Raw genomic sequence first — 51,313 nt, forward strand, 5'->3', positions numbered from 1 at the left:
CCAGCGCCGCCTGCCGGTGGGAGACCACCAGCAGCGTTCCCGGGCCGCGCCCGTCGCGGGCGGCATCGGCGATCCGGTCCCACAACAGCCTCTCGGTCTCCACGTCCAGGGCCGACGACAGGTCGTCGACGACGAGCAGGTCCGGCGCCCGGACCAGCGCCCGTGCCGCGGTCGCCCGCTGCGCCTGGCCACCGGACAGCCGTACGCCACGGGGACCGACGACCGTGTCCATGCCCTCGGGCATCCCGGCCAGGTCCTCCTCGAACGCCGCGAGCTCCAGCGCCAGGCCGAGCCGGTCGTCGTCCACGGACCTGCCCAGGAGCAGGTTCTCCCGCAGCGACTCCGAGAACAACCGGGGGACCTGACTCGCGTACGCCGCGCGGCCGGGGACCAGGAACGTCCCCGGGTCGTCGACGGGCCGGCCGTTCCAGGTGATCGTCCCGGCATCCAGCGGTACCAGGCCGAGCAGGGCGCGTACCAGGGTCGTCTTGCCCGAGCCGACGGCGCCGGTGATCACCGTGAACGACCCCCGCGCCACCCGCAGGTCGACCGCCCGCACGCCGCGGCCGCTCCCGCCGTGGCGCACGGTCAGCCCGCGCGCCTCGACGACCCGGAGCGCGTCGCCGTGATCCGGCGGCGACGGGGCCGGAGGCGGCTCCCGGTGGAACCAGACGTCGCGGCCGCGCGACAGGTCGCCGGCGTCCTCGTACGGCGCCATCAGCCGGGTGAGCCGTTCGGCGGCGACCGCGCCCTGGGGCAGGCGGTGGAGGATCGCGCCGATGGTGCGCGGCAGCGCCGTCAGCCAGCCGACATAGGTGGTGAACAGCGCGAGGTCGCCCACCGTGAAGTCGCCGCGGCGCATCGCCGACGCGCACAGGAGCAGTACGAGACCGGTGCTGATCTCGACGGCCGCGCCCGTGGCGGCGGCCGGCATGTCGGTCGCCAGCCGGTCCTTGACGGCGGCGTCGCGCCGCCCGCGGTTGTGCTCGCGCAGCCGTTCCAGCACCGCGTCCTCGGCCCCGGCGGTCTTGATCGCCAGCACGCCGCCGAAGGTCTCGCCGATGTGGGCCGTGACGGCCGCGCCGAGCACCCTGGCACGGTGGTGCAGCCGCCGGATCACCTCGTTCAGCAGCCGGCTCAGCGCGCCGACCGCGATCATCGGCACCACCAGCACCAGGGTGATGACGGGATCGACGGAGGCCATGACGACCAGGGCGGCGCCGCCGAAGAGAGCCGAACCGGCCAGCGGGACGCTCTCGTCGGTGAGGTTGACCAGGTCGCTCACGTCGTCGCGGAAGCGGGCGACCGCCTCGCCCGGCGAGTGCGGCAGCCGGGTCGCCGCCGGCCCGCGCGCGGTGAGGATCGAGCGCAACGCGTTGGCCCGCAACAGGGTCGCGGCGGCGGCCCACCAGTAGACCCCGTAGGACCACGCGACGACGAGCACCAGGCCGCGGACCACCTCCACGCCCACGAACGCCGCACACAGCCACAGCGACTGCTCCAGGCTCGCGGCGCGCTGCCCGCCGATCTGGTCGAAGAGCCGCTGCAGCACCAGCCCGCCGGCGAGCGGGATGACGCTGACCGGCATCCACAGCAGGGCGCCGACCAGGTAGCGGCGCAGGTCGAAGCGGGCGAGGCGGGTGGCCACCAGCGTCACGGGCCTCATCGGGCCACCCCCGCGACGTCCAGCATCCGGGCGAACCGGCTCCGCGGGTCCGCGACGAGGTCCTCGCGGTGGCCGTACTCGACGACCCTGCCCCGGTCGATGACGGCGATCTTGTCCACCCGGGACAGGGAGGAGAGCCGGTGCGCGATGAGCACGCCGGTCCGGCCGGCGAGCAGCCGGTCGACGCTCTCCTCGACGCGCCGCTCGGTGGCCGGATCGAGCCGGCTGGACGCCTCGTCGAGCACGACGAGCCCGGGGTCGGCCAGGAACGCCCGCGCGAACGCGAGCAGCTGTGCCTCCCCGGCCGAGACGCCGCTTCCCCGGCCGCCTCGCGAACCGCCGCCCAGCTCGGTGTCGAGCCCGTCGGGCAGGGCGGCCAGCCAGTCGCCGAGGCCGACACCGGCCAGGACGGCGCGCAGCCGGTCGTCACCGGCGAGTGGCCTGAAGAGGGTGAGGTTGTCCCTGACGCTGGCGGCGAAGAGCTGCACGTCCTGGGTGACCACGCACATCCGTCCGCGTATCGACGCGGGATCGACGTCCCGCAGGTCCAGGCCGCCGACCCGGACGGTGCCCTCGGTCGGGTCGTACAGGCGCAGCACCAGCCGGGCGACGGTCGTCTTGCCGCTGCCCGTACGGCCCACCAGGCCGAGCGTCTCGCCCGGCGCCAGCGTGATCGTGACGTCCGACAGGACCGGCTCGTCGTCGTCGGCGTACGCGAAACCCACATTTTCGAGGCGCAGGGCGAGCGGCCCGGACGCGGGCAGCGGCCGCGGGTCGGCGGGCGCGGGGAGCGTGCGCCGCTCGGCCAGCAGGTCGCCGATGCGCGCGATGCCGGCCAGCGCCGCCTGGTACCGCCTCAGCTGGTCGATCAGCCGCTCGAACGGCACGCGCACCATCTGCGTGTACTGGAAGAGCAGCACGGCGGTGCCGACCGTGAGCGTCCCGGACTCCCGGGTCCACACGGCGAGGCCGAGCACGATCGCCGTACCGGCCGCGAACGCCACCGCCGTACCCGCGAGGATGCCGGTCCCGATCCGCGCGTCCCGGAACTCCGCGTGGTACAGGGTCGCGGAGGCCCGGTGGAACCGGTTCACGACGTGCTCCCCGGCGCCGTTGGCCCGGATGTCCTCCACGCCGGCCAGCCGTTCCTCGAGACCGCCGAAGAGCGCCGCGCTCTCCGCCCGCGAGCGGGTGGCCGACGGTACGGCCAGCCGCTGCGCGCGGGCCATGCCGAACCCGATCAGCGCGCAGTACGCCAGCAGCGCGCCGCCGATACGCGCGTCGACGGTGAACACGACGACGAGCACCCCGGCCAGGAGCAGGAGGCCGACCACGACGTCCAGCAGGAAGGCGACGACGAACTCGGCCACGGCGACCACGTCGCCGTCCACCCGCTCGATCATCTCGCCGGGTGTGCGCCGGCCGTGGTAGGCCATGTCGAGGCCGAGCGCGTGCTCGGCGAGCCTCTCCCGCAGCCGGTTCGTACCGTCCCAGGCGAGACGGCTCGCGAGCCAGGCGGTGGCCATGCGGGCGGCCTGCCCGGCGACGGCGAGCGCGAGGTAGCCGAGGGCGACCAGCGTGAGGTGGCGGGTGCTCGCGCCGCCGATCGCGTCGTCGACGAAGCGACGGGTGAGCTGGGGCGCCGCCAGCGGCAGCGCCGTCGCGGCGGCGACGGCGGCGGCGAGGGCCACGGCGGAGCGGCGTCCCGGGCGAAGGTGGCGCAGGACGGCGCGCCGGGCCGCGGCGCCGGTCTTGTCGCCGGCCTTGACGGCGTGGAGCAGCCGCCCGGCCAGGCTTGTCCTACCGGCGTCTGCCCGCGCCGAAGTCGTTGGGTCGAGTGTTCTCACCAAGCGTCATGTCCTCTGGATGGATGGGATTTCCTTTCCGGGAAAACATGAACGCTTCGCGCATTTCCTTCTCCTTGATCGATCGGCCGTCGTCAGAAGTCCAGCAGAGGGTCGTCCGGGAGGGCAACCGATTTGTTGGAGCGTGGCGGCCCCGCCCCCCCTCGACCGTCCCCGCGTCCGGTCCGGCTCGGGACGGTAGGTCGTGGCGAGGAGGTGCCGGTGTGTAGAGTCCGGCGCGATCAGATGCACGCCGGACGCACGCCGCCATACCCGGCCCAGCGCACCGAGGAGCCCCGATGACCCGTCCGGACCCGACGCGTGCCGCGCGCGTGGCCGCGTACTCGAAGGTGTCCACCCACCTCGCCCTGCTCGGCGACCGCCGGCTCGGGGACCTCGTGGAGGGGGCGAGCAGGCTGGGGGCGGGGATCGGCGGCGCGTCGGCGGCGCTGGAGGTCGAGGGGGTGCGGGTCTTCGTCAAGAAGGTGCCCCTGACCGAGCCCGAGCTGCGCCCCGAGAACGTCATGTCCACCGCGAACCTCTTCGGCCTGCCTGCCTTCTACCAGTACGGACTGGGGTCGGCCGGTTTCGGGGCCTGGCGCGAGCTGGCCGTCCACACCATGGCGACCAACTGGGTGCTGGGGGAGGAGCACCAGGGCTTCCCATTGCTGTACCACTGGCGGGTGCTGCCCGGCCCGCCCCCCTCCGAGAGCGCCGTGTTCGCCGAGTTCGGCGACCTGGAGGGCGCGGTGGGCCACTGGGAGGGCTCACCGGCCGTGCGAGAGCGGCTGGAGGCGATCCGCAGCTCCCCGGCGAGCGTGGTCCTCTTCCTGGAGCACGTTCCCCAGACCCTCGCCGCGTGGCTGCCCGGACAGGACCTTTCCGCGTACGCGTGGGTGGACGCGGAACTGGCGGAGACGGTCGCCTTCATGCGGAGCCGGCGTCTCGTCCACTTCGACGCCCACTTCCACAACGTCCTGACGGACGGCCACCGCCTGTACTTCTCCGACTTCGGCCTCGCCCTCAGCCCCCGGTTCGAACTCTCCGCGGGGGAGGCGGCCTTCCTCACACGGCACCGCGACTACGACCGCGCCTACACCGCGGCGCACCTGGTCAACCACCATCTGGCCGAGCGAGTACGCGGCGGCGTGGACCGTGACCGGTTCGTCCGTGACTGGGCCAACGGCGACAGGCCCTCGGGCGTCCCCACGGCCGCGGTCTCGGTCCTCACCAGGCACGCCCGTACGGCCGTCGTGATGGACGAGTTCCATCGGCGCCTGTGCGACGAGAGCAAGGAGTCCCCCTATCCGGAGACCGAGATCGCGCGCTGTCACGCCCTGTCCGACGGGGCCCGAGCGCGGTCGCGGCGGACGGACACGGCGTCCACGGCGTCACCGGGCGGGAGCGCCGCCGGTTCCCGCCCGGAGGCCCCGGACCGTTGGTGACCGTGGCGAGGCCGTTCCCGGGAGCCTGGGACCGCCAAGCCGTGAAAGGCCGAGAGCGGGCCGCGAGAAGGCCATGACGCCCCGCCCCCGCCGGCACCCTCCCCCGGTGCGCCCGCCTTACGGAGGCGTCCCGCGCCCCCGGAGGGTCACGTGGAGGAGGGCGGGAACCCGAGGGGAGACTGGCGGGGCGGCAGGCGCGGCACCACGAGCCGGGGCCTGGCCGCCGCGTTGGGCGTGTGGGGCGGCTGGAGGACCAGGCGTTCCTTGGCCGCCTCGATCGCCCGGTCAAGCTGGGTGTCCACCCCCGCCGCGTAGTCCTGCGGGGTGATGTCGACCTCGATGTCGGGGTCGGTGCCGTAGTTCTCCACCCGCCAGCCCACGTCGTCGAAGGCGAAGGAGAACTCCGGCTGGGTGGTGACCGTGCCGTCGGCCAGGTGGTGCCGGGGCCAGATGCCGATCACCCCGCCCCAGGTGCGCTTGCCGATCAGGGGACCCAGGCCCAGCAGCTTGAACGTGTGGCTGAAGATGTCGCCGTCGGAGCCGGCCCACTCGTTGGTGATGGCCACCATCGGGCCGCGCGGCGACTCGTCGGGGTAGGGCTCGGGCACGCCCCAGCGGGGGAAGTCGTAGCCCAGGCGGCGCCGGGCCAGCTTCTCCAGCAGCAGCGCCGACACGTGGCCGCCGCCGTTGAAGCGGACGTCCACCACGAGGGCCTCGCGGTCGTACTCGGCGAGGAAGCCCCGGTGGAACTCGGCGTAGCCCTCGGGGCCCATGTCCGGGATGTGCAGGTAGCCGATCCGGCCGCCGCCGAGCTCGTGGCAGCGGGCCCGGTTGGCCTCCACCCAGTCGCGGTAGCGGCCCGGCTGCTCGTCGCCGATGGCCCGCACGGTGACGGTCCGCCGCTCGTCCCCGCGCAGGACCGTCAGCTGGACCTCCTGGTCGGCCTGGTTGACCAGCAACTCGTCCGGGCTCGTGTCCGCGCCGACGGGCTGGCCGTTCACGGCGAGCACCGCGTCACCCGGGCGTACGTCCACCCCGAGGCGGTTGAGCGGCGAGGTCGCCTCGGGATCCCACCGGTCGCCGCCGACGATCCTCGCGATCCGGTAGACGCCGTCCGCGAAGGCCCAGTCGACGCCCAGCTTGCCCTGCCGGTAGTGCGGCCGGGACCGGTAGGCGCCGCCGCTCTCGTAGGCGTGGGAGGTGCCCAGCTCGCCGAGCAGTTCCCACAGCAGGTCGGAGAACTCGCCCCGGGTGGTGACCCGGTCGACCAGCGGCAGGTAGCGCCGGTAGACGTCGTCCCAGTCGAGCCCGGCCATGTCCTCGGTCCAGAAGTTCTCCCGCTGCAGCCGCCAGGCCTCCCTGAACATCTGCCGCCACTCCGCCTCGGGCCGGATGGAGACCTTCACCCTGGACAGGTCCACCCACCCGCTCGTGCGGCCGGGCGCGTCGTCGTCCTCGGGCTCCTCGCCCGCCTTGACCATCCGCAGCCGCTTGCCCGACTGGTAGAGCAGCGTGCTCCCGTCGCGGCCGAGCGCGAACTCCGACACGTCCCCGACCAGGGTCTCCTGCTTCTGCTTGGTGAAGTCGTAGACGTGCAGGGTGCCGTCGGAGGAGTCGGCGTAGTCGTCGCCCAGGCTGCCCTCGACGGGGAAGGTCAGGTAGACGGCCTTGCCCTTGATCCCGGCGATGGCGTCGTAGCGTCCCTCGGGGACGGGGAAGGCGACGACCCGGTCCTCGATGCCGTCCAGGTCGATGACCACCTCGGGCGGCCCGTCGCCCTCGCCCTCGTTCTCGCCGTCGTCGCCGTCACCGTCGTCATCGTCGTCCCCGAGCGGCCGGGGCTCGGGGACGAAGGGCGAGGTGACGTCGGCGCGGAGCGCGATCGCGTAGGGGCGGGAGCCCAGGGGGAAGCCCAGGTCGAAGTGGAGCTCGTCGTAGACCGGGTTGAAGACGCGCCGGCCGATGAAGTACAGGTAGTCGCCGCCCGGGTCGAAGGCCGGTCGGGCGTCCCACAGCACCGGCCGGGTGGCGAGGAACGTCTCGCCCGTCTCGACCCGGCACAGCTTCACCGCCGTCGTCTGCGCGGTGTCGCGGCAGGCGTACGCCAGCCAGCGGCCGTCGGGGGACCAGGCCAGGTCCTCGATCGCGCCGAACCTGCTGGAGTCGATCACCCGGCCCCGCGCCCGATCCTCCTCGCCCGTACGGCCGGAGCCCCCGCCGGCCGCGGGGCCGGGCGCGAGGTCGACCAGGATCAGCTCGTTGCGGTGGTTGGCCACCGCAACGAGGTCGGACACGGGGGAGACCTCCAGCTCGATGGCGCGGCCGGTGTCGAGGTGGTCGAGCCTGGCGGGCTCGGTGGTGCCGTCGGCGGTGAGCACCGTCAGCACCTCGCGGTCGCCCTCGTCGCTGGCCGCCGCCACCAGCCGCTCGCCGTCGTTGAGCCAGCTCAGCAGCCGGTACCGCACCCCGTACAGCGTCCCGTGCTGGCGCACCGGGCCCTCCCAGGCGGCGAAGGAGAACGCCTTGCCGCGGGTGGTGACGGCCAGGCCGGCGCCGTCGGGGCTGAGGGTCGCGCTGTCCAGGAAGTCCTCGGCCGAGGCGAAACGGCGGTTGCGCTGGGTGCGCGAGCTGCGCAGCCGCACCTCGATCGGGCGCGACTCCCCGTCCTCCACCAGGTACAGCTCGGCCCCGGCGTGGTAGACGAGCCTGCGGCCGTCGCCCGACAGGTTGCGCGCGTAGTAGTCGGCGTGGTCGGAGTGCCTGCGCAGGCCGCCGCCGTCCGCGTCGCAGGAGTAGACGTTGCCGACCCCCTCGTGGTCGGAGATGAAGTAGACCCGGTCCCCGGTCCAGCAGGGCGAGGCGAGGTTGCCGGGCAGCGCGGTGAGCCGCCGGAACCGCCCGTCCTCGCCGGTCTCGATCCACAGGTCGCCCATGGTGCCGCCCCGGTAGCGCTTCCAGCGGGCGGGGTCGGCGGTGTTGCGGCCGAGCACGATCCGCGGGCCGTACGAGATGGTGTTGGCCGGGCCGTACGGCAGGCGCTCGGGCACCCCGCCCGGCTCCACCCGGTGCAGCCAGGTGCGCCCGTCGAAGGGCTGGCCCTGGTCGCTGGCGTAGACGACGCCGCCGCGGGGGTCCCAGCCGGTGACGCTGGAACGCGCCCCGTGGTAGGTCACCCGCTGTGCCGCGCCGCCGTCGGCGGGCATCACGTACACCTCCTCCGGCCCCTCCTCGCGGCCGACGAAGGCGAGCAGGTCGCCGTCGGGGGAGAAACGCGGATATCCGGCCTCGGCCACCCCGGCGGTCAGCCGGAAGGCCCGCCCGCCGCCGGCGGTGACCATCCACAGGTCGTCCTCGGCGGCGAAGACGACCATGTCACCGAAGATCGTGGGAAATCGAAGGTAGGCGGGCATCGTGTCACTCCATGATCGGGTGACCGGGTTTCACCCCGGTCACCCGATCATGATTTCACGCCCTCGGCGGCTGGGCGGCCCGTGCGCCCTGGTGGGCGGGCCCCGTCTCCGGCACCCTGGCCTCGGGCTGCCCGGACTGTTTCTTCGCTTCCTTCGCCGAGCGTGTCGCCTTGATCGTGGCCTTCTTGCTCTTCCCCGAGCCCTTCGCGGCCTTGTTCTTGGAATCCTTGGTGTCCTTGGAGTCCGTCATCGTTTCCCCCGTTGTGCTTGATGGACGATGCCGTTGATTAGGCATTCAAAGAGGTTTAGTACCCTTTGCCAGCATCAATCATCCACGTTCGGTGATGGGATGAATGCGGAGAGTGACCAGTCGACAGGGCGGGTCAGGGCCTGTTCCCGAACACGGCCGGCACGCTGATGCCGGCCACCGTGAATGTGATCGCCGACCGGCTGCGCGTCGACGGCGTGCCGACCTTCCAGCTCCAGTCCGGCTGCTCGGGAGCCGTGCAGACCTTCGACGTGGCGGCCGCGCTGCTGGCCACCGGCCGCTACCGGACCGCGCTGGTGATCGGCGGGGACGTCATCGCCAAGCACTACGACGTCAAGGTCGACCTGGCCGCGTTGCCGCCCGACGAGGTGGTCAACTACCTGCTGTTCGGTGACGGCGCGGGCGCCGCGGTGCCGCCCCGGATCCGCTCTTCGTCTCGGGCGGGCGCGCCCCGGCCCTGACCCGGCCCGCCTGCCCGGCGCGATCGAGGAACTCCTGCGCTACATCGCGACCACGGACCTGGTCGAGACCCGGGTCGCGAAGGGCGACATCGAGATCGCGGGCCACCTCATCCGGGAGGGGGAGGGCGTGCTGGTCTCGGGCACGCTGGCCAACCGGGACGATCAGGTGCACCGGCGGGCCCACGAGTTCGACGTCCTGCGCGAGGACACCCATCACCTCGCCTTCGGGTTCGGCATCCACCAGTGCCTGGGCCAGAACCTGGCCCGGCTCGAGCTGGAGGTCGCCCTGCACCACTGACCTTCCCACAGGTCCGGACCGGCCCCGTACCGGGGCCGTCCGGAGAAAGCAGAGAACAATGACGCACTCGACGCACCCGTCGGGGGAGGCCGTGCGGCTTCCCTCGCTGACCGGGATGAGATTCGTGGCGGCGTTCCTGGTGTTCGCGTGCCACGCCTGCGTCCTGGGTTTCTTCCACCAGGAGACCGCCGCCTCCCCGCAGACCTTCGCCTTCGCCTCGGGCTGGCTCGGCGTGGAGTTCTTCTTCGTGCTGAGCGGGTTCGTCCTGACCTGGTCGGCGCGGGAGGGGCGATCCAGGACGGGCTTCTGGCGCCGGCGCCTGGTCAAGGTCTACCCGGTCCACATGGTGACCTGGCTGGCCGCGCTCGGCCTGGCCGTGTGGGCGGGCCAGGCCGTGGACCTGCCCAAGCTGCTGCCGAGCCTGCTGCTCGTGCACACCTGGCACCCCCGGATGGACGTGGTCATCACGATCAACGTCGTCACCTGGTCCCTCGCCTGCGACCTGCTTTTCTGCCTGGCCTTTCCCCTCCTGCACGCGCTCGTCCGCAGGATCCCCGCCCGGCGGCTGTGGTGGGCGGCCGGCGCCGTCGCCGCCGTGATCGCGCTGCTGCCCGCCGTCGCCCTCCTCACCCTGCCCGGGACGCCTCGGCTGCCCGGCCAGGACATGTCGTTCGTGCAGAACTGGTTCCTGGTCTCCTTCCCGCCGATCCGGACGCTGGACTTCGTCCTGGGCATCGTCATGGCCCGCATCGTGCTGATGGGCCGGTGGATCCCGCTGGGCGTCGGCCGGACATGGGACACACCGGCCGCACTCGGCGTCATCACGGTCCTGTTCGGGATCACGACGGCGGTGGCGTGGGCGCTGAACCGCTTCGTCGAGGAACCCGCCATGCGCGCGTGGGCCCGTCCCTGCCCCGCTCGGCGAGCCGCCGTACGGCGCGGGCCACGGCGCGGGCGCGAACATCGTCACGTTCGCGCAGGTGGCCGACGACCCGGTCCGGAGCTCTCACTCATGCCCGCCCTCGCCGTCGGGATCTCCCGCGAGGGCCCGCGCGGCCGCCGCGTCGCGCTCGCTCATGCCCTCGTAGCCACTGTTCCGGTGCTGCTCGGCCTGGTCGTCGATCCACCGGCCGTGCGCCTCCCACGCGGCCTGCTTGCTCGTGCCCAGGGCCGCGCCGATCTGCGACCACGACGCGCCCGCGGCCCGCGCGGACCGTACGGCGAGCTGGCGCCCGTAGCCCGCCTTGCGCGCGACCACCTCCCCGAGCGCGAGAAGCTCCAGCACCTCGTCGCGGGTGAGGGACGGCACCTCGGGGTCGGCGGGGTCGTTGACGTCGTCGGGGTGCTCTCCGCCGGTGGCGTCGCCCGCCGCCGGAGCCAGGGCGTCGCGCACGCGGAGCTCGTCGTAGCGGGCGGCGGCGGTCAGGAGCGTGAAGTCGCCTTCGAGGCTGTCCGGTGTGAACATGCCCCCAGCTTTTCGTCAAGCCAGCCTGACGTCAAGAGGGCTTGACGGTGCGCCGCCGCCGGGCGCGGAGGCGGCGCCACGAAGAGTGCCCCGGCCTTCGCGCGGCGCGATGAAGGGAGGCCGGGGCGGTGGAATGTCGAGATCGCGGAGAAGGCTGGGAATCGCCCGAGACCTCGCCGGCGCCGCACCGGACCCCGCGCGAGGGCATGATCGCGTGCTCGGATTGCGCCCGTGAAAAGAAGAGGTAAATCGAAGCCCTCGGAAAGGATAATGATCTTCACGATTGGGCAGAACGTCCGCACACGGCTTGCGTTCCGGGGAGGTGATGCATGGCCTGGTCACAAGACGAGGAGCGCATGCTGCTGCAGATCGAGCGCCACCTCATCGACGAGGACCCACGGCTCGCCGCGCGGCTGGAGTCGTTCAACGAGCGTGTCCAGCGCAAGGAGGGCGGCGGTCGCGGGCGTGGTGTGAGGAACGGGCGGAGCCGGTCCTCCAGGCGTCTCCGCCGCTCGACGGTCATCATCATGTTCAGCTGGTTGCTGATCGCGACACTGATCATCACGCTGCTCATCATGGTGCTGCGTCACGACGCGGTCGCGGCCCTCCCTCTGTGATCGCGGTCGCCACGTCACCCCGCGACGCCCACCGTGATCGCGGCCGGGATGCGGGGAACGGCGGCGGGTGGCGCGGTGCGGGGCGCGTGGAGGCCCGAAGCGGCCGGAGGGTGTCGGGTGCCGGTTGTGCGGGGCGGCGGCGGGCCGGTCAGTGCTCGGGGTTGAGCGCGTTGCCGATGAACATCGCGGTCAGCAGCGTGAACAGGAACGCCTGCAGGAACTGGACGAACATCTCCAGGGCCGTGATGACGATCGCCATCAGCACGCCGGCCACGCCGACCGGCACGCCCGGCAGAGTGGGTTCCTCGAACAGGAACCAGAAACCGACCATGCTGAAGAACGCCAGGATGAGATGGCCCGCGAACATGTTGGCGGCCAGCCGCAGCATGTGCGCGAACAGCGAGTTCACGAAGGTGTAGAGCAGCTCCAGCGGGATGACCAGCACGTACGCCAGAACAGGCAGCCCGCGCGGGATGAGCCCGCGGAGGTAGCCCACGACGCCGTGCCGCGTGACGCCGAGATAGATCTTCAGGACGTAGACGCTCACGGCGATCACCGCGGGGAAGGCCAGGAACGAGGAGACGGGGATCTGGACGAGCGGGACCACCCCCATCAGGTTCCAGATCCAGACCAGGAAGAAGACGCTGAGCAGCAGGCCCATCCACCGGTCGGTGTCCTTGCCGAGAAACGGGCGGGCCGCGTGGTCGCGGACGAACACGTAGCCCAGCTCGACCACGTTCTGCAGGCCGCGCGGCACCACCTTGGGGTTGGCGAAGGCGGCCCAGCAGACGCCGCAGACCAGGGCCGCGGCCAGGACGGCCATCAGGATCGGTTTGGTCAGCCAGTACGGCGCGCCCGCCCACAGCGGGGGGAAGTCGAACAGCTCCAGGCCGGGCGCCTGGAACCCGGGTGACACGGGCGACGCGGGTGATGTGAACGACTCGAGTGATGAGGTGATCAGGATCGTCATGAGGCGGTCCCAACGGCAGGGGAATACTTTGTGAAGGCTTTCACATGACCCCGCGAGCGCGACAATACCTTGAAGGTAATGATCGACTTCGAGGTGAGGGGAGAAGGCTCCGGCACCGGTCCCGCAGGCTCCCGTCGCCGCGGGTCACCCGGGGAGGAGCCCCCCTCCCGGGAAGGGCGCCGCCGGCCGGGAACGCCGTCCGGGGAAGAACGCCGTCCCGAGGAGAACGCCGTCAGCCGGCGACGTCGCCGGCTGAGAGCGCCGTCAGCCGTGGGCGCTCTCAGCCGAGGGCGCCGTCAGCCGAGAGCGCGCAGGAAGTCGGCGGCCACCGGGGCGGCGACAGCGCCGCCGCCCGAGCCCTCCTCGACGATCACCGCGAAGGCCACCTCGCCGCGGAAGCCGATGAACCAGGCGTGGGTCTTCAGATCGTCCTGCTCGCCGTACTCGGCGGTCCCGGTCTTGCCCCGGGTTCCCTGCGGCAGGCCCGCGTCCTCGGCGGTGCCCTTGGTGACGACCGCGGACATCATCCGGTGCATGTGCGGTATGACGGCCTCGGGGAGGGCCTGCGGCTGCGTCTCCTGCTTGATCGAGGGGACCAGGGTCGGCGGGCGCCAGGTGCCGTCGGCCAGCGCGGCGGCGACCGAGGCCATCATCAGCGGGCTGGCGGTGATCCGCCCCTGGCCGAACGACTCCGCGGCCAGTTCCGCGTCGCTCTCGGCCCTGGGGAAGCTGCCCTTGGCGGCCGTGACACCGATGTTGAGCGGCTTGTTGAAACCGAACAGCTCCGCGGTGCTCAGCAGCTTGTCGGCGCTCAGTCGTTCCTTGGTCAGCGGGGCGAAGGTGGTGTTGCAGGAGTAGGCGAACGAGTCGGACAGCGACACCGAGCCGTAGGCGGCGTGGTTGGAGTTGCGGATCGGCAGGCCGCCGACCGTGACGTCCTTGGGGCAGGTGACCCGATCGCCGGGGCTCATCCCCTCGGCGAGCAGCCCCACGGCGGTGACCGCCTTGAAGGTCGAGCCGGGAGGGTAGTTGCCGTCCAGGGCCCGGTTGAAGCCGCCCTGGTTGTTCACCACCGCGAGGATCTCGCCGGACGAGGGCCTGATCGCGACCAGGGCGGCGGTCTTCTTCAGGTCGCGGACGGCCTCGACCGCGGCCCGCTGGACCCGCATGTCCAGGGTGGTCTCCAGGGGCTCGCCGCTCTTGCCCTCGACCGTGCCGAGCGTCTTGACCGTCTTCTTGTCCGGGCCGACGAGTTCGATCTCGGTGTCCGGGGTGCCGGCCAGGCGCTCCTGGAAGGTGTGCTGCAGTCCGCTCGCGCCGACCGCGTCACCCACCTTGTAGGGGACGCCCAGCTTCGCGACGCTCTTCGCCGTGGCCTTCTCCAGGTAGCCGACGAGCTGCTGCACCGAGCCGCCCACGTTGGAGCCGTCGATGCGGTCGCCGTCCGCCGAGGTGATCGCGGCCCGTTCGGGCCACTTCGTCCTCAGCGCGAAGGCGGTGGTCGCGGTCAGGTCGGGGTGGACGGCACTGGGCGACCACTTGACCCGCCAGTGCCGGTCGACGACCGCGAGGTCGACGTTGCCGGAGTAACTCCACTCGCCGACGTCCTTGAGCTTCAGCGTGGCGGTGTAGGAGGCCTGCCCCGTGCCGTCCCCGGTCTCGCGCACCCCGTCGAGGCGTACCGTCGTGCTCTCCACCGCGAGGGCCTTGCGCATGCCGTCGTACGCCTTGGCGAACGCCGGGTCCGGCGTTCCGAGCTCGGCGCGCATGCCCGCCAGGTTGCCGCTCTGCCAGGCGCCGACGAACCGCTCCGCGGTCTCCTGGGGGGTTCCCCTGGTGTGCAGGTACCACCAGGCGCCGCCGCCGGCGGCCCCCGCCACCAGCACGACGGCTGCCGATGTGATCGCGATCGCCTTGCCCCGTGCCACCTGATCCCCCAGTTCTCTCATCCCCAGGGCCGCAGCCTAGCGTGACCAACGTGACATATACCGACAAATGGTTACTTGGCCTGTGTGCGACTGGGTGCGTAGCTCGTCACGTACTCCTGGCCGGACAGCTCCTGGATCGCGAACATGATCTCGTCGGTCACCCTACGCCGGTCACGCGCGCTCGTCTCCGAGCCGGTGAAGGTCATCGGCTTGCCGATGCGTACGTGCACCCGGCCGAGCCTGGGTCTCGCGGCGCCGATCGGCAGCACCTCGCCGGTGCCCTCCATCGCCACCGGGAGCACCGGCGCGCCGGTGGCCAGGGCCAGCCAGGCGACGCCCACCTTGCCCCGGTAGAGGCGCCCGTCGGGGGAGCGGGTGCCTTCCGGGTAGATGCCGAACAGCTCACCTTTCTTGAGCACCTCCGCCGCCGCGTCGAGCATGTCCTGGGCGGAGGTGGGGCTCTGCCGGTCGATGCTGATCTGGCCGGTGGCGCGCATCCACATCGCGGTGACGGGATTGCCGGTGAAGTACTCGGACTTGGCGACGAAGCGCACCTGGCGCTTGAGCACCAGGGGCAGGAAGGTCGAGTCGAGGATCGACAGGTGGTTGGAGGCCATGATGGCCGGACCCGTGACGGGAACGTGCTCGTGCCCGGTGACCGAGGTCGGCCAGAGCAGGTGCAGGACCGGGCCGCCGACGATTTTGGTCAGGCGATAGAGCACGGGCTCTCCTCATGAGACGGGTTACCCAACACTAGGTGGTGGCCCGGCGGCCGACGGTTGTACGCACCCGCACAAGCGGAGAGCCCAGGTTTGTAGCCCTCCTCCATCGCCACCGCTCTTTTCCAGGGCGAATCCGGTGAAAACCACCACCGGTCACGGAGGAAAAGAAACGCCCCGCGGGCCGGGAGGGCTCACGGGGCGTGACGTTTGGTGCCGATGTGGCGGTCGCCTCCTCGGCGAGAGGCACAACACGGCTCCAGCCGAACGGTATTCCGTGAAGGCGGTAATTTGCGGCCCGGGGGACACAAACCACATCGGCACGATCACTCTAACGGACGTCTGCCGCTGGTTATTCCGATTTGAGGTCACCGGCGTGTCCTGTGGGGCCGTCTGGCGCGGAGATTCGCAGGTCACAGCCCTCGGCAGCGGTCTCGGAGAACCGTGGGCCCGGGCCGTGGCCGTCGGCCCGGCGGGTCCGCCGGGCTCGGCGCGCGACGGGAGCGAGGGGAGCGACGGGAGTGACGGGAGCGGGGCCGGACCTGGCGTGCGGAGGGGCGAGGCCGGGTCCGGGGGAGGGGGGACGACGCATCTCGGGAGGCAGGGCCGCCGGAGGCCGCCCGTCCCGCCGGTCGGACGGGTTCGGCCGGGCGGGCCGGAGAGCGGGGCGGGCCGTCCCACGAGCTCCAGGCCGTCGTGGCCGCCCCGGCTCCGGCCCTGATTAAAACGTGTTACTCGATCCAGGCGGGACCGTCTCCGAGGGTGGCGTCCGGCCCGGTCCCGCCCCACCTGCGGGATGGCGTAACGCATTGGAAACGAGGCTTTCATTCCCCATTGACAAGGGAGGCGGCCGGGATTAGCGTCCGCTCATTCTACTAAAACGTTTTTAGGGGATGGAAGGGGTGGCGCGGTGACCGTACCGGACGAGGGAGAGGCGCCACTCCGGCCGCCCTCCGGCGACCCCCCTCCGGTCCTGGCGTTGGCCGGGGTGAGCAAGGCGTTCGGCGCCGTGCGGGCGTTGCGCGACGTCTCCCTCGACCTGTACGCGGGAGAGGCGCACGCGCTCGCCGGGGAGAACGGCGCCGGCAAGTCCACCCTGGTGAAGATCCTGGCGGGAGTGCACCGCCCGGACACCGGGCAGGTCCTGCTGGACGGCGAGCCGGTGGAGTTCGGCAACCCCGCCGACGCCCAGCGGGCGGGTGTGGCGGTGATCTACCAGGAGCCCACGATGTTCCCCGACCTGTCGGTCGCCGAGAACATCTTCATCGGCCGCCAGCCGAAGAGCACGCTCGGCCGGATCGACCGCGGGGCGATGCGCGCCCGCACCGCGGAGCTGTTCGCCGGGCTCGGCGTGGCCCTCGATCCCGAACAGCCGGCCCGCGGCCTGTCCATCGCCGACCAGCAACTCGTCGAGATCGCCAAGGCGCTGTCGCGGGACGCGCGGGTGCTGGTCATGGACGAACCCACCGCGGCGCTGTCGGGCAACGAGGTGGCCCGGCTGTTCAACGTGGTCAGGACGCTGCGCGAGCAGGGGTGCGCGGTCCTGTTCATCTCGCACCGCCTGGACGAGATCTTCGAGCTCTGCCAGCGGGTCACCACGCTGCGCGACGGCGCCTGGATCGCCGGCGAGCCGGTGGCGGGCCTGACGCACGAGCACCTGATCCGCCGGATGGTCGGCCGCGACCTCGACACCCTCTACCCCAAGCAGGAGACCGAGGTCGGTGAGGTGGCGCTCAAGGTCGACCGGCTCACCCGGGAGGGCGTGTTCACCGACGTCTCCTTCGAGGTGCGGCGGGGCGAGATCGTGGCCCTCGCCGGGCTGGTCGGGGCCGGACGCAGCGAGGTCGCCCGAGCGATCTTCGGTGTGGACCGCTGGGACGCCGGGACCGTCGAGGTGAACGGCGAGCGGCTGCCCGCCGCGTCCCCGACCGCCGCGATGTCCGCGGGCCTGGCCCTGGTCCCCGAGGACCGGCGCCAGCAGGGCCTGGTGATGGACCACTCCATCGAGCGCAACATCGGGATCACCGGCCTGAGGGCGCTGCGCCGCGGCCCGGTGATCTCCCGCGCCGCCGAGCGCGACCGCGCCCGCGACTGGGCGATCCGGCTCCAGCTCAAGTTCAACCGGCTGTCGGACGCGGCCAACGTGCTCTCCGGCGGCAACCAGCAGAAGGTCGTGCTGGGCAAGTGGCTCGCCACCGGCCCCGACGTGCTCATCATCGACGAGCCCACCCGGGGCATCGACGTGGGGACCAAGGCCGAGGTGCACCGGCTCCTGTCCCAGCTGGCCGCCGACGGCCTCGCCGTACTGATGATCTCCTCCGACCTGCCCGAGGTGCTCGGCATGGCCGACCGGGTCCTGGTCATGCAGGAGGGACGGCTCGTCGCCGAGATCCCGCGCGAGCGGGCCACAGAGGAGAGTGTCATGTCAGCGGCGACCGGGAGGGCCTCGTGATCGAGCGGAACGAGATCGCGCGGGCGGCGGGGGAGGGCGCATGAGCGCCGTCACCGCCGGGCGGAGCGCCCGCGGCCTGGTGGACCTGGTGTTCCGGGCCCGCGAGCTGAGCATCGTGGCGGCGCTGGCCGTGCTGGTCGCGGTGACCGCGAGCACCAACGGCAACTTCCTGTCCGGGCAGGGCCTGACCGACATCTTCCTCAACGCCTCCATCCTGGTGCTGCTCGCCGTCGGCCAGTCCGTCGTCGTCATCACCCGCAACATCGACCTGTCCGCCGGCTCGGTCGTCGGCCTGGTGGCCTTCACCGTCGGCGACCTGCTGTCCGCCGACCACGGCAGGGGCGTCGTCTTCGCCGTCGTGACGGGGGTCGCGATCGGCGCGCTCTGCGGCATGATCAACGGCCTGCTGGTCAGCTTCGGCCGGGTACCGGCCCTGGTGGTGACCCTCGGCACGCTGTACGTGATCCAGGGCGTCGACCACTACATCGCGCACGGGCGGCAGATCAACGCCGTCGACCTGCCCCCGGCGCTGCTGTCCCTGGGCAACGGCTCGGTGTTCGGGGTGCCGTACCTGCCGGTGATCGCCGTCGTGGTGATGCTGGCCGTCGGCCACTACCTGCGCTCCTACGCCTCGGGCCGCGACTTCTACGCCATCGGCTCCAGCCCGGAGGCCGCGAGCCTGGCGGGCGTGCCGGTGCGGCGCCGCGTGATGGGGGCCTACCTCTTCAGCGGCGCGCTCGCGGGCCTGGCCGGGGTGCTGTGGCTGTCGCGGTTCGGCACCGTGGTCGCCGACGCCGCCAACGGCTGGGAGCTCCAGGTGGTCAGCGCCGTCGTGGTCGGCGGGGTGGCGATCACCGGCGGCGTCGGTACCGTGTACGGCGCGGCGCTCGGCGCGCTGCTGCTCACCACCATCACCAGCGCGCTGGTCGTGCTCAAGGTCAACCCGTTCTGGCAGCAGGCCATCACCGGAGCGCTGCTGCTCCTGGCGATCAGCGTCGACCGACTGCTCGCGCTGCGGGTCGCGCGGGTACTGCGGAGGAGGAACTCCCGACATGGCTCCTGACGTGACGACCGTGAAGCCCGAGGCGCGGGCCGTGCCGCCGGCCGGCCGGCCGGAGCGCGGCTCGCTCGGCCGCCTGCTCCGCTGGGACGTGTTCGTCGGCCTGCTGCTGGTCCTCGTCTTCATCGGCGGCTCGGCCGGATCGCCCGGTTTCGCCGGCGTCGGCAACCTGTCGTTCGCGCTCGGCGACCTGGGGGAGATCGCGCTGATCGCGCTGGCGATGACCATGCTGGTGGTGGCCGCCGAGGTGGACCTGTCGGTGGCCTCGGTGCTGGGCCTGTCCAGCGCGCTGGTCGGCGCGCTCTGGGACGCGGGCTGGGCGATCGAGACGATCATCCCGCTGGTGGTCGTGGTGGGAGCGGTGTGCGGGCTGGTCAACGGCCTCCTGGTGACCCGGCTCGGGCTGCCCTCGCTCGCCGTCACCATCGGCACGCTGGCGCTCTACCGGGGCCTCGCCTACGTGGTGCTGGGCGACAGGGCGATCGCGGAGTTCCCCGCGCAGTACACGGAGCTGGCGGTGGGCGACGTGCCGGGCACGCCGATCCCGTACCCGGTGGCGCTGTTCGCCCTGCTGGCCGTGGTCACCGCCGTGGTGCTGCACGCCACCGGCTTCGGCCGCTCGCTGTTCGCGATCGGCGCGCAGGAGGAGGCGGCGCGGTTCGCCGGCATCCGGGTCAAGCGGATCAAGCTGATCCTGTTCGTGCTCTCGGGCACCGTCGCGGCCTTCGCCGGGGTGATCTTCACCCTGCGGTACGGCAGCGCCCGCGCCGACAACGGCATCGGGCTGGAGCTGGCCGTCATCGCCGCGGTGCTCCTCGGCGGCGTCGACTTCGACGGGGGCAAGGGCACCCTCGGAGGCGTGATCGCCGGAGTGCTGCTCATCGGCCTGCTGCGTAACCTGCTCATGCTCAACGACGTGGCGACCGAGATCCAGTCGATCGTCACCGGCCTGCTCCTGATCATCTCGGTGATCACCCCGCGTCTCGTCGCCGCGGTGGCGCGGCGCCGGCACGCCGGAGCCGTCCGGGAGACGTCACCCCAGCAGGCCGGCACCTCGTGAGATGACGAGCACCGAGAGGACGAGCGCCGACACCGGCTTCGCGGCCGTCGGGATTCTCGCCCGTACCGGCGGCGGCACGGTGTCGGCGGGGCTGAACGCGGAGGAGTTCGCCACCGACACGTGAAGAGCGGGCGGGGACGGGCGTCCAGCCGCCCTTCTCGATCCGCGCGCGGGCCATGGAGGAGGAGAACTTCAGAACAGGAAGGTCAGCGGCAGGCAGCACCCGAGCAGGGCGACCGCGGCGCCCGCGCAGGCCGCGATCCGCGTGGTCAGCGGATCGTTGACCAGGGGGCCCATCACCGACCGGTCACGGCAGAAGTGGACGAGCAGGAACAGCGCGACGGGCACGCCGAGCGAGATGACCACCTGGCTCACGATCAGCAGGCTGGTCAGCGGCACGCCGAGCACCAGGGCGAGGACGGCCGGTGTCATCGTCACGACGCGCCGCAGCTGGATCGGCACCCGGAGGTTCAGGAAGCCCCGCATCACCACGTCTCCCGCCAGGGTGCCGACCCCGCAGGAGGAGACCCCCGACGACAGGAGCATGACGGCGAACGCGAGGGCGGCGGCGCCGCCGACCCGGTTCAGCAACTCCTCGTGGGCGGCGAACAGGTCGCCGGTCCAGGCCCCGCCCGCGGCCGCTCCGAGCCCGGCGCCGAGGGCGATCATCGACACGTTGACGATCGTGGCGGTGCCGAGCCCGAGCAGGCAGTCGATCCGCAGGGCCCGCCGGACGGGCCCTGGCTGCCGCCACGCCGCGCCGGCCGGCCATCCGCGGCCCTGCACCAGCGCGGAGTGCAGGTAGATGGCGTGGGGCATGACGGTGGCGCCGACGATTCCCATGGCGAGGATCAGCGAGCCGCCGCCGTCCAGGCGGGGTATCAGCCCGCCGGCCAGCTCGGTGACGGACTGCCGGCCCACCGCGAAGACGTCGTAGACGACCCCCGCCCCGACGAGCAGGAGGCTCGCGGCGCTGACGAGCTCGAACCGCCGCGTGCGGCCGTGCCGCCGCAGCTGGAGCATGAGCAGCGCCACCACGGCGGTGACCACCGCCGACATCGCGGGCGGCATCCCGAAGAGCAGCTGCATCCCGATGGCCGCGCCGACGAACTCGGCCAGGTCCGTGGCCAGCACGACCACCTCGGCCTGCAGCCACAGCAGGAGGCTGCCGCGGCGGGAGAAACGCTCGCGGCACAGCCGGGGCAGGCTCTTGCCGGTCGCCATGCCGAGCTTCGCCGCCTGGAACTGGACGAGGAGCGCGACGAGACTGGCCAGCACGACGACCCACACGAGCAGGTAGCCCGACGTCGCCCCGGCGGTCAGGTTGGTGGCCACGTTTCCGGGGTCCACGTAGGCGATCGCCGCGACGAACGCCGGCCCCAGGATCGGAGCCGCCCGTGAGCCGCGCGGTCGTGCGGGAGGCCGGGACGTCGAGGTGGGCGGGGGCAGCGTCAGGGTGTCGTCGTCGTTCATCTGTGCCTCCCGGCGCGTCGTGCCTGCCGTCACCTGTCCGGCGGGCGTTCACCGGCGACCGGGCATCGAGCTCCGCCTCGGCAGTGCGAAACCGTGCGACCTCCCGTGCTCACGAATGAATCACCGGAAAATACGAATTGGCGATATATGGCAGCCTCGGTGGCGCAAATCAAGGATCACTCAGCGAAAGAATGAAGACAAGCAGGTGAGGTCTGGCCGGGGCAAACAAATAGCATGCCTCGAGAATCCGCCTCTTATATTCTCAAAAGGCGACAAGTCGCATAAATGGCGATGGTTGCGAGAGGAGATGCGTCACCCTCCGCCTGGAGCGGCCGGAGCGGCCGGAGCCGGTGGTTCGGGAGGAGGGCGCCCGGCCGGCGGGAGCGGTCCAGAGGGCCCGTCCCGCTCGCTCGCCGGGCCGCCGAACCCGTGGTCGCGGACCCGTCCCCCGGGAATCACCCCAGCGGCTTGACCCAGCGGGACCACTGGGGCTGCGGCGCGTAGCCCGCGGCGCCCCAGGCGTGATGGGCCTGCTCGTTGTCGTGCAGCACCATCGCGTCGACCCGGAACGCGCCGAACGCCGCGAAGCGCTCCTCGGCCGCCCGGATCAGCGCGGTCGCCACTCCCCGCCTCCGGAGAGCGGGATCCACGGCCAGCCGGTAGAGATGGGCTCGCCAGCCGTCCCAGCCCGCGAGCAGCGTGCCGGCCGTCTTCCCGCCGACCTCGGCGATGAGGACGGCCTCGGGGTCCCGTTCGATCAGCGCGACCACCTTGGCCGGATCGTCGTGCCTGTCGGTTCCCTCGGCGGCCACCAGCCAGAAGGCCAGCAGCGCCTCGACATCCTCGATCCGCCCGTACCGGATGTTCACGTCCACGGACGGGAAGCTACCAGCCCGCCGGGGTGGGGCGGGAAGGACCCCGTCCCGGGCGTTCAGGCGGGTGCGCCCAGGGGCGGCACCGCCTCGGGCAGCGGCTCCGCCGTCTCCGATCCCACAGCGATGGCCGACCGGGGGGTGCGCTCCCGCACGTCCTCGCCGCGGATCGCCATCACGGCGGGCGGGCTGCCCAGGTCGCCGTACCGGGCGGCGACGGCGGCGGTGATCGCCCGGCCCGCGTCGGCGACCGTCTCCTTCGCCGAGCCCGGCGGGCGAGCGGCCGACAGGTGGCCCAGCAGCGCCGCGAACCGCAGCTCCTCGGCCGCCGCGCGGGGAAGCCCGTCGTCGGACGGCGGCAGCGGCCGGTCCAGCCAGAACACCCCGCCGCGCAGGAGCGCGGGATACGTCACCTCGCCCCGCTGGAGCGTGAGCACGGAGTCGACCAGCAACCGCCCGAACTCCTTCAGGTCGGTGTCGGGCGGCAGATCGGTCGTGACCAGCAGCGAAACCCTCAGCGCGTCAACCATGAGCGGCTATCCCTCCTCGAGGTGGCTCATAGTAGGGGTCGCCACCGACAGTTACGGCGCGCCCGGTGGAACGTGTCGGAATCAGATCCCCGTCATGGTGCCGGGCGGACCCGCCGCCCGGGACGAACGAGCGCGACGGGCGCCTACCGGAGCGGCGGGACTCCACGGCGTGCCGGGGGCCGGGACGGGGCCGGTGGGGTCTCCCGCGGACCCGGCCAGGGTGGGTGAGGCGGGTGAGGCGGGGACGACCGGCGCGCGCACCGCGCGGACCCCGCCGGCCGCCAGTGAATCTACGTTGTAAAGGAGACGGGGCGGGATGAGAGGCTCCGAGGCGTGTCTAGGTCCATAACGCCATGTCGGAGGCGATGAGTGTGTGATTGGCTGTTCGCAATGGACATCTCATCGCGGGCTTCCGCCTACCTCGCGGCATATGACGAGCAGCTCCGGGCCAGGCCGATGCCGGGCCGTACGGCCGAGCGGATCGGGCCGCTGCTGAGGACCGTGTCGAACGGCCACGGCCAGGGTTTCCTGACATATCGAGACCTGGGTGGTCTGGAGGGCGCCGAGCTGGATGCCTTCATCGCGCGCCAGCGGGACTTCTTCACCCGGGTCGGGCGCGAGGTCGAGTGGAAGTACCACGGCTACGACCTGCCCGCCGACCTGCCCGAGCGGCTCGTGGCGGCCGGGTTCGAGCCGCGGGAGCGGGAGACGGTGTTCGTCGGCGAGGCCGGTGAGCTGGCCGGTGCCAAGGCGGCGCCCGCCGGGGTGCGGCTGCGCGAGGCGGCGGGGCGGGACGACCTGGAGCGCATCCGCGAGCTGGAGGAGACGGTCTGGGACGCGGACCACGGCTGGCTGCCCGGCATGCTGGAGCGCGACCTCGCCGGTCCCGGGGACCCGTGCGCGGTGGTGATCGCCGAGGCGGACGGGCAGGTGGTGTGCGCGGCGTGGGCGCGCTTCCACGAGGGCACCGACTTCGCCTCGCTGTGGGGCGGCTCGACCCTGAAGGAGTGGCGGGGCAGGGGCGTCTACCGGGCGATGGTGTCGTACCGGGCGGAGCTGGCGGTGGCGAGGGGTTTCCGCCTGGTGCAGGTGGACGCCTCCGACGCCAGCCGCCCGATCCTCGCCAGGCTGGGCCTGGAGGCGGTCACCACGACGACGCCGTACGTGTGGGTGCCGCCGACTCTCTGATTCCGATCACGCGGGGGCGCCGCTATTCTGGCGCGGACCCGGAAGCGGCATCACGGTGTCGCCGGCCAGGCCATGTCGCGCGGCCATGCCGCGCCGTCGTGGCTCGCCCACGAGAGGACACGCATGCCCGAGGTGCTCAGCAGACGCGCGCTCAACCGGGCCACCCTCGAACGGCAGCTGCTGCTGGCCCGTGCGGACCTGCCGGCGCTGGAGGCGGTCCGCCACCTGTACGGCATGCAGGCCCAGGCGCCGAACCCTCCCTACATCGGGCTGTGGACCCGCCTGTCCGGGTTCGCCGCCGACGATCTCGCCCGGCTGATCAACGAGCGCCTGGTGGTGCGGCTGTCGCTGATGCGCTCCACCATCCACCTGGTCACCGCCGACGACTGCCTGGCGCTGCGCCCGCTGCTGGGGCCGATGCTGGCACGGGGCCTGCGGGGGACGGCGCACGGCAAGGGCCTGGCGGACGTGGACCTGGACGAGCTCGCCGCCGTGGGGCGGAAGCTGGTGGAGGAGCGCCCCCTGACCTTCCGCGAGCTCGGCGCGCTGCTGCGTGAGCGGTGGCCGGAGGCTCCGGCCACCGACCTGGTCGCCGGGGTGCGCAACACGCTGGCGCTGGTCCAGGTCCCGCCGAGGGGGATCTGGGGTGTGGGCGGGCAGGCCGCCCACACCACCGCGGAGGCATGGCTGGGCCGTTCCCAGGACCAGCGGCCCGGCAGCGTCCTGGCCGAGGAGGCGATCCGCCGCTACCTCGCCGCCTACGGTCCCGCCACGGTGATGGACGTCCAGCAGTGGTCGGGCATGACCCGCCTGGGGGAGATCGTCCGCGAGATGGGCCTGCGGGTCTTCGTGACCGAGGACGGCGCGGAGCTGTTCGATCTGCCGGAGGCGTCGCGCCCCGCCCCCGGGACTCCCGCCCCGGTGCGCTACCTGTCGGAGTTCGACAACATGCTGCTGTCGTTCGCCCAGCGGACCAGGACCCGGATCGCGGAGGAGGAGTACCGGGGGCGGATCTTCACCGTCAACGGCATCATCAAGGCGACGGTGCTGGTCGACGGCTTCGTACGGGGCATGTGGAAGGTGACGGTGAAACGGGGCGAGGCGGTCCTGGAGGTCGAGCTCTTCGCGCCGGTGAGCGAGGGGGAGCGGGCGGATCTGGAGGTGGAGGGGGCGCGCATGCTCGACTTCGTCGCCCCGGCGGCGACGTCCCGCGACATCCGCTTCCGGGAGGCCTGAGGGGTTCCGGGAGGCCCGAGCGCGCCGTCCGGCCGGCCTCCCGCCCGCCCCTTCAGAACGCGGGCGCCCGGGGCAGGCCCGAGACGACCATGGCGATCAGCATCTCGTAGCTGGTGTTCAGGTCCTCGTCCAGGCCGAACCCGCCGGCCGCCTCCAGGGAGGCGAAACCGTGCACGGCCGCGCGGACGCAGCGGGTGGCGTGGAGCGCCTGAGCCCCCTCCAGCCCGTAGCCGCGCAGCACGGCGAGGATCACCTCCAGCAGGCGGGTCGCCGTGCCGACCAGGTCGGGATCGAGCAGCGGGTTGTCGGGGAAGACCGCGTAGCGGTGCGGGAAGTCGACCACGTAGCTCCGCCAGGCACGCATCAGGGCCGCCGTCGCCTCGTCACGGCTCTTTCCCATCGCCGCCGTGCCGAGCCGCACCGCCATGTCGTCCATCACGCGCAGGCCGACGAGCTTGCGCAGTTCGGGCAGGCCGCGCACGTGCTTGTAGAGCGAGGGGGCGGCCACCCCGGTGCGAGCGGCCACCGCGGCCAGCGTCAGCGCGCCCGGCCCCTCCTCGTCGATCAGGGCCAGCGCCGCGTCCACCACCGCGCCGGAGGTCAGGCCCGCCCTAGGCACGGACCGCTCCGGCCAGGAAGCCCTCCATGGCGGCGAAGGTGGCCCCGGGCAGCTCGGCGTGCGGGTAGTGGCCGGCACCCTCGATCATCGCGACCTCGGCCGTGGCGGCGTACGGCCTCAGCACCTCCTCGGCCAGGCGGGCCTCCGCGGCGGGGTCGGGGAAGTCGGGGTCCTTCGACCCCATGACGATCAGCGCGGGGCAGGTCATCCGGGGGGCGCAGTCGGTCCAGTGGCCCTCGGCGGGGGCGACCACCGCGGAGACGGCGGCCATCCTGCCGGGCTCGCGCAGCGTGGCCTTCAGCTCGCGCAGGTAGCCGGGGAAGTCGGCGGGCCTGGCCGTGGGATAGAGCGAGCGGTAGTACATCCCCCACAGGAGCGGGCTGGCCAGGACGACGTCCTTCACCAGCCGCAGCATCAGGCTGAGCTGCGGCTGCCCGACGAAGGGCGCCAGCATGACCACGGCGCGCACCTCGCCCTCGGTGGCGGTCGCCGTGGTCCACGCCACCGCCCCGGCGCTGGAGGAGCTGCCGACGAGGACGGCGGGGCCGCCCAGGTGGCGGACCAGGGCCAGCAGGTCGGCACCGATCGACCGGGGGCCGTGGTCGGGCCAGCCCGTGCTGGACTCCCCGTGGCCGCGCACGTCGACCGTGGCGACCCGGTAGCCCGCCTCCGCCAGTCGCGGCGCCAGGAACCGGAACACCCTGCGGGTGTCGCCCATGCCGTGCGCGCACACCATCAGGGGTCCGTCCTGCGGCCCGATGACCTCGTACGCCAGCCGCCCGCCGGCCACGTCCAGGAACTCCGTACCCGTCACGCGCACTCCTTGGCTATTATTCATAGCTTTAAAGCTAAGGCCAGTAGCTTCTGTCGTCAAGCGTCGACCCCGTCACCGTGCTGGAATTCGTCCGGGGGCCGGTTCCGTGGTTCTCCCGGAGGAGAACCCGGCCGCCCGGTCGGTCACCCTCGCCGGGGAGGCCTCGCCGACCTCACCTGACGGCACGGCGGGCTCCTTCCGGACGGAACGGTTCCCGAGCCGGCGTGGCCACCCGGAGCGGCCGCCACCGCGAACCTCTCACGCGGCGACGATGGACACGCCGGCTTCGACGTCCGGTACGCGGTGGTTCCCCGGCCCGGGGCCGGGACCTCCGGCGACGCCGCGGGCCTCGCTTCATCCTGCGGACCGCATCGTTGCCCTTCCATGAAAAAGGGCCCTGTACGCTGGGTTTCGAGCACATCGGTTTCCAAACGGAACCACCAGCCTGCCACCGGGCCCTGTGGCATCCACCCGGCCGGAGACCGTCGTCATCGATCATGGTGACGACGTGAGCGAACACGCCGGCCGACGAAGTCAGCGATGTGGCGACCGCCCGGTCCCAGCCGGGGCACGCATCCGATCAGGCGCCGTGGTGAGGGAGGACGGACCATGAACGTTGCATATCGCCGGAGATCGGCCTCCTCGGCTCTCCACGGCGTCAGCGAGGGCGACCGGCCGGGTGGTCACGGCGGGGCGACGAGCAGCGTCAGGCCATGAAGGGCGACGAGGGGACGCGCTCCTCGGCGTCGAGCCGCCCGGACGCGGGCCGGGAGCCGGTGGGCCTGCGTGCCCTTCCCCGCCCCGTGGCGGCGGTGGTAGGGGGCGGGGGAGTGTTCGGGGCCGCGCAGGTCGGTGTCGGGTACGCGTTGGAGCAGCGGGGATTCGTCCCTGATCTGATCGTCGGAACCTCGGTGGGCGCCCTCAACGGAGCGATCGCGGCCGCCCACCCCGGCAATGCCGCACCATGGCTGGATCTCGTGTGGACCCGCGCGCGGCGCCGTGAGGTGTTTCCGTTCGGCTACCTGTCCTCGCGGGCCAGCGTCTTCGCCGATCGCGGCCTGCGCAGGTTGATCGCCCAAGCCGCACTGCCGCGGCGGATCGAACAGCTGGCAATCCCCTTCACCGCGGTGGCCATGGATCTGGTCACCGGCGCCCAGGCGCTGCTCGACCACGGAGATCTCGAGTCCGCGCTACTGGCCAGCACGGCCATCCCGGGGATCCTGCCCCCGGTGGATCGGGAAGGCCTGACGCTCGTCGACGGCGGAGTGATCGCCTTTGTCCCGGTACGGGTGGCCCTGCAGGCGGGGGCGGCCAGCGTGGTGGTGCTGTCGACCGGGCAGAAGAGCCGGCCGCTGCCCCCGAACGGCCCGCCCCGGCGGGCCGGCGCGGTCGCGGCCAGGGCGGGGCAGCTGCTGCTGGAGCATCAGATCGAGCGCGACCTGCGCGAGGTGTCCGAACGGATTCCGACCGTCGTGGTGCCGACCGGCATCGAGACCTGGCCCGCCCCGTGGGACTTCGGCCATTCCCGGCGGCTGATCAGCACCGCCTCCCTGGCGGCGGGCCGCTTCTTCGACGGGCTGCGCATCAGCGGGCCCGGCCTGTACCGGGTCGACGGTCCCGCGGCGACATCGGCCGGCCCGGCCGGGACATGGACCGACGTCTGGGAGGCCGGCCGGTGAGCACCGTCGCGTTCCTCAACATCGCCATGCACGGGCACGTCAACCCGACGCTGCCGGTCGTCGCCGAGCTCGTCCGCCGTGGCCACTCCGTCATCTGTCACACCTCGCCCGCGTTCTCGAAGGAGATCGAGGCCACCGGTGCGGCCGTGTGCCTCTACCCCGGGGGTGACCAACCGCTCCCCGATCCGCCGATGCCGCTCACGCTGCTGGACGGGCTCGCGCGCGCCGCCGCCGCCCTGCTGCCCGCCGTGCTCTCCGACCTGCGTGACGTCCGTCCTGACCTCGTCGTCCACGGCGCGGCCTGTCCCTGGGGCGCGGTCGCCGCCCGCGAACTCGAGGTGCCGGCGGCGGCGTTGTTCACCACGTTCGCGTTCAACCGGCATGTGCCCAGCCCCACCCGCGCCTCGTGGGAGTTGCTGGCCTCGGCGGCGAGGTGGCCCCGCCACGCCCAGGGCTACCTGCGGTCGCGGTGGGAGTTGCACCGCCGCTACGACACCCGTGAGCTGCCCCTGTTCGACCTGGCGAACATACGCCAGCCGCTCAACCTGGTCTTCACCTCGCGCGCGTTCCAGCCCGGCGTCGACGCCTTCGACCGGTCCTACCGGTTCGTCGGCCCAAGCCTCGGCGCCCGTCCGCCCGACCCGTCGTTCCCGGCCGACGGCCTGCGGGACCCGGTGCTGTACGCCTCGCTGGGCACGGTGTTCGACGCCGGCCCGCGACTGCTGCGCGACTTCGCCACCGCGCTCGCACCGCTGGGCGGCACCGTGATCGTCTCCACCGGAGGGACCGATCCGGCCGCGCTGGATCCGCTGCCGGCCAACGTGCTCGCCCGCCGCTTCGTACCGCAACCGGAGGTGCTGGCCCGCGCCGCGCTGTTCGTCACCCACGGCGGGATGAACAGCGTCAACGAGGCCATGTACGCGGGGGTTCCGATGCTGGTGGTCCCCCAGGGGGCGGATCAGCCGCTGGTGGCCCGGCGGGTGGTCGAGCTCGGCGCCGGCCTGTCGATCCGTACCCAGGACGTCGCCGTGGAATCCGTGAACGCCCTCGCCCGGCGCCTGCTCGAAGAGCCGGGCTTCCGGGCCGCGGCGGCCACCTTGCGGGTCGCCCAGCGCGAGGCCGGCGGCTATCTGCGCGCCGCCGACGAGCTCGAGGACTACCTGCACCGGGGCGGAGGGGGCGGCCGATCGGCTGCTTCGGAGGATTCGCCGCAGGAGCGTTGAGCGATGTCACCCGTTGGATCCGGCCACGCACGTGGGGCGGGGCAGCTACATCAGCCGCGAGGCGCGGTTACCCGATGGCCGCAGCCACCTCGAGCGCACCGCCGACACCGTGATCGCGCTCATCCGCGCCCACTACGACGCCCACCACAACAGATGATCCGTCGCCAGGGGAGCCGGCCAGAGCGCGGGAGGTGCGGACGGCGGGCGCCGGGGCAGCGGTCCGGTTCCGGGCCAATCTCGGGAATTGGCCGTTCTTTCGGTGCGGGAGCTGCTCGATGATGTGCTCATGATCTCAGTCAGCGCCCTCGCGGGCATCGCCGCGGTCGCCCTCGGCCTGGTGCTCACACCCGGTCCCAACATGATCTACCTGGTGTCGCGGTCGGTGACGCAGGGACGCCTGGCCGGCATGATCTCGCTGGCGGGCGTCGCGGCGGGCTTCCTGGTCTACCTGCTGGCGGCGGTGGCCGGAATCGCCGTGATCTTCGCGATGGTGCCCGCCCTCTACGTCGCGATCAAGCTCGCGGGCGCCGCGTACCTGCTGTGGCTGGCCTGGCAGACGATCCGGCCCGGCGCCCGGCCGGTCTTCGCGCCGGGCGTCCTTCCCGCGGACCGCCCGCGGCGGCTGTTCTCCATGGGGCTGGTCACCAACCTGCTCAACCCCAAGATCGCCATCCTGTACGTGTCGCTGCTGCCGCAGTTCGTCGATCCCGCACGTGGTGACGTCGGCACGCAGAGCCTGCTGCTGGGCGCCACCCAGATCGTCATCGCCCTGTCGGTCAACGCGCTGATCGTGCTGACCGCGGGCTCGGTCGCGGCCTTCCTCGGCGGGCGGCCCACCTGGATGCGCGTGCAGCGCTATCTGATGGGCGCCGTGCTCGGCGGGCTCGCCCTCCGCATCGCCACCGACCGCTCGCCCGCCGTGGCCGCGTAGGGGCATTCGTCCCGGTCACCAGTGGCGGCCCGTCGCGATGTCGTCCAGATGCGGTGTCGACAGGTGCAGCACCCGGTAGGCGGTCCCGTCCCCCTCCCCGGGAACCTCGTGCTCCCACAGCGTGAAGCGCACCAGCTCCCAGTGCCGGGGGTCGACGGCGAGGGCCGCGGAGTGCACGCCCGCCGTGCCGGCGTGCCGCCGCAGCCCGGACAGGGCCCGCTCGACCACGGCCGCGGGGTCGGTGTCGGCGGGGATCGGGTCGGTACGGAGCGAGGCCGCGCGGGGGACCGCCGCCGACGACGGTCCCCGCTCGTAGCCGGCGCCGGTCCAGTGCCGGACCACGGGCCTGCCGAAGTCGCGCACGATGTTCTGGAAGCCGCCTCCGCCCCACAGGAAGGCGTTCATCCCGGCCGGCGAGCTCCACAGGTAGAACGGCGCGTACTGGTTGACCGCGGAGCCGTCCACGCCCCGCTCCCTGATCAGGTACGCCTTGAGTCCCAGCCCGGCGTAGCCGTCGAGTGCGTGCCCCCTGGTCGCCACCCGCTCACGGATGATCCCCATGTCGTAGTCGGCGGGCAGCCCGATCTCGTACTGCATGGCGTGCATGGAAGGAGACCTCCTGGTGGGGTCCGGAACGGGTCCTCAGCCGTGGCTGAGGTCGATGACGCAGAAGAGGTTGCCCTCGGGGTCGGCGAGGACCACGAAGTCGGGGTCGTCCGGGTAGAGGTCCCAGGCGACCTGTTCGGCGCCCAGTGACACCAGCCGCTCGACCTCGGCCGCCTGCTCCGCGGCGTCGGAGGCGAACAGGTCGAGGTGCATTCGGGGGTGCTCCTGGACCGGCGTCCGCGTCATGCCGAGCGCCAGCGGGACGCCGTTCCCCTCCACGGGCCCGATCACGGTCCAGCCGTCCCCGGCCTGCCCCTCGCGGGGTGCGTAGTCCAGTGCCCGCGTCCAGAACCCGACGGCGCGTCCCATGTCGGTGACGCCCAGCACCACCTGCCCGATCCTCGCCATGTCCCAATCCTGGCAGGAACCCCCACCCCGGGGAAATCCGGCATCCCGGTGTCACGGCCGCGCCCGGACGCCCTTCTCATGGGGGGCTCCCGACTTTGTGTCAACTGTGGTTGACGCGAGCATTTCGTCAACTTATATTGACAGCAGCGGGAGGTGCGCGGGCCCGGAGCGGGCCCCGCCGGCTGGTCGGATACGGGCTTCGCACCCGCTTCCGGCCGCCCCGGCTCCCGGCGGGCGACGTGTCACCGCGCCCGTTTCCCTCATTCGACCAAGTGCGACCAAGTGCGACCAAGGAGGTGCCCGATGTCCGTTGACGTCGTGATCGCCGGTGGCGGCCCGAACGGGCTGATGCTGGCCTGCGAGCTGAGCCTGGCCGGTGTCCGCCCGGTGCTGCTGGAGCGGCTGCCGGAACCGGGTGACGAGCCCAGGGCCAACGGCCTGGTCGGGGAGGTGGTCAGGGTTCTCGACGGCCGGGGCCTGTACCGGCGCTTCACCGGCGCCTCGGAACCCCCGGCGCCGGTGCCGTTCTTCATGTTCGGCGGCATGCTCCTGGATCTGAGCGCGCTGGATCCCGGCCCGTTGCACACCCTTCCGATCCCGCAGCGCCGCCTGGAGCAGCTGCTGCAGGAGCGGGCGCTCGAGCTCGGGGTGGAGATCCGGCGCGGTCACGAGCTGGTCGACATGTCGCAGGACGAGGACGGCGTCACCGTCGACGTCCACGCCCCCGACGGCGACTACGAGCTGCGCGCCCGCTACCTGGTCGGCTGCGACGGCGCCCACAGCCTCGTACGCAAGAAGGCGGGCATCGGCTTCCCCGGGGTCACCACCGAGGACGTCGTGTCCCGCAGCGCCCACGCCGCCCTGCCCGCCTCCCTGCTCGACCCCGCGACCGGCGAGCTGCTGCTGGCCGGGGAACGCTGGAGGCCGTTCATGATCCATCGCACCGCGCACGGCGTGTTCGCCCTCGCGTCGTTCGAGCCCGGCGTCCATCTCATCACCACCATGGAGTGGGGGCGGGAGCAGGTCGACGAGCGGGTGCCGATGACCCTGGAAGAGCTGCGCGACAGCGTGCGCAGGGTGCTCGGGGCCGACCTGCCGATGAGCCCGCCCGGCGGGCGCGGCCCCCACGTGCTCCGCCGTCTCACCGGCGGCAACACCCGCCTGGCCGACCGCTACCGCGCCGGACGCGTGCTGGTGGCCGGGGACGCCGCGCACGTCCACTCGGCGGCCGGTGGTCCCGGGCTCAACCTCGGCCTGCAGGATGTCGTGAACCTCGGCTGGAAACTCGCCGCCGAGGTTCACGGCTGGGCGCCGCCGGGACTGCTCGACACCTACCACGACGAGCGGCACCCCGTCGGCGAGCGGGTCGTCATGCACACCCAGGCGCAGTCCGCCCTGCTCGCGCCCGGGGGAGAGGTCACCGCGCTGCGCACGCTCTTCGCCGAGCTGCTCGACCACGACGAGAACCGGCGGCGCGTCGCCGAGCTCATCGCCGGCTCCGACATCCGCTACGACATCCGCTACGACATGGCCGGCGTCGGGACGCCCTCCGGCACGGCCGGCGGGGACGTCCGCCCTGACACGGGCCACCCCGGCACGGGCGGCCCCGGCACGGGCGGCCTCGGCACGGGCGGCCTCGGCACGGCCGGCAGCGGCGTTCGCCCTGGCGCGGCCGGTACCGGTCCGGCGCCGCACGCCCTTCTCGGAGGCCTGGCACCGGAGCTGTCCCTCGCCACGGACGCGGGCACCACGCGGCTCGCCGACCTGACCCACGGCGCCCGCCCGCTCCTGCTCGACCTCGGTGGCGGGAACGCGCTGGCCGAGACGGCGGCGGGCTGGAAGGACCGGGTGGACCTCGTCACCGCCGTCACCGCCGTTCCCGACCGGCGGGTCCCCGCCGGGCTCCTGGTCCGCCCTGACGGCTACGTCGCCTGGACGGCCCCGGACGAGGGGACGGGCGTCCCGGCGGACCACGGTCTCCGCGAGGCGCTGTCCACCTGGTTCGGCGCCCCCGCGTGAGCCGTCGGTTTCGAACCCATCGGCTCGGAAGAAGGCCGGCTCCGAATGTTCGCCACCGAGCCGTGGGCGACGGCCCGGCTCTCATCCGAGATGACGCGTGAGTGCCTCTCCGAGCTCGGGATCGAGTGGTCCCCGCTCCGCCATTCCCAAAGCGACCGCCAGAGCCACCGCGTGTACGCGGGCCGCAGCCTCGACCAGCCCCGCGTAGGAATCGGCGGACGCACGCACCCGGCGCCACGCGGTGAGGCCGAGCACCAAGGCGATGGGCGCCGCCGGCCACCACCACCACGCCAGCGGCGCGTACAGCACCGCCCACGCCCCGAGAACGAAGGCACGCGACAGGTTGGCGCGGGCGGTGGTGACGTCGGCGCGGACGGGTTCGGGCAGCACGGTCCACAGATGCGGCCACAGGGGTGCCAGGTCGAGATGGAAGGCGTCCAGCCGCAGGGCGATGGCGTGGATGCGATCACCACTCCACGTGGGGCGTTCCGGCCGAAGCAGGCTGATCCGGCCGCGGATCCGGGCGGCCCGGTGACGGGCGGCGGGGTTCGGGCGCCGGGCGGGGTCGGGATGCAGAGCCTTGCGGAGTTCTGCCCGGTGGTCGCGATCCGCCGTGTCCCAACGGGTCTGGCGGCGCCCGACCCACCATGCGGCGGCACGCCAGGCGAGAGGCGGCCAGCTTCGCCAGTCGCCCGCCAGCACCATGGTCTCGATCACGGAGCCGAGACCCTGGGCGAGCAGGCCCGCGGTCGCGGCGGCGCCGAGGATGGCGGCCAGGAGGACGATCTGGCTGCCGAGGCCGGTCAGGTCCTTGGCGACCTCGGTGATGTGGCGGGTGAGTTCGGCGACGTCGAGGCCGTGTCCGTGTCCCAGTGTGACCGCGACGGCCACGACGGCGAGATAGAGCGCGCCGGGCAGGACCAACAGAGACAGCCAGCGTTCTGCGAGTTTCTTGGTCAGCTCGGTGACCATGTCACTCATCAGGCCAGACGTTCCCGGTCGAGCCGTCGCCCGTCGGCGAGGTCGCAGGTGGGCGGGAAGGTCCGGACCTCTTCGCGCAGCCGGCCGGCGCAGCGGCCCAGCGGGCAGCGGTAGACGATCTCCAGGCTCTCCACGCCCGGCAGCTCGCCGGGGTGACGATTCAGGTTGCCGTAGATGCCCCAGCTGTCGCCGGTGGCTCGGATCACGGCCTCGTGCACGACGTCCAGCAGCTGCACGAGTTCCTTCGGCGTGGTCTCGGCGGAGCGGGCCGCGGCCGGCAGTGCCCGGAGTGCCGGGTTATCGCCGAGTTCGGCACGTAACAGGGCGAGTTCGTGGCAGACGTAGGCGAGCCCTGCCGCGATGCGCGGCCACAGGTCGGCTTCGTCACCCGGACCGGCCAAGGCTGGCATCGGTGACCTCCCTACGGTCGCGACCCTACACCGCAGGAGACATCCAGCGGGAGAGCCCGAAGGCGGCCGCGGACATCGAAGAGGCCGGGATCGCACCGGGGCGAATCCTCGCCAGGGCGCGCGCCGAAGGAGTGCGGACCGTCTTCGGTTCAAGGCCGATCAGTACGGTGAGGCGCTCTCGCAGGCCGATGACCCCACCTCGTGGTACGCCTCGGCTTTCAGGACAGGGAAATCCCAGAGGCGGGCCGCATGATGCTCATGTCTCAGGCGCCGGCGTGGATGTGAGAGGCCCACAGGGAGGGGGTGATGGGGTAGCGGTCGCGGATGGTCCGGATGGCGTGGTGCAGGGCGTGGGCGGCCTGACGGGTCTCGAGGACGCCGGGTGCGGTGGCGAGGGTGGCGTAGAAGGCGTCGGCGACGGTGACGGCGACTTCGTCGTCAATCTGCCAGAGGGTGCCGATGACGTGGGGGAACCCGGCGAGCTGGAAGGCTGAGGACAGATGGATGGCCTCATCCAGCAGATCGGCGGCGGCGGTGACGGCAGTACTACAGGCCGACAGGTAGGCGAGGTGCGCGTGGTCGAGCGCGACGGGGGCGAGTCCGGCGACGGTAAGAGGATCGTTGTGGTGGTCATGGAGCAGCAGGCGGCTGGCGGAGGGGTCGGAGGGATCGGTGTAACCGTGGCAGGCGAAGTGGACGATGGCGCAGTCGAGCAGGTGGGCGAGGACGTTGTTCTTTGTCGGCAGGTCGGCGGGCGCGTCTCCGGGGGTGGCTGGTTCGGTGAGCAGCATGGGGTTGGGCAGCCGGGTGCGCAGCATGGCGGCTTCGGCGGGCACCTGGGGCAGCAGGCCGTCACCGGGCAGGCCGGGAGTGGTGGGCATCGCGACGATCAACGACCGGGCGGCGGCGGTGAGCGGAGTGGTGGCTTGGGCGCGGGCGTGTGCCAGGGCCCCGATGGTGGGAGTGTAGGAGGACACGACCCGGTCCATTACGGTCCGGTGCCGTGGGTCGGCCGGCCGGGTGTGGTGGCCGGCGGCGTGGATCGGGAGCTGTCCCAGGAGCCCGCCGGGCACCCACCACACGCGCGGCCACGGCCGTCCCGGCGGAGGCGGCCGGTGATAGCCGAGCGCGTCCAGAACTGGTCCGGTGGCATTTTCCCAGAGCCATTCAAGGATCTGCCGGATCGTCGTCTGGGCAAGGATCCGGGCCGCTCGCGGACCGGGGGCGCCGGTGGCGCGCAGGGCTTGCCGGAAGGCGTCGATCATGTCGATCACGGTGTCCTCGTCCAGGCCGGGCAGCCTCAGGGAGGTGACTCCGCCGACGGTCAGCAGCAGAGCATCGCTGCGGATGACACTGATGTTGAACACCACCACCGGCCCGTCGACGGCCTGGGCGAGCAGTTGCTCGGTCGCGGGTGGCAGAGCGAAGGAGCCGAAGCCTTCCAGGCCGCGGATCTCGGCCAGCAGGTCGGTGAACGCTCCGGCCAGGTGGCGTCGGTCCTGGATCGTCCGGCGGAGCGCATCGGCGGGATCGTCGAGCGGTGTGCTCGCCGGATCCGGTGTGAAGGCTTCCGGTGGCTGGTCCAGCAGGTCACGCAGGTCCACGAATCGAGTGGCCAAGTGCGGATGCCGTTCGCGGAGATCTGTGAGGTCGTTGCGAGTGTGCAGGGCCTGGCTCAGCAGCACTCCCCTGCCGATCTCCAGCAGCCGCAATGCGCGGACCGCTCGCTCCCCGGCAGACGCGGCCTGGTCCTCCAGGATTATCGAGGCGGCTTCACTGGCCAATCCGGCGAACGTGCCGATCGCGTACCGCTGGTCACCTGGCTCCAGATGCCGTGGAGCGACTTCGGGAAGCAGCCTCACCGCCTCCTCGGCCAGGTCGGCCGCCAGGCCAAGCTGCTGCGCCCCCGCGGCGAGCGGAGCGGCCGCCCGGCCGGCCCAGATACGGGCCGACGGCGCCGCTGTCGTAACGGAGGCAGCTTGTGCGTGCGCCTGCAACGCGGCATCCCAGTCCGCCTGCGCCGTGCTGCGCTCGAACCGGCCCATCAGCGCGGACCCCAGATTGAACAGGTGCTTGATGAGGTTGGGGTCGTCGGCGGGTGCGGCGTTGGCCGCCTCGCGAAAGCTGTTGACGGCGGTCTCCAGATCGGCCATGTTCCTGTCGCGCTCGTATCGGGACATCAGCGCGTTCCCCAGGTTCGACAGCATCGCGGGGCGGTTGGGGTGGTCGGCGGGGGTGGCGTCCAAAGCCTCCCGTCCGACGTCGAGGGCACTGTCCAGGTCCGCCGTCACCCCGCTGTCTCGAAACCGGGCATGCAGCGCGATCGCCAGGTCCGACAGGCGACTGGCGTGATCTGGATGGTCGGCGGGGGTGGCGGCCGCCGCCTCACGGAGAGTGTTGACGGCGGTCTCCAGATCGGCCACGTTCCCGTTGCGCTGGTATCGGGACACCAGCGCGTTCCCCAGGTTCGACAGATACAGGGTGCGCTCGGGGTGGTCGGCGGGGGCGGCGTCCACCGCCTGCAGGCTGATCTTGACGGCGGCATCCAGGTCGGCCAGTGCTCCCCTGTGCTCGAACCGGAAGCGCAGTGCCCTCCCCAGGTTCGACAGGAAACCCGCGCGAACGGGATCGTCGGCAGGGGTGGCGGCGATCGCCTGGCGGCCGGCTTCGATGGCGCTATCCAGATCGTCCAGCACACCGCTGCGCAGGAACCGGGTCTGCAGCGCGCCCCCCAGGTTCGACAGGACGCCAGGGCGGGCGTGGTGGTTGTCGGCGGGGGCGGCGTCTACCGCCTCGCGGAGGGCGTCGATGGCGTTGTCCAGGTCATCCGGCACCCCACCGCGTAAATACCGGGTCTGCAGTGCGGTCCCCAGGTTCGACAAGCGCCCGAAGCGGTTGGGGTGATCGGCTGGTGTGGCGGCAAGGATGCGGTGACAGAGCTGTGTCGTCGCCGACAGCAGCCTCTGGTCGGAGGAGCTGATGCTCTCGTTGAGCAATGCCACGGCGGTGGCGCCCGCCTCGTCGGCCAGGAGTGGAAGCAGCGGTTCCGGCAGCTCGCCGACGCCCAGGACGAAGCAAGGGGTGAGCATGCTGATCGCGGCGTTCAACTCCTGCTCGGACTGTTCTTCCGGCAGCCCCTGGTAGCGGCTCCAGTGCAGCCAGCCCAGTAGCAGTACTGCGTGCAGGGCATCTGGGTCGAGTTCGTCGAGCGCTCGAGCGAGGAAGGGCGCCAGCGTCACCATGGCGTCATCGTCCGTCGGCCCCTGGTCCGGTTCGCTCATCGGCTCATCCAACCACCGCTTGTGCACCTGTTCGGCGCGTTCCGTTACCAATGGTGAGGTTAACTCTCCATGTAATGGCCCGCCGAGGATCCGGCCGATATCTTCTGGGCCGGGCTCGACGAAGCCACTCGAACGGTGACCAGGCGACCGGCCGGCCCGCCGCTCCGGGCTCTCGGTGCCGACGCCCGCCTCGGCCGCTCCGCCGGGGGAGGAGCCGGCCGCTCCGCGCGGGAGGAGGGAGACCGGCTTTCGCGCCGGTCTCCCTCCTGGTCGTCACGGTTCTTTCCGGCTCGCCGGTGGGAACCGGTCAGAAGTCGTCGGCGGTGCGGATCCGGTCACGGATCCAGACGCCGGCCTCCTTCAGCGACGAGGTGCCGGTCCAGGGGCCGCCGGCGTCGCAGGTGCCGGTCTTGAAGACCGCGCCGGAGCGGTGGTCGTCGGAGAAGTTCCAGTTCACCCAGCTGATCTTCTTGCTCGCCATCAGGTCGAGGTAGCGCTGGGACATGGCGAAGTCGTTGGCGTCCTCCCCGGCGTAGTTCTGCGTGCCGAACTCGGTGACGAACATCGGGATGCGGTCGGCCGCGCGGGACAGCGCGTTGAGGTACTCGGTGCCGTGCGAGGCCGCGTAGAAGTGGAAGGTGTACATGATGTTCGAGGCGTTGACCGGGTTGCCCGTCACCTCGGTCTCCGTGGCGCCGTCCGACACCCCGAGCGAGGACCAGGCGCGGGTGCCGACCAGGACGATCCCGTCGGGGTCCTGCGCCCGGATCACCGGGATGATCTGTTCGGCGTAGCCCTTGATGGTGCTCCAGCTCACGCCGTTCGGCTCGTTGGCGACCTCGTAGAGGATGTTCGGCCTGGCGGCGTGCCGCTGGGCGATCTCGGTGAAGAAGGTCCTGGCCCGGGTGAGGTTGTAGTTGGGGTCGCCGGGGGTGAGCATGTGCCAGTCCACGATGACGTACATGCCCTGCGCGCTGACCTGCTCGATGAGCGTGTGCGCGAGGTCGGTGAACGCCCGCGGGTTCGTCTCGTAGCCGCCCTCCTGGACGTACGTGGACAGGCGCACCACGTCGGCCTTCCAGTCGGTCGCCAGCGCGTTCAGCGAGCCGGTCGTGACGCACTGCCGGTACCACTGCAGGCCGTGGGTGCTCATGCCGCGCAGCTGGATCTGCTTGCCGTTCTGGTTGCACAGCTTGGTGCCGCAGACCCGCAGCTGTCCGTTGGCCGCGACCGGCGTGCCGCCGCCGCTGCCCGCCTGGGTCGTCGCCGTGACGGACGCGCTCCTCGCGGACTCGTTGTTCGCGGCGTCGCGGGCGGTGACGGTGTAGGTGTGGGTCGTCGAGGCGGCCAGCCCCGAGACCGTGGCGGTCGTGCCGGTCACGGTGGCGACCACGGCGGAGCCCTCGTAGACCCGGTAGTCCTTGACCGTGCCGCTGTTGTCGGTCGAGGCGTTCCAGGCCAGGCTGATGGAGGAGGACGTCGTGCCGGTGCTGCGCGGGGAGGACGGCACGCTCGGCGGCGTGGTGTCGCCGGGGTTCTGCCCGCCGCCGCAGGGAGCGCCGTTGAGCGTGCAGTTGACCGGCGAGCCCGAGCCGGAGGCGGTGAAGCCGAAGGTGGTGCTCGCCCCGGGGGCCAGGGTGCCGTTGTACTCCCGGTTCCTGAAGGTGTACCGGCTGCCGCTGCTGGTCATCAGGGAGTCCCAGTACGTTCCGAGGCTCGTGCCCGACGGGAGGTCGAAGGAGACCGTCCAGCCGTTCAGCGTGGCGGTCCCGGTGTTCTTGACCGTGTACTGGCCGCTGTAGCCGCTGCCCCAATCCTGCGCCTTGGTGAACGTCGCGGTGTCCGCGTGGGCGGCGGACGGGACGAGCAGGGTGAACAGTAACGTCAGCAGCCCGGTCAGCACCAGGGCTGGGGTGGTGCGCCGCATCATCGCTCCTTGCGTGGGGGGTGGTGGACACGTCATGGCGCTTTATTAGGAAACTTTCCTAACGTGACACGTGACGTTAGGTGGCGCGGGCCTGTCATGCAAGACCCAGATCCCCTTGCCCGCTTAAGAAAATTTAATCGTTAGGAAGCTTTCCTAACGGTTTAGGCCGGGGCAGGATGGCGTTCACCCCCCGATACGCCGCGACTCAGAGGTGGCCGCCATGAAACGTTCACGCACGGCTCTGCTGGTCCTCGCGACCCTGCTGCTCCCGACCTCCGCCCTGCCCGCCTCCGCGGCCGGAGCCGCCGCCTGGCAGCTCCGCTGGTCGCCGGACGCCGCGCAGACGGGCCTGTCCGCCTTCGAGACCATCGAGGACGACCGGGCCGGCTCCCACCCGTCCGCCGCCCCGCACATCAAGGTGTCGGGCGGCGCCTTCCGCTTCGACATGCACACGGCCGACCGCGACACCGCCACGGACCGGCAGCGCCACGAGGTCACCGGGATGCGCAACGGCGGGTCGTACCTGCAGTGGCGGCTCGGCGAGACCTGGCGGGTCACCTACTCGATGTACATCCCGAGCACGCTGAAGGCCACCACCACCTTCACCCACATCATGCAGACCAAGCAGCCAGGCAACGGCACCTCTCCCATCACCGTGACCTCGCTGCGCAGGGTCGCCGGCAAGCAGACCATCGAGCACAAGATCTTCGCCGAGAACGTCCTGGTGGGCCGGACCGACCTCGAACCGCTGCAGGACAAGTGGGTCGACGTCGAGTACGAGATCAAGATCGGGAACGGCACCGCCGGGTCGGTGCGCTGGGTCCTGCGCAGCGGCGGGACCACGGTGATCGACGCCACGAGGACCGGCGTCGACACCTTCCTGGCCGACCGCGTCCGTCCCAAGTGGGGCATCTACCGCTCCCTCGGCGACACCTCGGGTTCGCTGCAGAACACCTACCTGCTTCTTCGCGACATGCGCGGCTACCAGCTGGAGGGCGGGACCACCCCGCCCACCCCCACGCCGACCCCGACGCCCACCCCCACCCGGACGCCGACCCCCACGCCCACCCAGACGGGCACCACGTCCTGGAGGGCCGGCACCGCCTACGCCGTCGGCGCCCAGGTCACCTACTCCGGCGTGAGCTACCGCTGCCTGCAGGCGCACACCGCCCAGGCCGGCTGGGAGCCGTCCACCACCCCCGCCCTCTGGCAGCGCCTCTGAGCCGTGCGCGCCGAGGTCGGCCTGTACGTCCGGGCCCGTGCGCCCGGGCCCGGCCGGTCAGCCGGCCGGGCCCGCGCCCTGCCCGATGATCCGGTCTCCGAACCTGGCGACGAGCTGCGCGCGTACGTGCGCCGGAAGGGCGCAGCCGTGCGCGACGAGCGTGTCGAGCGCGGGCAGGTCGAGGAGGACGGCCCAGTCCTGGACGTCGTCGCAGTAGGAGACGTCGAGGTGGCGGAGGTCCTTCAGGACCTGGAGCGGGGCCAGCGACCGCACGGGCGTGTTCCTGATCGACAGGTGCTCCAGGGTGCGCAGGCCCTCGATGCCGTCCAGGCCGGTCAGCGGCGTCTGCTCCAGATCCAGCCGGGTCAGCGAGGTGAGGGCCGAGATGTCCTCCGGGATGCGGTGCAGGCGGCTGCCGGACAGGTCGAGCTCCTCCACCCCGGAGGGCGCGGCCAGGGCCGAGAGCAGGAGCGCCGGGGGCGGGAGTATCACCGGCCGGGGCTGAGCGAGCACCGGTGACCGTCCCGCGGCGGCCTCCTGCAGGACGCGCCACCTGTCCACCGGCGCCCCGTACCCGCCGAGCCGGACGTAGCCCGACGGCAGCCACGGCGCCACCCGCTCGGCCACGATGTCGTCGCGGTCACCGGCGCCGACGACCCCGGCCAGCAGCCGGCCGTAGTGCTCGTACGCGTGCTCGGCGGGCACGAACAGGTCCGCCACGATGTCCCCGCCCGCGACGAGGACCCCGTCGTTGCCCGAACAGAAGATCACCCCCGCGGCGACGCTGCCGAGCACGAGATGGTCGGCCGCGCTGTGGATCGCGCGGGCCCGCAGGTCACCGGTGACCGCGAGGTAGCTCTCCGAGGCGTCGCCGTCGTCGAGGAGCCCCTCCACCACCAGCCCGCCGATCACGATCAGCGGCGCCTTCACGTCGAGCCAGCCGGGAACGTACGTGTCGCCGAACCAGATCGTGGCCCGGTGCACGATCCACCCCGACTCCGTCCGCTCCGCACCGTCGGGAAAGACCGAGGGCGTCTCGCCGGGAAACGCCAGCGACCACGCCTGCGCGAACAGCAGACCGTAGACGGGAGGCATGATGTGATGCGGCCACTCGCCGGCCTGGGCCGGTCGCCGCAGCCAGGATCCGATCGGGTGCAACTCCTCCGCGATGTCGCCGAAATAGTCCAGCGCCGCCGCGCCGGCCCCGGCCTGCCGCCGGAGCACCGCCAACGCGTCATCGAGACGCTCCGACGCCCCGGAGAAATGCTCATCGGTCAGATCCATGTCACATACCGTACTCATCGCCGCGAAATCCGAAAGCCGTTCGAAGGACGCTCCCGGATGGTGGGCGTGTCGGAGGACCACCGGATGCGACCACGCGGCGACGAAGGGCAAAGTGGATCTTCGCCGGGACGTCGGGTACCGTGCCCGAGGCCCCTGAGCACTCCGGCGCGGCCCGCGAACGCGGACCGGGCGCGGGCCACGGTGACATTGGAAGGATGGACACACATGGAGGCTGGAAATCGCCGGACCCTGCGGTTGCTCGTCACCGGAGGCGGGACCGGTGGTCACACCTACCCCGCGCTGACCACCGTCGCGGCCCTGCGCGACCACGCCGCCGCGCGGGGGCTCGACCTGGACGTGCTCTGGGTCGGTACGGCGGCCGGTCTGGAGGCCCGCGTCGCGGCGGAGCACGGCATCCCGTTCCGCGCCATCACTGCGGGGAAGCTCAGGCGCTCGCCCAACCCACGAGAGCTGGCCACCAACCTCGCGGACCTGTTCCGGATCCCGGTCGGCGTGTTCCAGGCCTTCGGCATCGCCGCCCGCTACCGGCCCGACGTGGTGCTGTCGACCGGCGGGTACGTGTGCGTGCCGCTGGGCGTCGCCTCCCGGTTGCTGGGCCGGCCGCTGGTGATGCACGAGCAGATCACCTCTCTCGGGCTGGCCAACCGCATCCTGTCGCGCTTCGCCCGGCGGATCGCGCTGACCCATCCCTCCTCGGTCGAGCACCTGCCCGCGGGGGTGCGCGACCGGGCCGTCATCACCGGCAACCCGGTGCGTCCCCACCTGCTGCGCGGCAACGTCGACGCGGGACGGCGCCACTTCGGGCTCTCGTCCGACCTGCCCCTGGTCTACGTGACCGGCGGCGCCCAGGGGAGCCGCCAGATCAACACCATGGTCGAGGCGATCCTGCCCGCGCTGCTCTCCCGGGCCCAGGTGATCCACCAGTGCGGTCCCGGCTGGATCGCCCAGTTCACCCGTACCGCCGCCGGGCTCCCCGTGGCGGTGCGCGACCGCTACCGTCCGGTGCCGTACGTCGGCGCCGAGCTGGCCGACGTGTTCGCCGCCGCGGACGTCGTGGTCTCCCGCAGCGGGGCGGGCACGGTCGCCGAGCTGACCGCGGTGGGCAAGCCGTCCGTCCTCATCCCCCTGGTGCCCTCCGCCGCCGACGAGCAGCGCCAGAACGCCCGCTACCTCGCCGAGGCGGGCGCGGCCCGCGCGCTCCTGGAGGACGGCCCCACCGCCGACCATCTCCTGGCCGAGCTCGACGCCCTCCTGCGGGACCCGCACGCCCGTGCCGCCATGGCCGGCGCCGCCGGCGCCCTCGGCCGCGTCGACGCCGCCGACAGCCTGGCCCTGGTGCTCCTGGAGGCGGCGGGGGTGAACGGCAAGGCCGGCTGAGCCCGGTGCCGGGTGTCCGGTGCCCGGGAGGCCGATCGGACGGGAGCGTGACCTTCCCGGCGGGGCCTTCTTCGCCTCTCCGGTCGTCCGCGGACGTCTTCGCCGCCCGGATCGGCGGGAAGGTCGCCTCCGGCCGCTCGTCACCTGACCTGGGGACACGTGGTCCCGTTTTCCGGACGTCCCATTGAAAGGGAAAGCCAGGCACCTAAACGCCGGTCGGGTAACGGCGGGCCACGGCGGGGGGATGCACATGAGGAGACCATGTCCCTCGCGTCCCCAGGAGCCTGCCGACCATGACCGAGCCGTACGGCACCGGGACGGCGGCTCTCCTGTGCCGGGCGGCCCTGGCGGTCGTCGGCCTGCTCGTGCTCGCCGGTTGCGGCGGCGGTGCCGAACCTCCGGTGATCACCGTGACGGTGACTTCGGGCTCCTCGGAGCCGTCGGAGACGGAGGCGACCCTCGCGCCGACGAGCCCTGCGAACACGCCGGAGCCGGAACCGTCGCGGAAGCGGCCCGCTACCGCTCCGATCCCTCCGCCGGGGAAGGCGTGCCCGACCGGTGGCGGGGATCCCGTCGAGGGTCCCTGTCCGAGCATCGACGGCAGGGTGCCGTCGCCCAGTCTCACCGCTCGGCAACCGACACACGAACCGCCCGCATCGTCGCCCTCTCCCGACCCGATCCCCTCCCCGGACCCGCCCTCTCCCCTCCAGACGGGGTGAGCGTGCCACAGGCCGGCCAGGAGCACCCCGAACAGTCCAGGCCGATCGACGTGATAGGGCTGATCACCCTTCTGCTGACCGTAAGCGGCGCGGTGCTCATCTACATGGGATGGGCCTACCTGGACGGCTATCTGGGGTCGTTCCAGCTGAAGGCGACGGACATGGGCTTCGGGGTGGACGAGTACGCCCTGCGGGGCCTGAACATCTTCTCCCCGGCCTTCCTGCCCTTCATGGTCGGCGGTACGGCCGTTCTCCTGGCGGGTACGGCGTACCGGTCGTCGCTGACCGCCGCGCTTCCGCAACGGGTCCGCGCGGCGGGCGCGGCGCTGGCCGCGAGGAGGCAGGTACGGATCGCGGCGGACCCGAGATTCGGCGGAGCCGTCGTGACGGTCTGCGGGGCCGCTCTGGCGTTCGCCGCGCTGGCCGGATGGCAGGTCGACACCTTCGTCGTGCTGGCCCTGAGCGTCATCGGCCCGCTGCTGCTCACCTGGCCGACGCGCGGGCTCGCGATCGGCCGCACGGCGTTCTCCGCCGCCGTGGTGACCTCGGTCTTCTGCCTGTTGTGGGCGGCGTCCCTGCACGCGTACCGCAAGGGAGAGGCCACGGCGGAGCAGCTCGTGGCCTCCCTGCCGCACCACACCTCGGTCGCCATCTACAGCGGGAAGACACTCGCGCTCAACGCTCCGGGAGTCATCCGCGTCACGCTGGCGGACAAGACCTACCCGTTCCGCTACGAGGGTCTGCGCCTGCTGATGACGCGCGGGGATCGTTACTACCTGATCCCTTTGATCACGGTGGCGGACTGGAGGAAGGGGAACGGGCGCACGTTCGTGATCGTCGAGCGTGAGGACCGGCGGGTGGAGCTGCTGCCGGGCACGCGAACCGGATGAGGCACCCCGCGGAAGCCCTCCCGGTGGCCGCGCGGGGGCGGTGTCTCATCGGAAACCTCCGAGGAAACCCCCGCCTTTAGGCGGGGGAGGAATCGGAATCCTGCGGAGCAGGGAAGGGGAAGGCGATTTGCCGCCAGGCGGACCGCCGTATCGAACACACGCACGATTCTTAACTGATCGCGTGATACTATGTGAGGTATGGCGCAGATCGTGAAGCGAGCCTACAAGTTCCGCTTCTACCCGACGAACGAGCAGGCAGCGGAGCTGTCTCGCACGTTCGGCTGCACCCGCCTCGTGTACAACAAAGCCCTCGAACACCGCAGCCGCGCCTACACCATCGAAAGCCGGAAGGTCTCCTACGTGGAGTCGTCGGCAGTGCTGACGGAGTGGAAGAAAACCGGCGACCTCGCGTTCCTGAACGAGGTGTCGTCCGTCCCTCTCCAGCAGGCGCTGCGCCACTTGCAGGCGGCGTTCGCGAACTTCTTCGCCAAGCGGGCAAAATACCCGACGTTCAAGTCCCGTAAGAAGTCGCGGGCGAGCGCTGAATATACCCGCAGCGCCTTCCGGTGGAAGGACGGGAGCCTCACCCTCGCGAAGATGAACGCGCCTTTGAACGTCGTGTGGTCGCGTCCCCTGCCTGAGGGTGCGCAGCCGTCCACGGTAACCGTGTCGAAGGATGCGGCGGGTCGCTGGTTCGTGTCCCTCTTGTGTGAGGACCGCATCCCCCCACTGCCCCCGACCTCCACCGTGGTCGGCGTGGACGCGGGCATCACCGCACTGGCGACGCTCTCCACCGGGGAGAAAATCGCCAACCCCAAGCACGAGCGTGCTGACCGTAAGAAGCTCGCCAAGGCTCAGCGGACCCTCGCCCGCAAGGAGAAGGGTTCGGCGAACCGGGCCAAGGCGAAGCTCAAGGTGGCGCGGGTTCATGCCCGCATCACCGACCGTCGCCGTGATCACCTGCACAAGGTCGCCACTCGTCTCGTCCGTGAGAACCAAACGGTCGTGATCGAAGACCTCACCGTCCGCAACATGGTGAAGAACCACAGCTTGGCCCGCGCCATCTCCGACGCCTCGTGGCGGGAAATGCGGTCCATGCTGGAGTACAAGGCCGCTTGGTACGGGCGGGAGTTGCTGGTCGTGGACCGCTGGTTCCCCTCCTCCAAGCTGTGCTCGGCGTGCGGAACCATCCAGCAGTCTATGCCGCTGGGCGTCCGAGAGTGGGTGTGTGCCTGCGGCGCCGCCCATGACCGAGACGTCAACGCCGCGAAGAACATCCTCGCCGCCGGGCTGGCGGAGAGGTAAAACGCCTGTGGAGCCGGGGTAAGACCTCAACGAGAGTCCTCTCGGGCGGGCAACTGGTGATGAAACAGGAACCCTCACGGGTGACCGTGGGAATCCCCCTCGTTTGCAAGGGGGAGGATGTCAAGGACGAAGGTTTACCGAACAGGCGGCGCAGGCCCGGCACCTGCCGGGGGGCGGCCTGAGTAATCTGGCGACCGCACGAAGTGAAGTGCGGTGACGCCGAGAACTCCGAGAACGCCGAGAATGCCGCACCGCGAGCGTTCGTCCCGGGATTTCCAGGAGATGCCGCGGGTGGGTGAGCGTGCGGTCTCACACGGCCGCACGCTCCCTGGCAGGCGCGTCTTTCATGGAGCCGTCCCGCCACGGGGTTTCACGCGGACCGCCGCTGAGAGGCAGGTTGGTTATGGCCCGTCAGGAAAAGCTCTCGCCCGAGGTGATCGGCGAGATGTACAACCAGCTCACCGATTCCTGCGCCGACGCGTTCGGCGGCAACCTCCACGTCGGCTACTGGACGGACGACTACGACGAGGCGCCCGTCGCGCAGGCGACGGACCATCTCACCGACCTGGTGGCCGAGCGCCTGGAGGTCGTTCCCGGGGAGCGCGTCCTGGACGTCGGCTCGGGCACCGGCAGGCCCGCCGTACGCATCGCCACCGCGCGCGACGTCCACGTCACCGGGGTCACCCTGAGCGAGTACCAGGTGCGGCTGGCCGAGGGCCGCCCCGAGGCGGGCCAGGGCCAGGGGCACGCCGACTTCCAGCTCGCCGACGCGATGTGGCTCCCCTTCGACGACGCCTCCTTCGACGCCGCGTACGCCATCGAGTCACTCGTCCACATGGAGAACCCGGCGGCGGTCCTCGCCGAGATCGCCCGGGTGCTGCGTCCCGGCGGGCGGTTCGTGGTGGGGGAGTGGTACCTGCTCGGTCCTCTCGCCGCCGACGACGCCGCGGACCTGGAGCACTTCTCCCGGAGTTTCAACGTGCACTTCCTGCCCACCGTCGAGGAGTTCTACGAGGCGATGGACCGCGCCGGACTGAAGATCGAGATATTTCACGACATATGGCCAAACATCAGCCGGTCCTTCCAGCTCGTGGGCGACATCCTCCCTGCCTCCGCCATCCGGCTGGGCGGCGAGATCGGCGAGCAGCTCGCCGTCTGCACGGAGATATACCGGCGCTTCGGGGAGATCCCGCAGATCAGCTACGCCCTGTTCACCGCGGTCCGCCGCTGAGAGTTCGTGGCCCTCGGGGATCCGAACAAGGAAACGCGATCCCACCCGATCATTCCGGCCGGGTGGGATCGTTCTGTTTCGTGGGAAATGCGATCCGGTCATTAGTGGATTGCCGTGACCCTTCGTGGCCGATGTGGATATGGGACCCAATGAGCCCTTACCGCCAGCCAGAACAGATAAGTTCAGAGGAAGAGAAAACATAGATCATCAGGCACTGTTGGAACAGAACATGACCCTTGCCGAATGGCTCACGGAGTGGCTGAAAGGCTCGTTCGCAAAAGATTTCAAGCCATCCGGTCTCCGTGCTGTCGCGGCGCACCGCGGCGGTCTACATTGGCCCTTCGTCCTCGGGTGAACTGGTACTTCCGCAGCACCGTGATCACTTTGCCGAACGAGTGGCCCAGCTCGCTACGGCCTGCCTTCGTCTGACGCACCGAGCCTTGCACTTCTACGATCGCCTCCCCCCGCTCACGGGCGGACATGGAACTCACCGGCACACCCGCAAGGAGAATTCGTCAGCGCCCCGTGCGCCGACTCGTCAGACAACGGCCTGGTGGAGGCGCTGCCCGCGTCATCGTCACGAGACGGCTCGGACGGCACGACCTCTCCTGGCATGTGATGTGGCTCCGGCATTGACGGCGGGACCGTACGGTTTTCGGCTCTGCTCACTTTCGGTGGTGACCGAGCGCGCTCGCAGGTGATGAGGAGGCGCTGGAGACGAATCAGGCGGCCACGGAACTCCGCACTGGTCGGCTCTCCCCGGCCATCCGCGCCGGGAAGCCCCTCTCCCACGTTTTTCTCCTATTGAGAATTTCTCAGTATGAGGATAACTTGTGCCCGGGAGGAAGCGGGAGGAATGATGACGCAAGCACGACGGGCGCTCGCCGCGGAGACCGTGGCGATCCTGGAGCGCGGCTGGTACGACCACCCCTCGCGGGGGCGGGTGTCCATCGCGAAAGAGCTCGCCGGTGCCGTCGCGGGCACCCGGCTGTGGGAGCCCGACGAGCCGGTCGGGCCGCTCGCCGTGTCCCCGGTGATGTCCCCGGAGATGTCCCCGGCCGTCGCGACCTCGGTGGAGGTCGTCAACGAGACCTCCCTGTCGGCCGCCCGCCGGATGGTCGAGGCCGGCGGGACCGACGATGACGGTGACGGTGCCGTCGGCTGCCTGAACTTCGCCTCGGCGAAGAATCCCGGGGGTGGTTTCCTGCGGGGGACCCAGGCGCAGGAGGAGAGCCTGGCGTACGCGTCGGGGCTCTACCGCTGCCTGCTCGAGGCGCCGGACTTCTATGCCCTCCACCGGAAACGGGGCGACCCGCTCTACAGTGACCGCGCGATCTTCTCGCCCGCCGTCCCGGTCTTCAGGGACGACCGGGGCGGCCTCCTCGCCCGCCCGTACCCCGTCTCGTTCCTCACCGTGGCCGCGCCGAACGCCGGGGCCATGGACGAGAACGACGAGCGGCGCGCCCGCCTGCCGGAGGTGCTGTTCGAGCGCTCGGGGAGAGCGCTGAGCCTCTTCGCCACCTCGGGGCTGCGCCGGCTCGTGCTGGGCGCGTGGGGGTGCGGGGTGTTCCGCAACTCGCCCGCGCTCGTGGCGGCCTGCTTCGCCACGCACCTCGGCCCCTCGGGCGCCTTCCACGGGCGCTTCGAGCGGGTGGTCTTCGCCGTGCTCGACGACGCCCCCGGAACGCCCGTCCACGACGCGTTCGCCCGGGCGTTCACCGGCGAGCCAGGGTAAGGCGCCGGTCCCGGTGTCCCCGGGATGCCCCGTGCCGGGTCCCGCGGAGTTCCACCGGGTCCTGCCGAGGCCTGTCGGATCCGGGTGACCGCCGGGAACGTCCGGGCCGGCGGCGCTCCCCGTGCCCGTGTCGCGCAGGAACGGGGCGTCGGAGGTTCGAGGAGTTCAGTACGCGATGCCGACCACCTGCCTCACGGTCGCCGGGTCGTCCAGCAGGGCGAGGATCGCGTGGGCCAGGTCGGAGCGGGCGATCGTGCGTCCGCCGGGGACGTTGCCGCCGACGGCCAGCCGGTAGGTCCCGGTGAGAGGCTTGTCCAGCAGGCGGGGCGGCCGCATGACCGTCCAGTCGGTGTCGCCGGCGCGGACGGCCTCCTCCATCGCCCTCAGATCGGTGTAGACGTCCCGCAGGAATCTCTGGATCAGCGGGGTCATGATCCTGCGGTCGAGGAAGGGGTCGCCCTGCGGCGACGGGCCGACCGGGGCCGCGCTCACCGCGACGAAGCGGCGCACCCCGCAGATCTCCATGGCGGACAGGATCCCCCGCGTCGCCGGCGCGACGACGCCGTCCCGGGCGAGCTTCCTGCTGCGCGGGCCCAGACCCGAGATCACGGCGTCCCGTCCCTCCATCGCGGGACGCAACGACCGCGGGTCGGTCACGTCGGCCGTCACCACCCGCACGCCGGTGAGGTCGCCGGGCAACCGCGCGGGATCGCGCACCACCGCCGTCACCTCGTGCCCCGCCTCCAGCGCCTGTCGTACGACCTCCCGGCCCGTACCGCCCGTGGCTCCGCAAACGGTCAGCTTCATGGCGCCCTCCTGGTGGGTAAGTGCTCACTAACCACTAGAGTGAGTGCTCACCCACCCATTCGTCAACCGCGGGGAGCGCCCAGCATGAAGCCGACGCGGGTCCGGATCCTGGACGCGGCCGACCAGCTGATGCGGACCATCGGGCTGGCCCGCACCACCACCAAGGAGATCGCCCGCGCCGCGGGATGCTCGGAGGCCGCGCTCTACAAGCACTTCGACAGCAAGGAGGAGCTGTTCACGTTCGTCCTGAAGGAACGGCTGCCCCGGTTCGCCCCGCTCCTCGCCGAGTTGGAGAGCGGGGAGGCGGACGGGCGCGACGTCGAGGAGACCCTGGCCGAGATCGCCCGGCACGCCGTGGCGTTCTACGCGTCGACCTTCCCGATCGCCGCCTCCCTGTTCTCCGATCCGGCACTGCTGCGACGGCACGGCGAGGAGATGGACAGGCTCGACATGGGCCCGCACAGGCCGCTCGACTCCCTGGCCGCCTACCTGCGCGAGCAGCGTGCCGCCGGGCGCGTCCGCGCCGACGCCGACCCCGAGGCGGCGGCGGCCCTGTTCCTCGGGGCCTGTTTCCAGCGTGCCTTCCTGCAGGCCTTCAGCGGGGAGCGCCCGCCGTCGGGCCCGGCCGCCCGGCCGATCGGCGAGTTCGCCACCGCGCTGGCCAGGACCCTCCTGGACGGCGTCGGGGAGCCGGGGCCGCCCGCCGCCCGGCCGTGATCGCCGCCGGCCCGCGTTCGCGACGTACGGGCCGGCGGTGAGCGACGCGCAGGCCGGGCGGTGAGGCTAGAAGTCCATGTCGCCGCCGCCGGGCATGGCGGGGGCGGCTCCGGCCTTCTCGGGCTTCTCGGCGATGACGGCCTCG

General features: G+C 71.7%; 44 protein-coding genes and 1 pseudogene (1 of these 45 running past the window's edge). 23 read left to right on the top strand and 22 right to left on the bottom strand.

Annotation, left to right across the window (positions count from 1 at the left end):
- Positions 1–1,666: the 5' portion of an ABC transporter ATP-binding protein gene (locus tag ACVCAG_RS33710; protein WP_447191091.1), read on the bottom strand. The gene continues 209 nt to the left of window position 1, outside the view; only the first 1,666 of its 1,875 coding nucleotides appear in the window; it begins with the start codon at positions 1,664–1,666; its stop codon lies off the left edge, out of view.
- A complete protein-coding gene (locus ACVCAG_RS33715; protein ID WP_447191092.1) occupies positions 1,663–3,513 on the bottom strand; it encodes an ABC transporter ATP-binding protein in 1,851 nt (616 codons plus the stop codon). Before ACVCAG_RS33715 ends, ACVCAG_RS33710 begins: the two co-directional genes overlap by 4 nt.
- 296 nt (positions 3,514–3,809) lie before the next feature.
- Between ACVCAG_RS33715 and ACVCAG_RS33720 the strand changes: the two genes are divergently transcribed.
- Positions 3,810–4,955, top strand: a complete 1,146-nt coding sequence (locus ACVCAG_RS33720; RefSeq protein WP_447191093.1) for a protein kinase family protein — start codon at positions 3,810–3,812, stop codon at positions 4,953–4,955.
- Between the two features lie 146 nt (positions 4,956–5,101).
- Here the strand turns inward: ACVCAG_RS33720 and ACVCAG_RS33725 are convergent, their stop codons facing one another.
- Both ACVCAG_RS33725 and ACVCAG_RS33730 read right to left on the bottom strand, forming a co-directional pair.
- Positions 5,102–8,365, bottom strand: a complete 3,264-nt coding sequence (locus ACVCAG_RS33725) for a S41 family peptidase (RefSeq protein WP_447191094.1) — start codon at positions 8,363–8,365, stop codon at positions 5,102–5,104.
- 55 nt (positions 8,366–8,420) lie between these two features.
- A complete protein-coding gene (locus ACVCAG_RS33730) occupies positions 8,421–8,615 on the bottom strand; it encodes a hypothetical protein (RefSeq protein ID WP_440087325.1) in 195 nt (64 codons plus the stop codon).
- 167 nt (positions 8,616–8,782) lie between these two features.
- Here ACVCAG_RS33730 and ACVCAG_RS33735 point away from each other — a divergent pair, with 167 nt between their 5' ends.
- The 4 genes from ACVCAG_RS33735 to ACVCAG_RS33750 all read left to right on the top strand — a co-directional run bounded on the left by ACVCAG_RS33735 (position 8,783) and on the right by ACVCAG_RS33750 (position 11,474).
- On the top strand, positions 8,783–9,094 hold the full coding sequence (locus ACVCAG_RS33735) for a hypothetical protein (RefSeq protein ID WP_440087324.1): 312 nt from the start codon (positions 8,783–8,785) through the stop codon (positions 9,092–9,094).
- Entirely contained in the window at positions 9,024–9,392 is a 369-nt protein-coding gene (locus tag ACVCAG_RS33740) for a cytochrome P450 (RefSeq protein WP_447191095.1), read from the top strand. The genes ACVCAG_RS33735 and ACVCAG_RS33740 overlap by 71 nt, the downstream gene beginning before the upstream one ends.
- Positions 9,393–9,450: 58 nt before the next feature.
- Positions 9,451–10,902: an acyltransferase family protein gene (locus ACVCAG_RS33745; RefSeq protein WP_440087322.1), complete on the top strand. Its 1,452-nt coding sequence runs from the start codon at positions 9,451–9,453 to the stop codon at positions 10,900–10,902.
- Positions 10,903–11,186: 284 nt separating this feature from the next.
- Positions 11,187–11,474 carry a DUF3040 domain-containing protein gene (locus ACVCAG_RS33750; RefSeq protein WP_440087321.1) on the top strand — a complete coding sequence of 96 codons (288 nt, stop codon included), beginning with the start codon at positions 11,187–11,189 and terminating at the stop codon, positions 11,472–11,474.
- 148 nt (positions 11,475–11,622) lie between these two features.
- On the opposite strand, the gene ACVCAG_RS33755 is transcribed toward ACVCAG_RS33750, so the two are convergent.
- From ACVCAG_RS33755 to ACVCAG_RS33765, 3 genes are all read right to left on the bottom strand, one after another.
- Complete coding sequence (locus tag ACVCAG_RS33755; RefSeq protein ID WP_447191096.1) at positions 11,623–12,444, bottom strand: F0F1 ATP synthase subunit A; 822 nt, start codon at positions 12,442–12,444, stop codon at positions 11,623–11,625.
- Between the two features lie 296 nt (positions 12,445–12,740).
- Positions 12,741–14,393: a penicillin-binding transpeptidase domain-containing protein gene (locus tag ACVCAG_RS33760; RefSeq protein WP_447191097.1), complete on the bottom strand. Its 1,653-nt coding sequence runs from the start codon at positions 14,391–14,393 to the stop codon at positions 12,741–12,743.
- A gap of 50 nt (positions 14,394–14,443) precedes the next feature.
- Positions 14,444–15,094, bottom strand: a complete 651-nt coding sequence (locus ACVCAG_RS33765; RefSeq protein ID WP_440087318.1) for a 1-acyl-sn-glycerol-3-phosphate acyltransferase — start codon at positions 15,092–15,094, stop codon at positions 14,444–14,446.
- Between the two features lie 985 nt (positions 15,095–16,079).
- On the opposite strand from ACVCAG_RS33765, the gene ACVCAG_RS33770 reads away from it, so the two are divergent.
- The 4 genes from ACVCAG_RS33770 to ACVCAG_RS33785 are packed head-to-tail and all read left to right on the top strand — an operon-like array spanning position 16,080 to position 19,787.
- Positions 16,080–17,543 carry an ATP-binding cassette domain-containing protein gene (locus ACVCAG_RS33770; protein ID WP_440087425.1) on the top strand — a complete coding sequence of 488 codons (1,464 nt, stop codon included), beginning with the start codon at positions 16,080–16,082 and terminating at the stop codon, positions 17,541–17,543.
- Between the two features lie 40 nt (positions 17,544–17,583).
- Positions 17,584–18,606: an ABC transporter permease subunit gene (locus ACVCAG_RS33775; protein WP_440087317.1), complete on the top strand. Its 1,023-nt coding sequence runs from the start codon at positions 17,584–17,586 to the stop codon at positions 18,604–18,606.
- Positions 18,596–19,663: an ABC transporter permease subunit gene (locus ACVCAG_RS33780; RefSeq protein ID WP_440087316.1), complete on the top strand. Its 1,068-nt coding sequence runs from the start codon at positions 18,596–18,598 to the stop codon at positions 19,661–19,663. Before ACVCAG_RS33775 ends, ACVCAG_RS33780 begins: the two co-directional genes overlap by 11 nt.
- 1 nt (position 19,664) lies before the next feature.
- Positions 19,665–19,787, top strand: coding sequence for a hypothetical protein (locus ACVCAG_RS33785; RefSeq protein ID WP_440087315.1), 123 nt, complete (start codon positions 19,665–19,667; stop codon positions 19,785–19,787).
- A 68-nt stretch (positions 19,788–19,855) separates the two neighbouring features.
- Here the strand turns inward: ACVCAG_RS33785 and ACVCAG_RS33790 are convergent, their stop codons facing one another.
- From ACVCAG_RS33790 to ACVCAG_RS33800, 3 genes are all read right to left on the bottom strand, one after another.
- Entirely contained in the window at positions 19,856–21,136 is a 1,281-nt protein-coding gene (locus tag ACVCAG_RS33790; RefSeq protein WP_440087314.1) for an Nramp family divalent metal transporter, read from the bottom strand.
- A gap of 455 nt (positions 21,137–21,591) precedes the next feature.
- Positions 21,592–22,011, bottom strand: coding sequence for a GNAT family N-acetyltransferase (locus ACVCAG_RS33795; RefSeq protein WP_440087313.1), 420 nt, complete (start codon positions 22,009–22,011; stop codon positions 21,592–21,594).
- 56 nt (positions 22,012–22,067) lie between these two features.
- On the bottom strand, positions 22,068–22,538 hold the full coding sequence (locus ACVCAG_RS33800) for a hypothetical protein (protein ID WP_440087312.1): 471 nt from the start codon (positions 22,536–22,538) through the stop codon (positions 22,068–22,070).
- Between the two features lie 390 nt (positions 22,539–22,928).
- On the opposite strand from ACVCAG_RS33800, the gene ACVCAG_RS33805 reads away from it, so the two are divergent.
- Both ACVCAG_RS33805 and ACVCAG_RS33810 read left to right on the top strand, forming a co-directional pair.
- Complete coding sequence (locus ACVCAG_RS33805; protein ID WP_440087311.1) at positions 22,929–23,726, top strand: GNAT family N-acetyltransferase; 798 nt, start codon at positions 22,929–22,931, stop codon at positions 23,724–23,726.
- 123 nt (positions 23,727–23,849) lie between these two features.
- Entirely contained in the window at positions 23,850–24,962 is a 1,113-nt protein-coding gene (locus ACVCAG_RS33810) for a DNA glycosylase AlkZ-like family protein (protein WP_440087310.1), read from the top strand.
- Positions 24,963–25,014: 52 nt separating this feature from the next.
- Here the strand turns inward: ACVCAG_RS33810 and ACVCAG_RS33815 are convergent, their stop codons facing one another.
- A complete protein-coding gene (locus ACVCAG_RS33815; RefSeq protein WP_440087309.1) occupies positions 25,015–25,581 on the bottom strand; it encodes a WHG domain-containing protein in 567 nt (188 codons plus the stop codon).
- Complete coding sequence (locus tag ACVCAG_RS33820; RefSeq protein WP_440087308.1) at positions 25,574–26,395, bottom strand: alpha/beta fold hydrolase; 822 nt, start codon at positions 26,393–26,395, stop codon at positions 25,574–25,576. Before ACVCAG_RS33820 ends, ACVCAG_RS33815 begins: the two co-directional genes overlap by 8 nt.
- Before the next feature lie 713 nt (positions 26,396–27,108).
- Here ACVCAG_RS33820 and ACVCAG_RS33825 point away from each other — a divergent pair.
- The 4 genes from ACVCAG_RS33825 (at position 27,109) to ACVCAG_RS33840 (ending at position 30,228) form a co-directional block, all read left to right on the top strand.
- Positions 27,109–28,074, top strand: a complete 966-nt coding sequence (locus ACVCAG_RS33825) for a patatin-like phospholipase family protein (protein WP_440087307.1) — start codon at positions 27,109–27,111, stop codon at positions 28,072–28,074.
- A complete protein-coding gene (locus ACVCAG_RS33830) occupies positions 28,071–29,297 on the top strand; it encodes a macrolide family glycosyltransferase (RefSeq protein ID WP_440087306.1) in 1,227 nt (408 codons plus the stop codon). The genes ACVCAG_RS33825 and ACVCAG_RS33830 overlap by 4 nt, the downstream gene beginning before the upstream one ends.
- Before the next feature lie 13 nt (positions 29,298–29,310).
- Positions 29,311–29,454 (top strand): hypothetical protein, encoded by a 144-nt coding sequence (locus tag ACVCAG_RS33835; RefSeq protein WP_440087305.1) that lies wholly within the window; start codon positions 29,311–29,313, stop codon positions 29,452–29,454.
- A 129-nt stretch (positions 29,455–29,583) separates the two neighbouring features.
- Positions 29,584–30,228 carry a LysE family transporter gene (locus tag ACVCAG_RS33840; RefSeq protein ID WP_440087304.1) on the top strand — a complete coding sequence of 215 codons (645 nt, stop codon included), beginning with the start codon at positions 29,584–29,586 and terminating at the stop codon, positions 30,226–30,228.
- Positions 30,229–30,243: 15 nt separating this feature from the next.
- On the opposite strand, the gene ACVCAG_RS33845 is transcribed toward ACVCAG_RS33840, so the two are convergent.
- Together ACVCAG_RS33845 and ACVCAG_RS33850 are read right to left on the bottom strand one after the other, a co-directional pair.
- Positions 30,244–30,834, bottom strand: coding sequence for a DUF4865 family protein (locus tag ACVCAG_RS33845; RefSeq protein WP_440087303.1), 591 nt, complete (start codon positions 30,832–30,834; stop codon positions 30,244–30,246).
- Between the two features lie 36 nt (positions 30,835–30,870).
- Positions 30,871–31,242, bottom strand: coding sequence for a VOC family protein (locus tag ACVCAG_RS33850; RefSeq protein ID WP_440087302.1), 372 nt, complete (start codon positions 31,240–31,242; stop codon positions 30,871–30,873).
- A 303-nt stretch (positions 31,243–31,545) separates the two neighbouring features.
- Between ACVCAG_RS33850 and ACVCAG_RS33855 the strand changes: the two genes are divergently transcribed.
- Entirely contained in the window at positions 31,546–33,261 is a 1,716-nt protein-coding gene (locus tag ACVCAG_RS33855) for an FAD-dependent monooxygenase (protein ID WP_447191098.1), read from the top strand.
- 81 nt (positions 33,262–33,342) lie between these two features.
- Here ACVCAG_RS33855 and ACVCAG_RS33860 read toward each other — a convergent pair whose 3' ends face one another.
- The 5 genes and pseudogenes from ACVCAG_RS33860 to ACVCAG_RS33880 all read right to left on the bottom strand — a co-directional run.
- The gene (locus tag ACVCAG_RS33860) at positions 33,343–34,242 is read right to left on the bottom strand and encodes a hypothetical protein (protein ID WP_440087300.1); all 900 of its coding nucleotides are present in this window, start codon (positions 34,240–34,242) and stop codon (positions 33,343–33,345) included.
- On the bottom strand, positions 34,242–34,652 hold the full coding sequence (locus ACVCAG_RS33865) for a hypothetical protein (protein WP_440087299.1): 411 nt from the start codon (positions 34,650–34,652) through the stop codon (positions 34,242–34,244). Before ACVCAG_RS33865 ends, ACVCAG_RS33860 begins: the two co-directional genes overlap by 1 nt.
- A gap of 263 nt (positions 34,653–34,915) precedes the next feature.
- On the bottom strand, positions 34,916–37,933 hold the full coding sequence (locus ACVCAG_RS33870) for a CHAT domain-containing protein (RefSeq protein ID WP_440087298.1): 3,018 nt from the start codon (positions 37,931–37,933) through the stop codon (positions 34,916–34,918).
- 307 nt (positions 37,934–38,240) lie between these two features.
- Positions 38,241–39,443 (bottom strand): cellulase family glycosylhydrolase, encoded by a 1,203-nt coding sequence (locus ACVCAG_RS33875; RefSeq protein WP_440087424.1) that lies wholly within the window; start codon positions 39,441–39,443, stop codon positions 38,241–38,243.
- A gap of 51 nt (positions 39,444–39,494) precedes the next feature.
- A pseudogene (locus ACVCAG_RS33880) lies at positions 39,495–39,896 on the bottom strand (cellulose binding domain-containing protein); the annotation flags it as partial.
- Positions 39,897–40,080: 184 nt separating this feature from the next.
- On the opposite strand from ACVCAG_RS33880, the gene ACVCAG_RS33885 reads away from it, so the two are divergent.
- A complete protein-coding gene (locus ACVCAG_RS33885) occupies positions 40,081–41,082 on the top strand; it encodes a carbohydrate-binding protein (protein WP_440087297.1) in 1,002 nt (333 codons plus the stop codon).
- A 57-nt stretch (positions 41,083–41,139) separates the two neighbouring features.
- Here the strand turns inward: ACVCAG_RS33885 and ACVCAG_RS33890 are convergent, their stop codons facing one another.
- The gene (locus ACVCAG_RS33890; RefSeq protein ID WP_440087296.1) at positions 41,140–42,366 is read right to left on the bottom strand and encodes a leucine-rich repeat domain-containing protein; all 1,227 of its coding nucleotides are present in this window, start codon (positions 42,364–42,366) and stop codon (positions 41,140–41,142) included.
- A 225-nt stretch (positions 42,367–42,591) separates the two neighbouring features.
- Between ACVCAG_RS33890 and ACVCAG_RS33895 the strand changes: the two genes are divergently transcribed.
- Positions 42,592–43,764, top strand: a complete 1,173-nt coding sequence (locus ACVCAG_RS33895; RefSeq protein WP_440087294.1) for a glycosyltransferase — start codon at positions 42,592–42,594, stop codon at positions 43,762–43,764.
- 205 nt (positions 43,765–43,969) lie between these two features.
- On the opposite strand, the gene ACVCAG_RS33900 is transcribed toward ACVCAG_RS33895, so the two are convergent.
- Positions 43,970–44,389, bottom strand: coding sequence for a hypothetical protein (locus ACVCAG_RS33900; protein ID WP_440087293.1), 420 nt, complete (start codon positions 44,387–44,389; stop codon positions 43,970–43,972).
- A 90-nt stretch (positions 44,390–44,479) separates the two neighbouring features.
- Between ACVCAG_RS33900 and ACVCAG_RS33905 the strand changes: the two genes are divergently transcribed.
- From ACVCAG_RS33905 to ACVCAG_RS33920, 4 genes are all read left to right on the top strand, one after another.
- Positions 44,480–45,373, top strand: a complete 894-nt coding sequence (locus ACVCAG_RS33905; RefSeq protein WP_440087292.1) for a hypothetical protein — start codon at positions 44,480–44,482, stop codon at positions 45,371–45,373.
- A 198-nt stretch (positions 45,374–45,571) separates the two neighbouring features.
- Positions 45,572–46,678, top strand: coding sequence for an RNA-guided endonuclease TnpB family protein (locus tag ACVCAG_RS33910; protein WP_440087291.1), 1,107 nt, complete (start codon positions 45,572–45,574; stop codon positions 46,676–46,678).
- Between the two features lie 403 nt (positions 46,679–47,081).
- Positions 47,082–47,909, top strand: a complete 828-nt coding sequence (locus tag ACVCAG_RS33915) for a methyltransferase domain-containing protein (protein ID WP_440087290.1) — start codon at positions 47,082–47,084, stop codon at positions 47,907–47,909.
- Positions 47,910–48,768: 859 nt separating this feature from the next.
- Entirely contained in the window at positions 48,769–49,644 is an 876-nt protein-coding gene (locus tag ACVCAG_RS33920; RefSeq protein WP_440087289.1) for a TIGR02452 family protein, read from the top strand.
- Positions 49,645–49,809: 165 nt separating this feature from the next.
- Here ACVCAG_RS33920 and ACVCAG_RS33925 read toward each other — a convergent pair whose 3' ends face one another.
- Complete coding sequence (locus ACVCAG_RS33925; RefSeq protein WP_440087288.1) at positions 49,810–50,451, bottom strand: NAD(P)H-binding protein; 642 nt, start codon at positions 50,449–50,451, stop codon at positions 49,810–49,812.
- A gap of 84 nt (positions 50,452–50,535) precedes the next feature.
- Here ACVCAG_RS33925 and ACVCAG_RS33930 point away from each other — a divergent pair, with 84 nt between their 5' ends.
- The gene (locus ACVCAG_RS33930; protein WP_440087287.1) at positions 50,536–51,168 is read left to right on the top strand and encodes a TetR family transcriptional regulator; all 633 of its coding nucleotides are present in this window, start codon (positions 50,536–50,538) and stop codon (positions 51,166–51,168) included.
- Positions 51,169–51,313 lie beyond the last annotated feature (145 nt).

The sequence above is a fragment of the Streptosporangium sp. G12 genome (assembly GCF_052983175.1).

Coding starts and splice junctions, on each gene's coding strand:
- ACVCAG_RS33745 (WP_440087322.1), top strand. CDS start 9,451: ATGACGCACTCGACGCACCCGTCGGGGGAGGCCGTGCGGCTTCCCTCG.
- ACVCAG_RS33760 (WP_447191097.1), bottom strand. CDS start 14,393: ATGAGAGAACTGGGGGATCAGGTGGCACGGGGCAAGGCGATCGCGATC.
- ACVCAG_RS33755 (WP_447191096.1), bottom strand. CDS start 12,444: ATGACGATCCTGATCACCTCATCACTCGAGTCGTTCACATCACCCGCG.
- ACVCAG_RS33850 (WP_440087302.1), bottom strand. CDS start 31,242: ATGGCGAGGATCGGGCAGGTGGTGCTGGGCGTCACCGACATGGGACGC.
- ACVCAG_RS33840 (WP_440087304.1), top strand. CDS start 29,584: ATGATCTCAGTCAGCGCCCTCGCGGGCATCGCCGCGGTCGCCCTCGGC.
- ACVCAG_RS33870 (WP_440087298.1), bottom strand. CDS start 37,933: ATGAGCGAACCGGACCAGGGGCCGACGGACGATGACGCCATGGTGACG.
- ACVCAG_RS33775 (WP_440087317.1), top strand. CDS start 17,584: ATGAGCGCCGTCACCGCCGGGCGGAGCGCCCGCGGCCTGGTGGACCTG.
- ACVCAG_RS33805 (WP_440087311.1), top strand. CDS start 22,929: ATGGACATCTCATCGCGGGCTTCCGCCTACCTCGCGGCATATGACGAG.
- ACVCAG_RS33735 (WP_440087324.1), top strand. CDS start 8,783: ATGCCGGCCACCGTGAATGTGATCGCCGACCGGCTGCGCGTCGACGGC.
- ACVCAG_RS33915 (WP_440087290.1), top strand. CDS start 47,082: ATGGCCCGTCAGGAAAAGCTCTCGCCCGAGGTGATCGGCGAGATGTAC.
- ACVCAG_RS33810 (WP_440087310.1), top strand. CDS start 23,850: ATGCCCGAGGTGCTCAGCAGACGCGCGCTCAACCGGGCCACCCTCGAA.
- ACVCAG_RS33785 (WP_440087315.1), top strand. CDS start 19,665: ATGACGAGCACCGAGAGGACGAGCGCCGACACCGGCTTCGCGGCCGTC.
- ACVCAG_RS33910 (WP_440087291.1), top strand. CDS start 45,572: ATGGCGCAGATCGTGAAGCGAGCCTACAAGTTCCGCTTCTACCCGACG.
- ACVCAG_RS33790 (WP_440087314.1), bottom strand. CDS start 21,136: ATGAACGACGACGACACCCTGACGCTGCCCCCGCCCACCTCGACGTCC.
- ACVCAG_RS33720 (WP_447191093.1), top strand. CDS start 3,810: ATGACCCGTCCGGACCCGACGCGTGCCGCGCGCGTGGCCGCGTACTCG.
- ACVCAG_RS33890 (WP_440087296.1), bottom strand. CDS start 42,366: ATGGATCTGACCGATGAGCATTTCTCCGGGGCGTCGGAGCGTCTCGAT.
- ACVCAG_RS33865 (WP_440087299.1), bottom strand. CDS start 34,652: ATGCCAGCCTTGGCCGGTCCGGGTGACGAAGCCGACCTGTGGCCGCGC.
- ACVCAG_RS33895 (WP_440087294.1), top strand. CDS start 42,592: ATGGAGGCTGGAAATCGCCGGACCCTGCGGTTGCTCGTCACCGGAGGC.
- ACVCAG_RS33725 (WP_447191094.1), bottom strand. CDS start 8,365: ATGCCCGCCTACCTTCGATTTCCCACGATCTTCGGTGACATGGTCGTC.
- ACVCAG_RS33885 (WP_440087297.1), top strand. CDS start 40,081: ATGAAACGTTCACGCACGGCTCTGCTGGTCCTCGCGACCCTGCTGCTC.
- ACVCAG_RS33750 (WP_440087321.1), top strand. CDS start 11,187: ATGGCCTGGTCACAAGACGAGGAGCGCATGCTGCTGCAGATCGAGCGC.
- ACVCAG_RS33855 (WP_447191098.1), top strand. CDS start 31,546: ATGTCCGTTGACGTCGTGATCGCCGGTGGCGGCCCGAACGGGCTGATG.
- ACVCAG_RS33825 (WP_440087307.1), top strand. CDS start 27,109: ATGAAGGGCGACGAGGGGACGCGCTCCTCGGCGTCGAGCCGCCCGGAC.
- ACVCAG_RS33730 (WP_440087325.1), bottom strand. CDS start 8,615: ATGACGGACTCCAAGGACACCAAGGATTCCAAGAACAAGGCCGCGAAG.
- ACVCAG_RS33920 (WP_440087289.1), top strand. CDS start 48,769: ATGACGCAAGCACGACGGGCGCTCGCCGCGGAGACCGTGGCGATCCTG.
- ACVCAG_RS33845 (WP_440087303.1), bottom strand. CDS start 30,834: ATGCACGCCATGCAGTACGAGATCGGGCTGCCCGCCGACTACGACATG.
- ACVCAG_RS33800 (WP_440087312.1), bottom strand. CDS start 22,538: ATGGTTGACGCGCTGAGGGTTTCGCTGCTGGTCACGACCGATCTGCCG.
- ACVCAG_RS33780 (WP_440087316.1), top strand. CDS start 18,596: ATGGCTCCTGACGTGACGACCGTGAAGCCCGAGGCGCGGGCCGTGCCG.
- ACVCAG_RS33930 (WP_440087287.1), top strand. CDS start 50,536: ATGAAGCCGACGCGGGTCCGGATCCTGGACGCGGCCGACCAGCTGATG.
- ACVCAG_RS33925 (WP_440087288.1), bottom strand. CDS start 50,451: ATGAAGCTGACCGTTTGCGGAGCCACGGGCGGTACGGGCCGGGAGGTC.
- ACVCAG_RS33860 (WP_440087300.1), bottom strand. CDS start 34,242: ATGAGTGACATGGTCACCGAGCTGACCAAGAAACTCGCAGAACGCTGG.